Consider the following 55,738-nt stretch of genomic DNA (forward strand, 5'->3'; position numbering starts at 1 on the left):
TCCAGATCAGCCCGGTCGGAAACACGCTGTCGAGCAGGTCGATGCTGACATGCTCCTCGCGCCAGCACACCACTGGCAGCGACAGGAACACCACTGCCGCCAGCATCAGCTGGGTCAGTTCGACGGTTCCCAGGATCGGCGAGTTGAAGAAATAGCGGCCGGTCACGTCCGCCGTGGTCAGCAGCATCATGGCGAAGAGAGTGGCACCCGCCACCCCCTCCAGCCCCAGCTGCATGGCACGGCCGACCTTCAGCCATAACGTCGACGAGATCGCCATGGTCCAGACTCCGGTTGGAAAGATTACTGCTGCACGACGCGATCAGCGATTCGGTCGCCTTCAGCGGCCAGGGCCAGCTGCTCGCGGAAGTGCTCGAGCGCCGCTGCGGCGTCCACACCACGGTCCTCCACGGAGGCCGCCCACTCCGCGATGAGATCGACGGTCACATCACGCAGTGTCTCGATGTCCTCTTCCGAAGCCTGGGTGAAGGTGCTGCCCCGCTCCTCGGCAAAGGCCACGCCGCGCTCATCCATGGTGTCCATCATGTAGCCGAACAGGCGCGACAGATCCTCGCCGGAGACCCGCTCGATCGCCTCGCGGTCCTCGGGAGAGATCTGATCCCAGAGCATGGGATTCATCACGATGGCGAAGCTGCCACGATAGAAACCGCCATCCACCGACAAGGTGTGGGGCAGGACCTCGGCCACGCGGAAGCTGCGCAGCCCCTCCAGGGTCAGCATGGCGCCGTCGATGACGCCTTGGGAGGCGCCTTCATAGACGCTGGTGGGCGGCATCGCCACGCCGGAAACGTTCATGGCACTGGCCAGGCTGGTCATCACCCCGCCGCCGACCCGCAACCGCTGGCCAGTGAGGTCATCCAGGTTGTCGACCTGGTCACGGGTGAAGATCTGGCCCGGGCCGTGCACGCCCATGGCCATGACATCGATACCACGATGCTCCTCCGCCTGGGCCAGATATTCCTGATAGGTGCGCCAGTAGGCGGCCGAGGCCGCTTCGGAGGAGAACGCCTCGAAGGTGGGGAATTCCGGCAGCTTGGTCAGCTCGAAGCGGCCGGACATGTGACCGTGGAAGATCCAGCTGGCATCGGCAATGCCATCGGCGACGATTTCCATCTGTGCCGCCGGGGGGCCCATGTCGTGCACCACATCCACGGTCACGCGACCTTCGGTGGCCTCTTCGACCCACGCCTTCCAGGTCGGCCAGACCATGGTATTGATGCCGTGATTAGGGCCACCCCAGGTGCTGACGGTAATGGTTGTCTGGGCCAGCAGCGGCGTGCTGAAACCGAAGCCGAGCGCCGCCACGGCGCCGATCATCAGGCGATTGGCTGTTTTCATGGTGTGCTCCTACATCGTCACGGGGCGGGCAATATCGCACCGACATTGTTGTGTTCTGGGCCGGGCTCCCGCCGGGACGGGGCGTGAGAGCTCAGCCAAATGCGTTCTGCCGCTGTCACCATGCCGCCAGTTAATCTCTCCTGCAACTAATTTGATAGAAAATTGCATTAGACTTAAGTCGCAAAAAGGCAATAAATCCATGATCTTAAGCAATCTTCTCTCACTTCTGTCCGGCTTGCTTGTGAAACTGGTCCGTGGTTTGCTGGACAACTAGTTTCAACAGCAACTATGCTCCGAGCATCCAGCAAGCCAGCCCCAAGCCAGCCGCCGTCATCGCCTGGTTCTGGCGCCCCGACGACATTGGAGGAATCATGAGCAAGACGTTCGCCTCACACGCCGATACCGAAGAGAAGCAGATCAGCTTCACCAAGCTGGCCGAAGGCCTCTACGCCTACACCGCCGAAGGTGATCCCAACACCGGCATCGTCATCGGCGACGACAGCGTGATGGTGATCGACACCCAGGCGACACCGATCATGGCCCAGGACGTGATTCGCCGGATACGCGAGGTCACCGACCTGCCGATCAAGCACGTGGTGATGACCCACTACCACGCCGTGCGCGTGCTGGGCGCCTCCGCCTACGATGCCGAGAACATCTACGCCAGCCAGAACACCTACGACCTGATCGTCGAGCGCGGCCAGCAGGACTACGAGTCCGAGGTCGGCCGCTTCCCACGCCTGTTCCGGGGCGTGGACTCCGTGCCCGGCCTGACCTGGCCGACCATCGTCTTCCAGAAGGAACTGACGGTGTTCATGGGCAAGCGCGAAGTGCGCATCATCCACCTGGGGCGCGGCCACACCAAGGGCGACACCATCGTCTGGCTGCCCGAGGAGAAGGTGATGTTCTCCGGCGACCTGGTCGAATACGGCGCCACCCCCTACACCGGCGACGCCTATCACGAGGACTGGCCGGCCACCCTGGACCGCCTGCAGGCGATGGACCCGCAGAAGCTGGTGCCGGGGCGGGGCGATGCCCTGCAGTCTTCCAAGCAATGCCAGGAAGCGATCCAGGGCACCCGTGACTTCCTCGCCGACATGTACCAGAGCGTCAAGGCCGGCAAGGCCGCCGGCAAGTCGCTCTCCGAGTGCTATGCCGAAACCTATGCCCTGCTGAAACCCAGGTACGGCCACTGGGTCATCTTCGACCACTGCGTGCCCTTCGACATCACCCGCTGCTATGACGAGGCCGGCGGCGAGTATCCCGACCCGCGCATCTGGACCGCCGAGCGCGATACCCAGATGTGGCACTCGCTGCAGGACGTCGTCGAGAACCAGTAAAACGTCATTTCCAAACCTGGCGAGTGGCGCCGGGGCAGGTCGCAGCGAAGGCCTTTCCCGGGGAAGGGTTCACAGCGCCTTCGTGGAGGCCTGCCCCGAAACAGCCGCAGTCGGAGGAGCCATGCCCAGCACCTACAACAATCCCGTCTACCCCTATCACCGTCCGCCGGAGCTCGACCGTGACGGCGTACGCCACTGCCCGGTGGTGATCGTCGGCGCCGGCCCCACCGGCCTGGCCATGGCCATCGACCTGGCCCGGCAGGGCATCGACAGCGTGGCGCTCGACGACAACAACACCGTCAGCGTCGGGTCCCGGGCCATCTGCTTCGCCAAGCGCACGCTGGAAATACTCGACCGCCTGGGCTGCGGCCAGCCGATGGTCGACAAGGGCGTGACCTGGCGACATGGCCGCGTCTTCTTCCAGGAGCGGGAGGTCTACGACTTCGACCTGCTGCCGGAGGAGGGCCACCGCATGCCGGCCTTCATCAACCTGCAGCAATACTACTTCGAGGAGTACCTGGTCGATCGTGCCAACGAGCTCGCCGACCGGATCGACCTGCGCTGGAAGCACAAGGTCACCGAGGTGGAGAGCCTGGCCGAGCGCACCCGGGTCACGGTTTCCACCGACGACGGCGACTACCGCCTTGCCTGCGACTACCTGCTGGTGGCCGACGGCGCCAACAGCAGGATTCGCGACATGCTGGGGCTGGAGAGCAAGGGTCAGGTCTTCCAGGATCGCTTCCTGATCGCCGACGTGGTGATGAAGGCCGAGTTTCCCACCGAGCGCTGGTTCTGGTTCGACCCACCCTTCCATCCCGACCAGTCGGTGCTGCTCCATCGGCAGCCGGACAACGTCTGGCGCATCGACTTCCAACTGGGTTGGGACGCCGATCCGGAGGAGGAAAAGAAGGAAGAGAACATTCGTTCCCGGGTGCAGGCGATGCTCGGCGAGGGAGCGGAGTTCGACCTGGAATGGGCCAGCGTCTATACCTTCCGCTGCCGCAAGATGGACGACTACATCCACAACCGGGTGTTCTTCATGGGTGATGCCGCCCACCAGGTTTCGCCCTTCGGTGCCCGCGGCGCCAATGGCGCCCTGCAGAGCACCGAGAACCTGGCCTGGAAGCTGGCCCGGGTAGTCAAGGGTCAGGCCCCCGAAGCGCTGCTCGCCACCTACAACGACGAGCGCCAGCAAGGTGCCGCCGAGAACATCCTCAACTCGACCCGCGCCACCGACTTCATCACGCCCAAGAGCCGCATCAGCCGCGTATTCCGCGATACCGCCCTGGGGCTGGCCGAGCACTATCCCTTCGCCCGCAGCCTGGTGAACAGCGGCCGACTGTCGGTGCCCTGTCGCTACGACGATTCTCCCCTCAATGGCGAAGGCTCCGAGGGCTTTCCGCTGGAGCTGCGACCCGGCAGCCCTGCCAAGGACGCCCCGGTGCGACTCGACGGCAAGGACGCCTGGCTGCTCAATCAGCTCGGCGACCGCTTCGTCCTGCTGCTCGACGGCCGTGTCGATACCGCCCGGGCCGAGGCACTTCGCAGCGAGCTGCAAGCGCTGCTGGACGAAAGGGACGACCTGGGCCTGGTGGTGGTCGGACCGGCGCCACACGTCCTGTCCGAGCTACCACGCAGCACCATGGTCGAGGATGCCGAGAACCTGATCGGCGAACGCTACGGCCTGAGTGCCGGTGCCGGCTACCTGCTGCGCCCCGACCAGTATGTGACCGCCCGCTGGCCCGACGTCTCGGCCATGGCAGTCGGCGCGGCAATGGACCGCGCCCTGGGCGCCAACCTTGCCGCCGTTTCCGAATATCGCCCCGACAACCAGGGAGACCGCCATGCCACGGCTTGAGCTGAACCCCAACTTCACCGACCCGGACGCCTTCTACGCCGCCCTTGCCGCCGCCCACCGCGAGTGCGGCGACGAGCAGAGCGAGCGCATCAACGCCCGACTGATCCTGCTGCTGGCCAACCACATCGGTGATCAACAGGTGCTCGAAGAAGCGCTGGAAATCGCCGCACAGGCCGCCGCGCCAGAGGCCCGGCGGCGGCACGGATAATGCCCTGGATCACAGGCAGTCAATGTAAAGAGGATATTCCCATGACATCCGAGGCTCTCGAGTACCAGAGCGGTTTTCGCAACCACTTCGTCAGCGAGGCACTGCCCGGTGCCCTGCCGGCGGGGCGGAACTCACCGCAGCGCTGCGCCTACGGCCTCTATGCCGAACAGTACACCGGCTCGGCTTTCACCGCGCCGCGCCATCAGAACCTGCGCAGTTGGCTCTATCGCATCCGTCCTTCGGTGGCGCAGAGCGCCTACCGGCCGTTGACGATCGAGGGAGTGGCCACCGCACCGCTGGCGAAGCCCGCCGCCGATCCCAACCAGATGCGCTGGGACCCGTTGCCGATCTCCGATACGCCCACCGACTTCATCGACAGCCTGCTCACCGTGGCGGTCAACGGCGACGCCGGCGCCCAGGCCGGCTGTGGCGTGCACGTCTACGCCTTCAACCGGGACATGACCGGGCGTTTCTTCTATAACGCCGATGGTGAACTGCTGATCGTGCCGCAGCTCGGCACCCTGCGTTTGCGCACCGAGCTGGGTGAGCTGCAGGTGCAGGGCGGTGAGATCGCCGTGATCCCGCGTGGTATCAAGTTCCAGGTGCGTCTGGCTCAAGGTTCGGACGCGGCCCGCGGCTATATCTGCGAGAACTACGGCAGCCCACTGGAATTGCCGGGCCTCGGCCCCATCGGCGCCAATGGCCTGGCCAACCCGCGGGATTTCCAGAGCCCGGTGGCGACCTACGAGAATCTCACCGGCGACTTCTCGCTGGTGGCCAAGTTCTCCGGTCGCTTCTGGGAAACCCGGCTGGATCACTCGCCGCTGGACGTGGTGGCCTGGCACGGCAACTATGCGCCGTACAAATACAACCTGTCCCACTTCAACACCATCAACACGGTGAGCTTCGACCATCCCGACCCGTCGATCTTCACCGTGCTGACCTCGGCCTCCGACACCCCGGGAATGGCCAACCTGGACTTCGTGATCTTTCCACCGCGCTGGATGGTGGCCGAGGGCACCTTCCGCCCGCCCTACTTCCATCGCAACCTGATGAGCGAATTCATGGGATTGATTCATGGCGAGTACGATGCCAAGGCGGAAGGCTTTCTGCCAGGCGGCGCCAGCCTGCACAACTGCATGTCGCCCCACGGGCCGGATGCCGATACCTTCGAGAAGGCCAGTGCCGCCGAACTGACGCCGCAGCGTCTGGACGATACCCTGGCCTTCATGTTCGAGAGCCGCTACGTCTACCATCCGACCGAGGCGGCCCTGAACGCCGACATTCGCCAGCGCGATTACGCCGACGTCTGGTCGACCCTGCGCTCGCACTTCGACCCGAACCAGGCCTGATACCGCAGAACGCCGTAATCGGATTCACGTCGACCCCCTGACGACAAGGATTGAACGACTATGAAACTCGCCACACTCAAGAACGGCCGCGACGGCGAACTGATCGTGGTCTCCCGCGACCTGGCCCGGGCCGTGCGTGCCACCGACATCGCCCCCACCCTGCAGCAGGCGATCGAGAACTGGGACGCGCTCGCCCCCAGGCTGGAAGCCCTCTACGCCCGGCTCAACGACGACCAGGCCAAGGGCGCCTTCGACCTCGACCAGAGCAAGCTGCACTCGCCGCTGCCGCGCAGCTATCACTGGGCCGACGGTTCCGCCTACCTCAACCACGTCAAGCTGGTGCGCCAGGCGCGCAACGCCGAGATGCCCGAAACCTTCTGGACCGACCCGCTGATGTACCAGGGTGGCGGCGACCGTTTCCTGGCCCCCACCGAGGACATCGAGGCGGTCAGCGAGGAGCACGGCATCGACTTCGAGGGCGAGATCGCGGTGATCACCGACGACGTGCCCATGGCAGTGACGCCGGAGCAGGCCGCCGGCCACATCAAGCTGATCATGCTGGTCAACGACGTCAGCCTGCGCGGCCTGATTCCCGGCGAGCTGGCCAAGGGCTTCGGCTTCTTCCAGGCCAAGCCGGCCTCCAGCTTCTCGCCGGTCTGCGTGACGCCTGACGAGCTGGGTGACGCCTGGCGGGAGGGTCGCGTCCACCTGCCGCTCACCGTGCACCTCAACGGCGAGGCGTTCGGCGAGCCGGAAGCCGGCCCCGACATGGTCTTCAGCTTCCCGCAGCTCGTCGCCCATGCGGCCCGGACCCGTTACCTGGGTGCCGGCGCCGTGGTCGGCTCGGGTACCGTCTCCAACCCCGACCCCGACGGCGGCCCCGGCAAGCCGATCGCCGATGGCGGCGTGGGCTACAGCTGCCTGGCCGAGGTACGCATGGTCGAGCAGATCCTGCACGGCCAGGCCAAGACCTCCTTCATGCGCTTCGGCGACCGGGTGCGCATCGAGATGTTCGACCGTAACGGCAAGAGTCTCTTCGGTGCCATCGACCAGCAGGTGGTGAAGTACCAGCCCAAATAAGCAAACCCAAGCAACCAGCGGAGAAAAACGATGACGACGCTATACGGTTATTTCCGCTCGTCGGCGGCGTATCGGGTGCGCATCGCGCTCAACCTCAAGGGGCTGGACTACGCCCAGGTGCCGGTCAATCTGGTCAAGGGCGAACAGCGCTTTGATGCGAATCTCGCCCGCAATCCCCAGGGGCTGGTGCCGGTACTCGAGACCGACGAAGGCGTCCGGCTGGCCCAGTCGCTGGCGATCTGCGAATACCTCGACGAGCGCCACCCCGAGCCGGCACTGCTGCCGGCCGACGCCGAAGGCCGCGCCCGGGTACGCTCGCTGGCGCAGCTCGTCGCCTGCGAGATCCACCCGCTCAACAACCTCAAGGTGCTCAAGTATCTGGTCCACGAACTGAAGCTGGACGACGACGCCAAGCTGGCGTGGTATCGCCACTGGATCGCCGAGGGCTTCACCGCCCTGGAGGCGCGGCTGGCGGGCGAAGCCGCCACCGGTGTGTTCTGCCACGGCGACACGCCCACCCTGGCGGACCTTTGCCTGGTGCCCCAGGTATTCAACGCCGAGCGCTTCGAGTGCGACCTCGCGCCATATTCGACGATCCGGCGCATCACCGAACGCTGCCGCAGCCTGAAAGCCTTCGCCGAGGCCGCCCCGGGCGAGCAGCCGGACGCGGGGTGAGCAACGCCGGGACATTTAGGCTATATTAAGCAGGCTAACGACTAGCGGGTGCCGCTCTCCATGCTCGGGTCCGAGCCGGGGGAGCGGCGCCCGCTGGTCGTTGTTCGTCTTCCCGAGGAGAGCTCGATGTGCTGAGGCTGAAGTCCCCTGCCACGGTGGTAACACTGGCGGCACTGACCGCGCTGGGTCCGCTGGCCACCGACATGTACCTGCCCGCCATGCCGGCCATGGCCGAGGCGCTCGACACCGGCCCCGATCAGGTGCAGCTGACGCTGAGCCTCTATATGGCCGGCTTCGCCATGGCCCAGCTCCTGTACGGCCCGCTTTCCGACCGCTTTGGCCGCAAGCCGGTCATGGTGGTCGGCATCGGCCTGTTCCTGGTCGCCAGCCTGCTGTGCGCCTTCGCCCCCACCATCGAGTGGCTGCTGGCGGGACGCTTTCTGCAGGCCCTGGGCGGTGCCGCCGGACCGGTGCTGGGGCGAGCCGCGGTGCGTGACATACACGGCCCCATCGAGGCCGGGCGCATCCTCTCCTACATGGCCAGTACCATGGCACTGGCCCCGGCGCTGGCGCCCATCGTCGGGGCCGGTCTTCTGCTCATGTTCGGCTGGGAGTCGATCTTCATCCTGCTGGCGGTGTATGCCGCGGTGATGCTGCCTTTATTGATCCTGGCGCTGCCGGAACCGCTGCCCCTCGACCGGCGCCAATCGATTCACCCGGCGGCCATACTCGCCAACTTTCGCATGTTGCTCGGCCAGCGCAGCTTCATGGGTTATACCCTGACCAACGCCGCCGCCTTCTCGGGCCTGTTCGCCTATCTCTCCGGCTCGTCGTTCGTGCTGATCGAGTTTCTCGGCGTTTCTCCCTTCCAGTACGGCCTGTTCTTCACCGTGATCGTGGTGGGATTCTTCACCGGCACCCTGCTCAGCGGCCGCTACAGCCACCGGCTGGGACGCGACCGGCTGGTTCATCGGGCCACCCTGATGTGCGCCCTGGGCGGCGGCATCATGGCCCTGCTGGCGCTGGCCGGCGTGTTCCATGCGGCAGCCGTGGTTGGCCCTCATATCCTGTTCATGGTCGGTGTGGGCATCCTGATGCCCCAGACCATGTCCGGCGCCTTGGCGCCCAACCCCCAGTGCGCCGGTGCGGCATCCTCGCTATTCGGCTTCCTGCAGATGACCATCGCCGCCGTCGTCGGTGCCGCCGTGGGCCAGATGCATGACGGAACCTCGCGCACCATGGCGGTGGTCGTCGCGCTGGGCGGGCTGCTCGCCGTGGCTGGCTACCTGTGCCTGGTGAGGCCGGCCCAACGGGCGGCGGCAACCGACCCGGCACGACAGGAAACCTGACGCATGGTGACGCCCTCTCGACGGATCATTCTGCTGCTGGCCCTGGCGGGTTTCGCCAGCATGGCCTCCATGCGGGTCACCGATGCCATGCTGCCGGCACTGTCGCTCGCCTTCGAACGCCCGGTGGCCGACGTGGCGCAGAACATCACCTTCTTCGCCATCGCCTATGGCCTGATGCAGCTCTGCTATGGCCCTCTGGGCGACCGCCACGGCACCCTCCGGGTCATCGGGCTGGCAACGGTGGCCTGCGCACTGGGCGCACTGGGCTCGGCTCTGTCCGGTTCGCTGTCGATGCTGCTGGTGTTCCGCACCCTGACCGGTGCCACGGCAGCGGCGATCATCCCGCTCTCCATGGCCTGGGTGGGGGACAACGTGTCCTATGACCAGCGCCAGGTCACCCTGGCCCACATGCTGTCGGGTGCCGTCATGGGCCTGATCACGGGTCAGGTGCTCGGTGGCTTGCTGGCCGATACCCTGGGCTGGCAGGCCGCCTTCTTCCTGCTGACCGCCCTGTTCCTGCTGGCAGGGGCTCTGCTGCTGTCGACGCTTCATCGCCAGCCTGGCCTGTCGCCCCTCGGGGCGGAGCAGGGCGAGGTCGCCTTCGTGTCGCGGTTGCGCGATATCCTGCTCATCGCCCGCGCCCGGCGCATCCTGGCGCTGGTGTTTCTCGAGGGCATCGCCGCCTTCGGTGCCCTGGCCTTCGCCGCCAGTCATCTGTATGAACGGCTTGGCGTATCGCTGACCCAGGCCGGGCTGATGGTGGCGCTGTTCGGCGTGGGCGGGCTGATTTTCGCCGCTCTCGCCAGGCCGATGGTGGCCCGCCTGGGCGAACCGGGCCTGGCCGCCGGGGGCGGCCTGCTGATGGGAGTCGGCTTCATCGGGCTGGCCGTGGCCCAGCAGCCGGTATCGGCCACCGCCGGTGCCTTTGCCGCCGGCCTGGGCTTCTACATGATGCACAGCACCCTGCAGATCAACGCCACGCAGATGGCCCCCGCGGCTCGCGGTACGGCCATGGCCGTGTTCGCCGGTTGCCTGTTCCTCGGCCAGTCGGTGGGGGTCAGCCTCGGCGGGCTGGTGCTGCGCCTGGCGAATAGCCTATGGCTGCTGGCCGGGGCCGGAGTGTGGCTGCTGGTCCTGGGGCTGGCCTTCGCCTGGCTGCTGCGCCAGTGGCGGGGCGAGCGGACCACGGCCACCGCGCAGTCATAGCCCCCCGACCATCAGTCGCTCCTGAAGCCAGCGACCCAGCGCATGGCCTCTTCCAGCTCCCCAGCGTGGAAGACCCGCGCCTCGAGCTGGGGGAACAGCTTGTCGGCAAGCCGGGTCGTGGTCTCGATCCAGCGCTTGTCGGCGATCACCGCGGCGCGCTTGAAGCGGTGGTACTCACCCAGCTTGCTCAGGGCGTAGGCCAGGTCGCGCTGCACGGCGCCGGCCGTCATGTGGTCGAATTCCGTCATGTCGGCCAGCACGCCGATATGTTCGTTGTGCTCGAGCTTCGCCTCGATCTCGGGAATCAACGCGTCGTAATCCTCGCCGCGCAGCGTGCCCGATATGCGGAACGCCGCCACGTACTCGGGGGCCGGTAGAATCTCTATCATCGTCTTTCCTCCATGTCTGCCCGGTTGCATCCTTGTCTTCTTCTTACGGCAGTATGGACCAGCGCGGGTTCCCGGCAACAAGCCGGTGAATCATTGCCAGAGCGGCTTGCATACCTCGCGCTCGGCCGTGGCCCGGTCGATTCCGATGTCAGCCAACAGGTGGTCGTCGAGGTGGCGCAGTTGGCGCCGCGAGCGATGGCGTTGCTGCTGGGCCTTGAGCCAATGGAGCAGGTGCAAAAGGCGTTCGAGGGTCATGTCGGCATCTCCTGTCGGTGCGCTCTGACAGGCTATGGCCGTTCATGGATTCAATACAGATTCAGAGATACAATAATTTTTCGGTACAGATAGGGCTATCCTGCTTCTGTATCGTGCGATTTCGCATCATCTGTATCAAATAAAAGCTCATCCCCCGGATCTGTCATGAAACGTTACGATCAAGTGGCGCAGGCCCTCACCCAGCGCATCGAACAGGGCCAGTATCGCACCGGCGACCGGCTACCCTCCGTGCGCGCCCTGTGCCGCGAACTCGGTGTGAGTATTTCCACGGTGCAGGAGGCCTATCACCGCCTGGAGGCTTCGGGGCTGGTCGAGGCACGCCCCCGCTCGGGCTACTACGTGCAGCCCAGGCCGACCCCGAACGTGCTGCCGAAGGTGTCACGCCCCGCCCAGCGCCCACTGGACGTTTCCCAGTGGGATCAGGTCCTGGAGCTGGTGGCACGCTCACCCGAGGAGGACCGCCTGCTGATGCTGGGGCGTGGCATTCCCGATCTTGCAGCCGCCAGCCTGCGTCCCCTGCAGCGTCAGCTGGGCACCCTGCACCGGCATGTGGCGGCCCACGGGCTCAACTACGACAGCCTGCAGGGCAGCCTCGCGCTACGCCGCCAGGTCGTGCGGCTGGCCGCCAAGTCGGGCAGCCTGCTGCATCCCGACGACGTGCTCATCACCACCGGTTGCCAGGAAGCGCTTTCGCTCGGCCTGCGCACCCTGACCGAGCCGGGCGACGTGGTGGCGGTGGACTCGCCGAGCTTCTACGGCACCATGCAGATCCTCAAGGCTCAGAAGCTCAAGGCGCTGGAGATCCCCACCGACCCACGCAGTGGTATCAGCCTGGAGGCGCTGGAACTGGCGCTAGAGCAGTGGCCTATCAAGGCCATCCAGGTCACGCCCACTTGCAACAACCCGCTCGGCTACACCATGCCCGAGGCGCAGAAGCGTGCCCTGGTGGCGCTGGCCCAGCGCTTCGACGTGGCCATCGTCGAGGACGATATCTATGGCGACCTCTCGTTCGACACGCCCAGGCCGCGCACTCTCAAGAGCTTCGATGACGATGGCCGGGTGCTGCTGTGCAGCGCCTTCTCCAAGACGCTGGTACCGGGGCTTCGGGTCGGCTGGATGGCACCGGGGCGCTATCGCGACCAGGCCCTGCACATGAAATACGTCTCCACCGGCGCCTCGGCCACGCTGCCGCAGCTGGCGGTGGCCGAATTCGTCCAGCACGGCTACTACGAGCGCCATCTGCGCGAAATGGTGCGTCAGTACCGCCAGCATCGCGACATCATGATCGACTGGGTGACGCGCTACTTCCCGGCCGGTACCGGTGTCAGCTATCCGCAGGGCGGCTTCCTGCTATGGCTGGAGCTGCCGGGCGCCATCGACTGTGTACGCCTCAAGGAGCGCCTGGCAAGCGAGGGGCTGCACATCACGCCGGGCTCGCTGTTCTCGGCCTCGGGCAAGTTCCGCCACTGCCTGCGCCTGAACTATGCCGCGGCGATGACGCCCGCCATCGAGGCCGGCGTCAGACATGTCGGCGAGGCGGTAACGGCACTGCTGGGCCAGGAAGCGCCGGCCTGACGTCACCGCCGCCCCGGCGCGCCTCCTCGATGGCCGCCATTACCCGTTCCACGTCGCCCACCCGGTGAGCCAGCGCCAGCGCCAGCTGGGCGAGAAACAGCCGCTCCTGATCCTCGGGCAGTGCGTCCAGGGTCTCGGCCAGGCGTTCGTAGACCCGCTCCAGGTCGGCGAAGGGCAGTGTCGTATCGGTCATCTCATGCTCCCCCCAGGGCGGTGGTGAGTGCGGCGGCGAGTGCGGCGAGGCCGAGGTGCTTCCAGCGCGCCGCCACGTGGCGGTCGGGACGCACCAGGTAGGCGCTGCCCGGCTCGGCGCCATAGGCATTGAACAGGCTGCCGTCGGCATCCACCCGTGCTCCCTCGGCCCCTGGCGCGCGAGCGACGGTCAGCAGGTCGATAGGCCGATCCTGTTCCTGCAGGGTGGCCAGGCGATCCTGCAGTGCCGGCTCGACACGGCCGTCCTCGCTGAACAGCAGCAGGGTGAAGCCTGTGCCCAGGTGATCGAGCAGGAAGTCATCCTCGCCCAGGCGACGGTTGGGCAGCGGTGCCCCCGGGACAGGGCCGGCGGCGAAGTCGTCGCTATCGGCCAGGGTCAGCGGGCTCTCGGCGTAGGTGTAGGGCGTGACCTGGCGGGGGTCGGCGAATCCACTGGCATAGTCGTTGGCGAGCGCAAGCGTCAGGGCGGCGTCGCGCATCAACCGATAGCCACGAGTCGGCGGGGTCATGAAGCGGGTGCTCTTGCCGGCATTGGCGAAGACGTCCAGCGTGGCGCCGCGCCGCTCCGGGCTGTAGCTGTCGAGCAGCCGATCGTTGGCCCGGCCCTTGAGTACCCAGACCAGCTTCCAGGCGGCGTTCGCGGCATCGGCGATACCGTTGTTGAGCCCGCGCACACCGAAGATCGGCACCAGGTGGGCACTGTCACCGATGAACAGCACCCTGCCGTGACGATAATCGTCCAGCGCCAGGGTGTAGGCCTTGTAGAGACTCCACCACTCCAGCTCCCAGTCGTCGCCTTCGCCGAGCATAGTGATGATGGTGCCGACCCGCTCACGGATGCTGGCTTCCTCCACCGCCTTGTCGGGGTCCTCATCCGGCAACAGCTGGTAGTCGATGCGCCAGATATCGTCGGGCTGCTTGTGCACCAGCAGGGTGGACCCGGGCATCACCGAGGGGCTGAAGAAGGCGCGGCGCTCGGTGGGGAAGTCGGACTTCAGGCGTACGTCCGCGATCACGTATCGGCCTTCATAGGCTTCGCCGTGCAGGGCCAGGTCGAAGGCCTTGCGCACCACGCTGCGGGCCCCGTCGGCGGCCAGCAGGTAGTCGCATTCGAGGCGGTAGTCGCCCTTGGGCGTGCTCACCTGCAGAGTGACGCCGCCATCGTCCTGGCTCACGCCGGTCACCGCACTCTGCCAGCGCAGCTCGACGCGCTCGCTCTCGGCGGCCTTGTCGATCAGGAACCGCTCGATGTACTGCTGTTGCAGGTTGACCATCGGCGGGAAGCGCTCCTGCTTGGAGTGGGGCATCTCGAAGCGATGGATCTCACGGTCGCGAAAGTAGGTGCGACCTCGGGTCCAGCCCAGGCCCTTGTCCACGAAGGGAGCGTCGACGCCGAGCTGCTGCAGGATCTCGAGGCTGTGACGGGAGATGCAGATCGCCCGCGAGCCGTCGTTGACGGTGGCCTTGTCGTCGAGCACCACGCTCCCGATGCCGTGGCGGGCCAGTTCCAGCGCCGCGGTGACCCCCACCGGGCCGGCGCCGACGATGGCCACCCGATGGCGCACCGCTTGCCCGTCGAGCTCGGCGGGACGAACGAAGGGAAAGCGGGGATAATCGAAATAGAGCGAGTCGGTCTCGGCGCGTCCGGCGGGTCGCATGGGGCGGCTCCTGTTGGCATTGTGTCTACCGACAGCCTACCCCGGGAGCAACCCGGCCGATGTCCCGCAAAAGCCGGGACACCACGCGACAAGAGGCAGCGACGAGATGCGTGAATCCTGCAACGACCCGACCGCTGACTGGCCGGCGCTGATGCCGCCCATAGCGGAATGTGTGGCGCGGCTAGGCGAGGCGGGCTTCGACGAGGTGCTGCTCGCCCTGCTGCGCCAGGCGGTCGGTATCGAGCAGTGCATGATCTTCGCCTATGACGGCGCGGATGGAGTCGATTGCCTGCTGGCGGCCAACGAACGTCAGCCGCGGGTCGCCGGTCGCCTGGCCCGGCTCTACACCGAGGGGCTATTTCGGCACGACCCCAACTACCGGCGCCTGGCGGATACCGCCTCGCCCGCAATGGAGCTGGCGCCGATGCGGCCCGAGGCCATGCCGGAGAGCTACCGCGGCAACCTGTTCGCCTTTCCCGACCTGGTCGACAAGGTGGCCCTGACCCTGCGCGAGACCGAAGGCGCCTATACCCTCAACCTCTATCGGGGGCGCGAGGTCGGTCCCTTCGACGATAACGACCTGGCCACCCTGAATGCCCTGGCGCCGCTGCTGGCCAGCCTGATACGCCGGCACTATCGTCATCACCTGACGCAGGGCAACAGTGGGCCCACCATTCTGTCACCCAGCGCCGAGGAGGCCGCCGTGCTCGCGCCGCTCTCCGAGCGCGAGCGCCAGCTCTGTCTCTACCTGCTGCGCGGCCACACTCTCAAGACCGCCGCCGCCGAACTCGATATCGCCCTCTCCACCGCCGAAACCTACCGCAAGCGCGCCTACGCCAAGCTGGGCGTGCCCTCCAAGGCGCGGCTGGTGGCGCTGTGTCGGCAACAGGGCTGAACGCATTACGCCCCGGCATGCCGGGGCGTAATGGGAGCGAAGAACGGCCCCTCAGGAGGAGTACGCGACCTGGCGATCGAAGGCCGCGGCGTTGGGGCAGAAGGCACGGCACTCATCGACGTCGGCGTCGCGGCGCATGGCGCGCCAGCAGTAGCCGGCCACCGGGCAGGCGTTGCAGTTGCCGCGCAGGCTCGGATAGCTGACATGCGCGGCGACGCTCGCCTCATCCAGGCCGAAACGCTGCAGCATGGCCGGCATCAGGGTGTCGGCCGGCACGAAGGCGCGATACCCACCCTGGTCGAGGTGGCGTGCCACCTCGCGCTCGAAGGCGGGCTCCAACGGCGTCTCCAGATCCTGGAGGATCTCGCTGTAGACCTGCGGCGACCTCTGCTCCATCTCCCGTACCAGCCGAGGCGTGGCGGCACGATAGTTGCGCTCACAGACACGCCCCCACCATGAGCTCCACGAAGATTTCGGTGTGTGATTCATGAGGACTCTCCCGTCAGGTGCGTTTCCGACAGTATCGCCCCCTGGCTCCAGCCCGACATTGACGTGGGTCAATCTAGTTTCGATTGAAACGAATGGTGGCCAGCGGCTGCCCCAGACGCAGCAGGCACGGCATAGGCCGTGCTTGCTGTCTGGGTGAAATGGCTATCGGATCAGGCGTCGTGATCGATCACATCATCGGGGGAGAGGCGCTCTTCCTCCCCTGCGGCATCGAGCTGCTCGAGGAAGTAGGCCCGGGCGGCCTCGCCGTCGACACCCCTGTCACTGGCCCCGGCTTCCCATTTGCCCGGCAGGTCGGCAGCCATCTCCATGAAGCGCTCGACCTCTTCGGGCGGCAGCTCGATGAATGTGTTGCCGCGTTCCTCGGCGAACTCGACACCTCGCACGTCCACGGCGTCCATCATGTAGCCGAACAGGCGTGACAGCTTCTCGCCGGAGACTTCCTCGATCGCGGCACGGTCCTCGTCGGAGAGCGACGCCAAGGTGTCGGGGTTGATGACCATGGAGAAACTGCCGCGATAGAAACCACCCGGCATCTGCACGGTGTAGGGCAGCACTTCGGCGAGGCGGAAGCTCTTGAGCCCTTCGAGGGTGAGCATGGCGCCATCGACCACGCCCTGGGTGGCCGCCTCGTAGGTGCCGGCCGGGGGCAGAGCCACACCGGTCAGGTCGAGGGCACTGGAGATATCGGCCATCACTCCGCCGCCGATACGAACCCGCTTGCCATCGAGGTCGTCGAGGCTGTCGATCGACTGATTGAGATAGAGCGCGCCGGGACCATGCACGCCCAGCCCGATCAGCTCGACGCCTCGGTGTTCGCCGGCCTCGGCGAAGTGCTCGTGATGGGTGCGCCAATAGGCGACCGAGGCATCCTCGGAGGAGAAGTCCTCGAAGGTCGGCAGTTCGGGCAGCTTGGTCAGTTCGAAGCGGCCGGGCGTCAGGCCGTGGAACAGCCAGGTGACGTCGGCCACGCCATCGGCCACCAGTTCCATCTGGGCGTTGGGCGGCCCCAGGTCGTGTACCACGTTGACGGTGACACGGCCTTCGGTGGCCTCCTCGACCCAACTCGCCCAGGTCGGCCAGACGATGGTGTTGACGCCGTGGTTGGGCCCGGCCCAGGTGCTGACCTGCAGCTCGGTGGCGGCGGCGCCCTGGAAGGCGCCGAGGGAGAGCGCGGTGAATGTCGTCAGTGTCGCGAGCTTGTGCATTTTCATTGTCGTTCCTCGTGAGCCCCGGTTGTCAGGGTTTGGCGTACGTTTTTTTGTGTTGTGACCGTGGTGGCCGTCAGAGGGCCAAGACCAGCGTCTTGCCCTTCGCCCGTGAGCAACAGCTCATCAGCCGGTCCTGCCCCCGCCGTTCGGCCGGGGTGAGCACCTTGTCGCGATGATCGATCCCGCCCTCGACCACCGACACCTCGCAGGTACCGCACAAGCCTTCTTCACAGTCGCTGGGCACGTCGATCCCAGCGGTGCGCAGGGCCTGGAGCAGCGTTTGGTCCGGCGGAACCTCCACGGTGAGCTCGGAGTCGGTCAGTTCCACCTCGAAGGCGTGCTCCTTGGTCGGGTCCAGCAACGCGCCTTCCGAGGTGAAGTGCTCCACGTGCAGGCTGCCCTCCGGCCAGTGGGTGGTGCCGGCCTCGAGCGCCGTGAGCAACCGCTCCGGGCCGCAGGCGTAAAGCAGCGTGTCGTTCATTGGCTCGGCAAGCAGACCGGCCAGGTCGAGCCGATGTCTTTCGTCCTTGGGGTAGAGCCGCAGCGCCTCGCCGTGGTCGCGTTCGAGCCGCTCGATGAAGGCCATGCTGGTCCGCGAGCGACCGGCATAGTGCAGCTCATAGGGCTTGCCCAGGCTCTTGAGCCGGTCGGCCATGGCGATGATCGGCGTGATGCCGATGCCGCCGGCGATCAGCAGGTAGCGCCTGGCCGTTTCGTCGAGGCGGAAGTGGTTCTTCGGCCCGCGCACACGCATCTCGATGCCCTCACGCACCGACTCATGCACCCAGCGCGAACCACCGCGCCCGGCCTCTTCGTTCAACACGGCGATGCACCAGTCGCCCGACTCCACCGGGCCGCACAGCGAGTATTTACGCGCTTCGCCGCTGGGCAATACCACATCCAGGTGCGAGCCGGGCGACCAGGCGGGCAGGTCGCGCCCGGCCGGGTCGGCCAGGGTCACTCCGAGCACGCCCTCGGCCTCGGGTTCGGCGCGGGTCACGCGTACACGGCGCACGATGGTGCGCGCCTCCGGCGCCCCCACTGGGAAGTCGCGTTGGGCGGTGCGTACGGCGGGGTTGCGTCGTTCGGGATTCCTTGCCGGGTCCCAGCGCACCCTGACCGCCTCGGGGCCGCGGAAGGAGGTGTTGGGCAGGAAGGTGAACGCCTGCTCCTCGAGTTCCAGATGGGGCAAGCGCCGGGTGAACTCCTCGAGGAAGATACGCATCTCCATGCGCCCCAGGTTCTTGCCCATGCACTGGTGGCTGCCATAGCCGAAGGTCAGGTGATCGACGGCATTGTCACGGTAGATGTCCAGCTCGTCGGGATTCTCGAAGTGGCTCGGGTCGTGGTTGGCCGACGCGGTGACCATCAGGATCTTGCCGTCCTCGGGAATGGGCACACCGCCCAACGTCACCTCTCGGGTAGCTCGCCGCCGCCAGGCCACCACCGAGCCGGAGTGGCGCAGGCACTCTTCGGCCGCCGCGGGGATCAGCTCAGGGTTGGCGCACAGTTCGGCCCACACCGCGGGGCGCGAGAGCAGTTGGCGGAAGGCATTGGCGGTGGCCAGCGCCGTGGTCTCATGGGCGGCGACGATGATCGCCATCATCATCGAGTGCAGGTAATTGTCGGTGACGACATCCGGCTTCTGCCGATTCTTCTCGATCATGTCGTACATCCAGCCCTTTCCCTGGGTCTGGCGCTGCATCTTCTCAAGCACCTGGCCGGAGTACTGCCAGAACCTGCCCACCCCCTCGGCCACCTCGACCTGCTGATCGGGCGAGGGGCGCCCCCAGGTGTTGAGGGTATGGGCGACGGAGAAGCGACGCAGCTGTTCCATGTCCTCCTCGGGCACGCCGAGGAAGTGCAGCGCCACGGTGAGCGGCACCTCCCAGAACATCTCTGCGACCAGGTCGGCGCGGCCGCGGTCGACGATCGCGTCGAGCTTCTCGCGCACCAGCCGGCGCACCATCGGCGCATGGGCCTCGAGCGCTTCGGGGGTAAAGGCGTCGAGCAGCTCGCGGCGCCGGGCCATGTGGGCCGGCTCGTCCTCATTCACCAGGGTGCGGTTCATGCCGTAGCCGTAACGCTCGAGTACCGCCAGGGCTTCGTCGCTGGGCGGGGTGATCTTCTCCAGCGCGATCGACGGCGAGAAGGTGAGGTTGTCGCGAAAGATCGCCTTGATGTCGTCGTAGCGGCTCACGACCCAGTAGCCGAGTTTCGGGCTGTAGAAGACCGGCTCCTGTTCGCGGGACCAGCGCAACGCCTCGGCGGGATCGAGCTGGTAAGGCGGCTCGAAGGGGTCGAAGGCGACAGCGGCGGCAGAGACGGGGCAGCCCGTGGGCGATGCCACCCCTTCCCGATTCGCCTGATGGAAGGGGCAACCGCCCGCCTCGGCATGATGGGGAACTGACGTCATGGTGGCTCCAGGTGAACGGTCTGGTTTCTCGACGGTGTGTGCCATGGCTTTTCTTATGTTGATTTTTAGTTTTACTTTTATCGCACAAAGTGTATCGTTTAACGAACTCAATGAAGAAAATAGGCAGTTTCTCTCGTCACGTCAAACCCTGGCGCCGCGCTACCCTTGCAGTGCCCACTCGCCATCGCTACCCGAGGTACCGCCATCGATGTCCACGACACTGCAAACCCTGGATCGCGGCCTGCTCGCTCTGGAGATCGTCTCCGAGCACATCGAGGGCATTGCCATCGCCGAGCTTGCCGAAAAGCTGGACGTGCACCGTGCCATCGCCTATCGCATCGTCACCACCCTGGAACAGCACGCCTTGATCACCCGAACCGCCGAGGGTCCGGTACGCTTGGGTGCGGGCATTGCCCTGCTCGCCTCTCGCTTCGAGCCGCAGCTTCGCAGCGTGGCCCAGCCGCTGCTGCAGGCGCTCGCCAAGGCAACCCGAGCGACGGCCTTCATATCCATCGCCCAGGGGGAGGAGTGTGTCGTGATCATGGTGGCCGAGCCCGACGAGGGACTGCTGCGGGTCGGTTATCGGGTGGGAAGCCGGCACCCCCTGACCCTGGGCGCGGCGGGGATCGCCATTCTCGCTGCCCGCCCGCCCCAGGAAGAGGACTCGGATGCGGTACGCCAGGCACGGAAAGAGGGGTACAGCCTGACCCGGGGCCAGCTTCAGCGCGGGGCGGTGGGTGTCGCCAGCGCGATCGCCACCCCCCGGCTACGGGGCGGGATCGAAGCCTGTGTCGGCGTGGTGGCCATGGATGATCTGGATACCGAGCGCGCCACCCACGAGGTCGTGACGCACGCCCAGCGGCTTGCCGAGCTGATCGGAAAGTAACCTCTGAACTCTCGACCGCCGCTCGACCGCAGTCGTCCGTGAAGAGAAGGCCAGGGAGGGTTACACTACGGCCAGTTACCGCTGCCAACCGAGGCCTTCGATGAGTTCCCACCTGCTCTCTGTCGATTCCCTGTCCCGAGATCACGTCGATCATCTGCTGCGGGTCGCCGCCCGCATGGAGCCCATCGCCCAGCGCCAGCAGGTGACTCGAGTCCTGGAAGGGGCCGTGCTTGGCAATCTCTTCTTCGAAGCCAGTACCCGCACCCGGGTCAGTTTCAACGCCGCGTTCTGCCGTCTGGGCGGCACCGTCTGCGACACCACGGGCTTCACCTTCTCCTCGATGGCCAAGGGTGAGTCACTCTACGATACCAGTCGGGTGATGAGCGGCTATTGCGATGCCATCGTCATGCGTCATCCGGAGCAGGGGTCGGTGGCCGAATTCGCCGCTGCCACCCATGTACCGGTAATCAATGGCGGCGACGGCCCCGGCGAGCACCCCAGCCAGGCGCTGCTCGACCTCTACACCATTCACAAGGAGTTCTCGCGCCTGGGCAAGCGGCTGGAAGGGGCTCATATCCTACTGACCGGGGACCTGAAATACGGCCGCACCGTCCATTCGCTGATCAAGCTCTTGTCGCTCTACGATCCGATGCGCATCACGCTGGTGTCGCCGCCGGGGCTGGAGATGCCGAGCCACGTGATCGACCTGGTGGTGTCCCGCGGCCACCGGGTCGAGCAGCGAGACAGCCTGGCCAGCGATTTTTCCGACCTCGACGTGGTCTATACCACCCGCATCCAGAAGGAACGCTTCACCGATGAGATGAGCGAGAGCTTCGCCGGGGTGTCCCAGGACTTCACCGTCGACCGCGCCTTCCTCGATGCCCGCTGCACCGAGACCACCATCGTCATGCACCCGCTCCCCCGCGACAGCCGCCCCGGCGCCAACGACCTGAACGTGGACCTCAACGGCGACCCGCGGCTGGCGATCTTCCGCCAGACCGATAACGGCATCCCCGTGCGCATGGCGATCTTTGCCACCCTGCTGGAGGTGGAGGATCTCATCGAGAAGGATCTCCGCCCGGTACGCTGGTTCGTTCCCGAGTGCGTCGGCGTGGACGATACCGAGCTCTGACGACTCGACACGTATCGTTGAGTGTCGCCTATGCTGATGACGGCCGAAGAATATGCGAAGCTGCAAAGGCAGCCATGCTGCCGCCCCATGACGAGGTATCGGCAGCGACAGGAAGAACCGTTGCCCCATGACTCTCGAATACAACAAGAGGCGTTGCCGGCCTGGCAACCCAGAGCAAGGAGACGTGACGTATGAATCTGCACCGCGCGTACATTCTACTGGCGGTTTTCTATGGCCTGCTGGCACTGATTGGCGCCGTTGCGCTACTCATGGGCGGCGGACCGCTGTGGGCCATCGTGCCGCTCGGCATGGGTGTCCTGGCAGCGGTCGGCCTGTGGGGCCACACCACCGGCCAGGGGCTCATGAACCCACGCATGTGGCGGCCGCTCTCCTACCTGCTCGCCGTCGGCATCGTGCTGCAGCTGGTGACGGTGTTCACGGTATCGCTCTCCAATGCGGAGCTGACCTGGCTGCTGAGTGGCGCCATTTTCTCCGTGCTGCCGGTCATCATGCTCTACCAGTACGGTGACCGGGACCAGGAGGTATGGGCAACGCCGGAGGAGCGCGAGGGCGGCAAGATGCTGGGTGAGCTGCTGTCGAAGCAGCGGGAACTGGTGCTGGAGAAGCAGGAGGCCGACAGTCAGGCCAGGGTCAGGCTCACCAAGGCGGGCGACACCTACCGGGCAAGCGTCACCCGTGGCCACGGCGCCCATGTCGAGCAGTTCGAGGAGAGCTTCACCTGCCCCGCCACCCTGGCCTTCTTCGTCATCAAGTACACCTGCATCTCGGTGAACGATATCGCCGCGCACTATGCCGAGGATCGCGTGTTGACCACCTGATGCCGACCGTTCCCCCGTCCAGAGCATGTCGCAAGTGCTCTGGACAGCCCGTTGGCGCCCGTCAGCGTGATGGCAATCCCTCCTGGCGGGCGAACCAGCTTTCGAGTATCAGTATCGCCGCGATGCCGTCGACGCCATCGTCGCGATAGCTCTTCCGCGCGTTGCGCAGCAGCCCCGACTCCCGGGCGATGGCCTTGGCCTCACGGGTGGAGCCGCGCTCGTCGACCATCTCGCAGGGAACGCCGTAACGACCGAAGAGACGCTTGCCGAACTTGCGCGCACGCAGGCTCATCTCCGATTCCGTGCCGTCCATGTTGAGCGGCAACCCCACCACGAACAGGTCCGGACGCCACTCCTCGACCAGGCGTGTCACCCGGTTCCAGTCGGGAATGCCGTCCCTCGCCGACAGCGGTTCGAGCTGGCGTGCGCTGGCGATCAGCTCGTTGCCCACCGCCACGCCGATCCGCCGGGTGCCGAAGTCGAAGGCCAGGACCAGCCGGCTGCCCGTATCGGACATCAGCTGTGGCCGGCTTCGCGGCTCATCAGGTTGAGGTCCACCCCGAGAATACCCGCGGCAGCGTTCAACCGCTGCTCCGCCGGCACTCCGAAAAGAATGTCGCCTCGCCCCTCCACCGTCAGCCAGGCGTTGTCCAGCAGTTCGGCCTCGAGCTGCCCCGCCTCCCAGCCGGCACAGCCCAGGCAGACCAGGAATTCCGCCGGGCCACGCCCCGCGGCCAGTGCCAGCAGGATATCCATGGAGGTCGTCAGGGCAATGTCGCTGTCTACCTGGATGCTGGAGTCCCAGGCATCGCTTTTTCCACGATGCAGGATGAAGCCGCGATCCTTGTGCGTGGGGCCCCCGAAGTACACCGGTGCGGTGCGGTGCGGGCTCTCCTCCGCTTCCAGCTCAAGCTGCTCGAACAGGGCGTCAAGCGTGATATCCAGCGGACGGTTGACGATCACCCCCATGGTGCCGTTCTCGTCGTGATCGCAGAGGTAGCTGAGGGTGCCGGCGAAATTGGGGTCTTCCAGGTGCGGCATCGCCATCAGGAAGTGATGTTTCAAGCCGAAGTTTTGCACGGATTGCATAGGACTCCCGGGCGGTGGACCTTGTAACGCAGATCCTACCGCACGCCGAAATGATTGCCTTGGCCGAACCGCCAGACACGGGTAATGGAGAGGCTGTCCAGCTCTCCCATGCCGCGGTCAAAGGGCCGATAGGGCCCAGCGCCATGGACGGTATCCAGTGCCGCCTGGTCGAGTTCAGTATGTCCTGACGATTGTATCACCTCCGCCCGGAGGAGCTGACCATCTCGTCCAATCACCACGCGAATGCGTAGCCGGCCATGGAGGTGACTGGGCGCCGGATGGACCCGGTTGCCGTAATCCTCGACCCGCCGGGTCCAGTCGTCGATATAGCGAGCCTCCGCGGCTCGCTGGGCGGCGGGCCGCGGTTCGCCATCGCCCGGCCCCTCTGCTCCGGGTGCCATGCCCTGCTCGCGGATGCTGCTGGTGGCCTGGGCCAGCAGGTCGCGCCCCGATGCCGACGGAACCGCAGCAGAGGGGGCCGCCGGCGACTCGGCGGCCTGGGGTGCGCCGTCACGGGGCTCGGGCGTGGCTTGCCTCTCGCTCGCCGTTTCATCCACCGCAGGGACATCCTCGGTGATGGCGGACTCAGGCTCGGGCCGGGCCGTGCTGTCCGGTTCGGCAGGGGGCACCGGGTCTACGAGGCTTTCCGTGGCGTCCAGCACCGGTAGCTCGTCCAGGGGAGCCGCACGAGATTCCGCCGACGCTTCCCCGGCTGGCTCACCCGAGGCCAGCTGACTGGCCTCGGCGATGGCGTCGGCCTCGACCGGTATGTCGGCGGGGCGAGTGACCAGCACCACATCCAGGCTGGAACGCTCTGCTGGCGCCGAGGCAAACTGCCAGCTCGACACGATGCCGAACAGCGCCAGGTGCAGCAGAATGGCGGCTGCAACGGCCAGCCAGCGCCGATGGGGCTGGGTGACCGGGGCGTATCGGATCGGGGCGCTGCTGGAAACCGCCATGGGCTCAGCCCTGGGCCAGGCGGCGCTCGACGGCCTCCATCAGCAGCCCCGCGATATCGGTTCCGCGCTGGTCGTCGATCTCGCGCACGCAGGTGGGGCTGGTCACGTTGATCTCGGTGATATAGTCGCCGATCACGTCGAGCCCGACGAACATCAGCCCGCGCTCGCGGATCATCGGTTTGACCTGATCGATCAGCCAGTGGTCACGATCGGTCAGCTCACGGGTGACGCCCGTTCCCCCAGCGGCCAGGTTGCCGCGCGTTTCTCCGGCCATGGGCACCCTGGCCAGGCCATAGGGCACCGGCTCGCCGTCGATCAGCAGAATGCGGGTGTCGCCATCCTTGATCTCGGGAATATAGCGCTGGGCCATGATCTGTCGCTGGCCGCGTTCGGTGAGTGTCTCGATGATCGCGCCCAGATTGCGCCCCTCCGGCTGAACATGGAAGATGCCGCTCCCCCCCATGCCGTCCAGGGGCTTGAAGATCACGTCCCGATGTTCCGCATGAAAGGCGCGCAGCACCGCTTCGCTGCAGGAGACCACCGTGGGCGTACAACACTGGGGGAACTCCTGGGCGAACAGCTTCTCGTTGCAGGAGAGCAGCGCCACGGTAGGGTTGACCACCAGTACGCCTTCCCGCTCGGCGAAGCCCAGCAGATGAACGGCATTGAGAAAATGCCCGTCCACCGGGGGGTCCTTGCGCATCAGGATCACATCCAGCTCCGCCAGCGGCCTGGATTCAGGTGCGCCCAGCGCATACCACCGATCGGGATCGCGGAAAGCGGCCAGATTGCGCATGCGCGCATGGGCACGGCCATCCCGCAGGAACAGATCCTCCTGTTCCATGTAGTGCAATGACCAGCCTCGTTCCTGGGCGGCCCACAGCATGGCCAGGGTCGTGTCCTTCTTGTAGGTGAGGTGAGCAATGGAGTCCATCACCACCCCTACCTCGAGGGCGCGTTCGCTTGTCGGCTTGCTCATCAGCTTGCTCATCGGAGTCCGGTTGCCACGAAGGGAATTGGGTCAGCGAAGTATGCCGCAGTGCCCTGGCCAACACCAAGGCTGCGAGGGCCTGCGCTTGACAGGGGCGGTGTTTGCACCCTCGCTCGATCTATGTCTTCGGCCCCAAGGGCACAGGCTGGAATCGACCTGCGAGATGGAAACGCCCGAGCCGCTCAGGCAGTTGGAGGAAGTGGCGTGGCGCCGGGGATCAGCCGGATGCCGGCGTCCTCGATCACGATCACGCGTCGCTTGTAAAGCCGACCGATGGCCTGCTTGAAGGCGTTCTTGCTCACCCCCAGCCGGGCCTTGATCACGTGGGCCGGGCTGGCATCGGACAGGGGCAGGTAACCTCCACTCTCGCGCAGGGCCTTGAGGACCTGCTCACCCACCACGTCGAGTCGCGCCGGCCCCGGCGGAAGCAGCGACAGGTCCAGGCGACCGTCGTCACGCACGCGTTTCACATGGCCGACGACACGCTGGCCGCGGCGCAACGGTCGGGTCACGTCATCCTGATAGAGCAATCCCCAGAAGCGGTGATCGACCACCGCCTTGAAACCGAGGTCGGTGCGGTCGGCGATGACCAGCACGACCTCGTCACCCGCCGCCAGGCCGGTGGCTTCGTCCTGCAGGAAGCGGTCGAGCTTCTGCGATGCGACCGGCCGACCCTGCTGGTCTTCATAGACGATCACCAGCACGCGCTTGCCGACCGAAGGGCGAAAGCGCTGCTCGCCGTAAGGCAGCAGCAGGTCGCGAGGATGGCCCCAGTCGAGGAAGGCGCCAGTCTCGTTGACCGTGACCACCTCCAGGTAGGCCACCTCGCCGACTTCCACCTTCGGGGCCCGGCTGCGGCGCGCGACGTGGCTGGGCGAACGGGATGCGGTCGGACGGCCCGTGCGAGGGTCATTGAAGGAGGACGACATGGCGAGCATTCCAGGGATATGTGCGGTCATTATGGCCCTTGATGGTCGCTGGGCAAGGGGAACGCGCTACAGGTCGCCGAAACGATACTGCAGCAGCGAGAGCGCCACCACCGGAGCGGTCTCGGTGCGCAGGATGCGCGGGCCGAGGGTCAGGGGGAAAAAGCCGACGGCCAGGGCGACATCGACCTCAGCCGACGAGAGCCCGCCTTCGGGGCCGATCAGCAGGGCCGCATCGGCGGGTGCCATCTCTCGTTCCAGCGCCCCCGCGGTGCCGGGGTGCAGCACCAGGCGCAGGGCTTCGTCGCGCTCACCAAGCCACTCCGACAGCATCCGGGGAGGATGAACCGGCGGCACGCTGGCGCGTCCACACTGCTCGCAGGCGCTGGCGGCCACCGCCTGCCAGTGGGCGAGCTTCCTGGCCTCGCGCTCACCCTTCAGGCGCACGTCACCGTGCTCGGTGTAGAGCGGGGTAATGGCCGCCACACCCAGCTCGACGGCCTTCTGGATGGCGTAGTCCATACGATCGCCCTTGGAGATCGCCTGGCCCAGGTGCACCGCGAGGGGGGATTCTTCCCGGCCCGACGCCACGGCGTCGATGCGCGCCACCACCCGCTTGCGGCCGGCTTCCACCAGCACCGCTCTGGCTTCCTGGCCATCGCCATCGAAGAGCCGCAGTGGCGCACCTTCACCAAGGCGCAGCACCCGTGCCACATGCCGGGCGGGACCTTCCGGAAGGACGACATCGCCGCCGACCCGGAAGTCGGCGGCGACATGGATGCGCGGGGCCTTGACCCAGGCTTTTTCGGCCACGATGCGAAGCCTGCGATTACTGGGTGGTCTGAGCGCCCTGCTGCTGGGCCTGCTCGGCCTCGCGCTTCTTCTTCTGGGCGTAGATCGCCTCGAAGTTGACCGGCGCCAGCATCAGGGGCGGGAAGCCGCCACGGTTGACCAGGTTGTCGACGCACTCACGGGCGTAGGGGAACAGCACATTGGGGCAGAAGGCACCCAGGGTGTGGTCGAGCTGCGCACCTTCGATGCCGCTGATGCGAAACAGGCCGGCCTGTTCGATCTCGGCCAGGAAGGACGTGGTGCCCTCCTCGCTGTGCTTGACCTGTGCGGTAACCTTGATCACCACTTCATAGAGGTCTTCGCCCACCTTCTGGCTGGACGCATTCAGGTCCAGGCTGACCTTGGGCTTGAACGGTTGCTGGAAAACGGCAGGGGAGTTCGGCGCCTCGAAGGAGATGTCCTTGACGTAGATGCGCTGTACGGCGAACTGGAGCTGCTGCTTGTTCTGCTGGTCGGCTGGCTGGCTGCCACCGGCGGCGTTCTGGCTATTCTCTTCGGCCATGGAATCGTTCCTTTGCGTCTGTGTATGACTATTTCTTGACCACCGGCAAACCGTCGGCCTGCCACTGCATCATGCCGCCCTTGAGCTTGAACACCCTGGGAAAATCGGCCTTGGCCAGCTTGGCCACCGTGATTCCGGATGACTGGCCGTTCTTGCAGACGATGATGATCGGCTTGTCCTTGACTTTTTCCAGCTCCCCCTTGCGCTCGTCGATACGGCTCTGGGGGATGTTGCGCGCGCCGGCGATATGCCCCGCCTTGAAGTCTCCCGCTTCGCGGGTATCGACGACCACGGCGTCCTCGCGGTTGATCAGCTGGGTCGCCTGACTGGAAGACACACCACTGGCGGCGCTGTTGCGGACCTCGTAGGCGATCCAGGCGGTAAGCACCAACAGGAAGGCACCCACCAATAGGGGGTGATTCTGCACGAATTCGAACAGCTGATCGATCATGGGTCCGGAACACTCTCGTCGGATACACGTTTAGGGCAATCTGAGCGGCGGACAGTATACACCAAGCCAAGGCCCCTCGTGGCACGCGGCATCCAGCGTCTCGCTTGGCCATGACGCCGGACCGTGCCCTGCGTTATGATGCCGCAAGCCGATTCAAGTCGCGACCCCCGTCGATCGTGGCGGCTTGTGGGTCGTGCCGACACTCAAGTACGAGGCCCGCCCCTATGACGATGACTGCCCCGCGCCCTGTCGCACTGATCATTCTCGATGGCTACGGCCATAATCCCGATTCTGCCGACAATGCCGTGGCTGCCGCCCACACGCCAGTGATGGATCGGCTGTGGCAGGAAAGGCCACATGCCCTGATTCATACCGATGGTCGCCACGTGGGCCTGCCCGACGGACAAATGGGCAATTCCGAGGTCGGCCACATGAACCTGGGCGCCGGACGTATCGTCTATCAGGACTTCACCCGCATCACCAAGGCGGTCGAGGATGGGGACCTGGACATCATCCCCGCCCTGACCGATGCGATCGATGCGGCGGTAGCGGAGGGCAAGGCCGTGCATTTGCTGGGTCTGCTTTCCCCGGGCGGCGTCCACAGTCATGAAGACCATATCATTGGCATGGCCGAACTGGCCGCCCGCCGCGGATGCCAACGCATCTACGTACATGGCTTCCTCGACGGACGCGATACCGCTCCCAAGAGCGCCCTGACCTCCATCGAACGCGTCAATGCCCGGCTTTCCGAACTGGTCGGCGCCGACAACGGCTTCGTCGCCACGATCATCGGCCGCTATTTCGCCATGGACCGTGACAACCGCTGGGACCGCGTCGAGAAGGCCTATCGCCTGCTGACGGAAGGCCTCGGAGACTTCGAGGCGACCAGCGCCGAGGAGGGGCTTCGCGCCGCCTATGAGCGTGACGAAACCGACGAGTTCGTCGCCGCCACCGCTGTCCAGACGCCCCAGGGCCCGGTGCCCGTCGCCGAGGGCGATGCCGCCATCTTCATGAACTTCCGTGCCGATCGTGCCCGGGAGCTGACCCGCGCCTTCGTCGAGGATGGCTTCGCCGGGTTCGAGCGTCGCGTGCGGCCCGCCCTGGCCGGCGGCAGCCTGGTGACCCTGACCCAGTATGCCGCCGACATTCCCGCCCCGGCCGCCTTCCCGCCGACGGAGCTGCACAATACCCTGGGCGAAGTGATGGAGCAGCGCGGCCTGACCCAGCTGCGCATCGCCGAAACCGAGAAGTATGCCCACGTGACCTTCTTCTTCTCCGGTGGCCGCGAGGAGGCGTATCGGGGCGAGACCCGGGTGCTGGTGCCCTCGCCCCAAGACGTGAAAACCTACGACGAGAAGCCCGAGATGAGCGCCGAGGAGGTCACCGACCGCCTGGTGGAGGCCATCGATTCCGGCAGCTACGACCTGATCGTCTGCAACTACGCCAACGGCGACATGGTCGGCCATACCGGCAAGTTCGACGCGGCGGTCAAGGCCATCGAGGCGGTGGACGCCTGTGTCGGCCGCGTGGTGGAAGCGATCGAACGTGCCGGCGGCGCCTGCCTGATCACCGCCGATCACGGCAATGCCGAACAGATGGTCAATCCCGATACCGGCGTGGCGCAGACCGCTCATACCACCTTCGATGTGCCGCTGATCCATGTCGGGCCCCAGTCCGTCAACCTGCTCGATGACGGAAGCCTCTGCGACCTCGCCCCTACCCTACTGACCATGATGAACCAGCCGATTCCCGATGAGATGACCGGCCGGGTACTAATAGAGCCGGCATGATGCCCGGCCGGTGGCTGTCACCATGAGCCGTGTCGGCCAATGCCTCGGCCTGCGCGTCACCCTGTCGGCTCTGGCCTTCGCCCTGGTGGCGGGAGCCGGCTCGCCACTGTACGCCCAGCCCAGCGAGCGTGAAGTCCGGGAACGCCTGGATACCATCGGCAGCGAGATCCAATCGGCAAGCCGCCGCCTCGAGACGACCCGGGAAGCCCAGGACGAGGCGACCCGGGAGCTGCGCGAGGTGGAAACCTCGCTGGCCGACACCCACCGCCGCCTGGACGCCATCCAGGCGGATCGTCAAGGTCTGAACCAGGAGATCGATGCCCTGGAAGCGGCCCGTGGCGAACTGGAGGAGGAGCGAGCCGACCAGCGCGATGCCCTGCTGGCCCAATTGGACGCTCTCTATCGCCTGGGGCTGACACCTCAGCTCAAGCTGCTGCTCAATCAGGACGACCCGGCACGCCTCGATCGACTGCAGACCTACCTCAACCACCTGTCGCGGGCACGTAACGCCCGCATCGACGACATCGCCCGTCTTGACGCCGAGTTGGCCGATAACCGCCGGGAACGGCTTCAGCGTGGTGAGCGGCTCGATGCCCTGGCGGAGGAACTGGCCACCCGCAGCGCCGAGCTCTCCCAGCGCATGGCGGAACGGGAGCGGCTGGTGGCCGACCTGCAGATCCGCTACAGCGATGAGCAGACGCGCCTGGCGGACCTGGACCGGGACAAGGTCGAGGCCGAACGGATACTGGAACAGGTCCGACAGGAGATCGCCCGGCTGCAGCGGCCGCCCCCCTCCACCGCCATCGAGCAGACCCAGGGGGAACTGCCCTGGCCGGTTCAGGGTAGCGTCACCTCGAGCTTTCGTCGGGGTGACGGCGTTCATCACAACGGTATGCTGATCCAGGCCCGGGAGGGCACGCCGGTCAAGGCCGTCCATGCCGGCCGGGTGGTGTTCGCCGACTGGATGCGCGGCTTCGGCAACCTGCTGATCCTCGATCACGGTGACCAGGTCATGACGCTGCACGCCCACCTGCAACACTTCAGCGCCGAGGTAGGCCAGGCCGTGGCGCGTGGCGACACCATCGGCACGGTAGGCACGAGTGGTGGGCATGAATCGGCGGCACTCTACTTCGAAGTACGCCGCAACGGTGACCCCATCGACCCCCAGGGCTGGATCGCCAGACGATGAGAGAGGATATTTCACAAGCCCTCTAGCACGGGCTATGCTGGACAGCCTCGTCTCGTCACTGCGGAGTTCGCATGCTTTTACGTCCTGTCGGCATCCTGCCCGCTTCCCGCCGCCTGCTGGCGGCGCTGGCATTGGCCCTGCCGCTTGCCACACTGCCGCTGACCGCCCAGGCCACGTCTCCGGCCGATGAGCTGCCACTGGAGGACATCCAGACCTTTGCCGAGGTGTTCGAGCGGATCAAGCGCGCCTATGTGGAAGAAGTCGACGACAGTACGCTGCTCCGCAATGCCATGCGGGGCATGCTCAGTGAACTCGACCCTCACTCCGCCTATCTGGATCGTGACGAGTTCGCGAGCCTGAGGGAGTCCACCGAGGGAGAGTTCGGTGGCATCGGTATCGAGGTAGGTCTGGAAGAGGGACAGCTGACGATCATCACGCCCATCGACGACACCCCCGCCTCACGTGCCGGGCTGCAGGCTCGCGACATCATCCTGAGCATCGAGGACACTCCCACCGAAAATCTCTCGCTGCAGGAAGCCGTGACGCTGATGCGCGGCAGCCCTGGCAGCGAGATCAGCCTGACCATCCTGCGCCGCGGTGAGGACGAGTCCCGTACCGTGACCCTGACACGCGAAGTCATCCGCACCGAAAGCGTGCGCAGCGAACTGTTGGAAACGGGCTACGGTTACCTGCGGGTCAGCCAGTTCCAGAGTCGTACCGGCGACCAGGTGACGAGCGCCATTCAGCGCCTGGAAAGGGATGGCCCCCTGAACGGCCTGATACTCGATTTACGTAATAACCCCGGCGGTGTATTACAGGCCGCTGTCGCGGTAGCCGACGCCTTCCTCGAGGGCGGCCTGGTCGTCTATACCGAAGGGCGCCTGCCCGATACCCAGATGCGTTTCTCCGCGGGCCGTGAAACGGCCGCGCCGGACGTGCCCCTGGTGGTATTGATCAACGGCGGCAGCGCCTCGGCGGCGGAAATCGTCGCCGGTGCACTCCAGGACCAGCGCCGCGGTGTGGTCATGGGCACCGAAAGCTTCGGCAAGGGCTCGGTGCAGCAGGTCATGCCGCTGGGGAATGGCGAAGGGTTGAAACTGACCACCGCGCTCTATTACACCCCCAACGGCCGCTCCATCCAGGCCCAGGGGATCGAGCCCGACGTGGAGGTGGTACGGGGCCGGGTCGAGGTGACCGAAACAGGCCGGCAGTTGCGTGAGGCCGATCTGGAAGGACACCTGCGCTCCAGCGAGGAGCCCCGCGAGCGCCAGGAAATGACCGAGCGGCTGCGCGAGGACTATCAACTGGGTGAAGCGCTGAACCTGCTAAAGGCGTTGAATGTCCTCGACCGGCGCGACAGGTAGGTCTTTCAGCGACATGACGCGGGCAGGCGGCCACGATGACCGGTTGCCTGTCGCATCAGCAGCCGCTTGACCGGCACCAGCCGGTCGACCCCGGACAGCCCCAGATTGCGCGCCAGGGTAAGCGCCGGGTTACGGCTGCCGAACAGCAGGCGAAAGCCGTCCATCAGCGCCAGCATGGCCGTGTTGTCCCCACGCCGACGCCGGGCATAGCGACCCAGCACATTCTCGTCTCCCATGCTCATGCCTCGGCGGCGCCCCATGATGATCTCTTCCGCCAGCACCGCCGCATCCATCAGTCCCAGGTTCACGCCCTGCCCGGCAAGGGGATGGATGCTATGGGCCGCATCGCCGACCAGTGCCAAGCCTTGCTGAACGTACTGCTTGGCATGGCGCTGGGTCAGCGGTACGGCGAGGGCTCTGTCCGTCACGTCCACCTCGCCCAGGCGGTATTCGAATGCCAAGGCCAACTCCCGGCCCAGTGCCCCGGAAGGCAGCTCGACCAGCCGCGCCGCTTCCGACGGCGACGTCGACCAGACGATGGAGCAGTAGCGATCATCGCCGTCCACGGTGAGCGGCAGGAACGCCAGCGGGCCGGTCGGCAGGAAGACCTGGCGTGCCACGCCACCATGGGGCCGTTCCGTGCGGACCGTGGTCACCACGGCCATATGGCCGGTGTCGTGGGCGCTGACCTCGATGCCGGCCAGTTCTCTGAGCGGGGAGAGGGCGCCATCGGCTGCCACCACCAACGGTGCCGCCAGGCGGTGCCCGTCCTCCAGCAGGACCTCGCGACTATCGGAGCGTTTTTCCAGCCCCGACACCCGGGCACCAAGACGTACCGTCACCGTCGGCAACTCGGCCAGACGCGCCTCCAGCGCCGCCAGGATCACATCGTTCTCGACGATATGGCCCAATAGCGGAACGCCGGCCTGTTCTGCGGAGAAGGCTACCTCGCCACTGCCTTCGCTGTCCCATACCTGCATATGCCGATACGGGGTGACCCGCCTCTGCTGCATCCAGTACCAGGCGCCGAGGCCTTCCAGCAGGCGCTGGGAAACCGGGGTCAAGGCACTGACTCGCATTCCCGGCCGGCCGCGTCCCACGTCATCGCCCGCCAACGCCTCGTGACGTGCGTCGAGCAGCGCCACCGCCACACCCGCCTGGCCCAGCAGGACCGCCAGGGTTGCCCCCACCATGCCTCCGCCGACAATGATGACCTCGAAGTTCGTTCGTTCCTGCCCAGCCGTTTGTGTCATTCCCCGTTTCCTTGTCTCACGTCCTGTCCCGCCAGATCGCCCATATCGTCTTCCTTCAGCGTTCCAGACCCATGGCCCGACGGGCCAGCCCACGACGCAGCGGCCCCATCAGGTTGAGGCCAACCAGCCCCATCGCCCGGACATGGGACAGCAGGACGTTATCGATACCGAATAGCCGCACCAGGCCATCACTGAAACGGACGACGTTGTGCCGGTCGACGATACGGCGGGCCTCGAAATCCCGCAGGGCCAGCATGCCGCCAACGGCTTCGTCGCTTTCCAGCGCCATCCCCAGGGCCGCCACCAGGTCCGTCACGCCACGCAGGGCCAGGTTGAAACCCTGGCCCGCCACCGGGTGCAGAGAATGGGCTGCATTGCCCAGCACCGCCAATCCCGGCCGTATGGACTCCCGTGCCGTGACCAGCGTGAGCGGGTAGGCATGGCGCCTGCCAACCCGGCGGAAGCGTCCGGCACGGTCGCCGAAGGCCTGCTGCAGCTCAGCCAGGAAAGCGCCATCCCCGAGAGCGAGGCGAGGCGCCTCTCGGCCTGCCTCATGGGTCCAGATCAGCGCCATCTGCTGACCCTGAAGCGGTAGCAGGGCAATGGGCCCTTCACGGGTAAAGCGCTCATATGCCGTGCCGCCGTGGGGATGGCTCACCTCGACGTTGGCGATCAGGGCCACCTGGTCGTAGGGCGTTTCATCACTGCCGATACCCAAGCGCTCCTTGAACCCGGACCGGCCACCGTCGGCCAGTACGGTCAGCCCTGCCTGGAAAGTGCTGCCATCGGACAGGGTCAACCGATGCCCTTCCGCCTCGGGCTCGACCTCCACAACGGTAGCGGGGCAGTGCCAGGCCAGGGGCAGCCCGGAAAGGCGATGATGCAGCACACGCCCCATCCAGGCATTGGGGATGACATAGCCCAGCGCCGACTGATCCAGTTCATTGGCCAGCAGCCGGGTCACACCCAGTCGCCCCCGTTCGCTGACATGGATCTGCGATATGGGTGCGGCAGCCTCGAGCATCGCTTCCCATAGGCCCATGTCCCGGAATCGCTCGGCCGAGCCCTGGGCAATGGCACTGGAGCGCGCATCGAAGCTGGGCTGCCAGGGCGCCTGGACGGCATCCAGCATGGGGGCAGCCTCGATCACCGCTACCGTCAGGCCGAAACGCTCTATCAAGGGGGCCAACGAGCAGGCCAGGCTGGCCCCTACCAGCCCGCCGCCCACAATGGCGACGTCCACGTTACATGTTTCATTACGCGACTGGGCCAGGGCCGTGTTCATTTCCCGCCCTCCACGGCAGGGCATAAGGCGTAATGTACGTTACATAACGTCATGTCGTTCTCCTTTCCCGGCGGTCAATTCTTCGCCATCAGGGCCTCGATTTCCTCTGCCCGCTTTGGCACGGCAGCCGTCAGTACTTCCTGTCCGTCGGGCGTCACCGCGACGTCGTCCTCGATGCGAATGCCGATGCCACGAAACCTCTCGGGAATATCATCGGACACGGGGATATACAGGCCAGGCTCGATGGTAAGAACCATGCCCGGCTCCAGGGGCCGGGGGGCGTCGTCCTGGCGATAGGCACCGACATCATGTACGTCGAGCCCCAGCCAGTGGGAGGTGGAGTGCAGGTAGAACCGCTTGAAGCCATCATCCTTCATGCGTGCCTCGACCTCACCTTCGAGCAGGCCCAGCTGAATCAGTCCGGCCGTCAGGTCACGGACCACGCCATCATGGATCTCGGCCAGCGTCACCCCGGGCCTAACCGCCGCAACGGCACGCTGCTGGGCCGTCAGGACGACGTCATACAGGGCCCGCTGCGCTTCACTGAAGCGGCCATTGACCGGAAAGGTGCGGGTGATGTCTCCCGCATAGAGGTCGAATTCTGCGCCGGCATCGATCAGGATCAGCTCACCATCACGCAGCGTCTCGCTATTCTCGATGTAGTGCAGCACACAGGCGTTGCTACCGCTACCAACGATGCTGGCATAGGCGGGCCCACTGGCGCCATGCCAGCGGAATTCATGCTCTATCTCGGCCTGCAGGTGATATTCGGTCAGCTCCGGGCGGGCGGAGCGCATCGCGCGCATATGGGCCCGGGCCGATATCGCGGCCGCGTGACGCATCAACGACAGCTCACCCTCGCTCTTGATCAGACGACGCTCATGCAGCAGCGGCGCCAGGTCGACGAAAGTGCGGGGCGGCTGGGCACCACGGCGAATGCGGGTCGTCAGCCGTCCACGCACCTCGTCAGCCAGCGCCATTGCCTCGGCGTCATCGAGCATCAGGTAGAGGGTCGTACGCCCATCCAGCAGCGCTTCCAGCCATTCGTCGCGCTCGGCATTCTCGAAGGCCTGGTCGACTCCGTGCTCGCGCACCGCTCCCTCTGCACCCAGCCGAATGCCGGTCCAGGCCTCCAGTGCCGGGTCGCGGTCCTGGCAGAACAGCACGCTCTCGCCCTCGGGGCGTCCCGGCAGCAGCAGCAGCAGCGCATCGGGCTCGGGAAAGCCGGACAGATAGTGGAAGTCACTGTTCTGGCGAAAGGGAAAATCGCTGTCCCGCGAACGCGTCACCAGTGAGGCGCCGTTCAACAGGACGGCGCCATCCTTCGGAAGCTCGGACATGATGGCCCGGCGGCGAGCCCGGTATTCCTCGTGGGAAATGGGATCGGGGCGGGGCAGGGGTTCGGGTAGCATCGCGGCTCCTTGCAAGGGTCTGTGTCAGATAATCGTCAGTGCCGTGTGGGCTCGCCCGCTTCCACCTGCGGCTGGCCCGGTCGCTGCTCGGTATACAACAGCATGGCGGCCATGCGCGCATGTTCGGTCAAGGCAAACAGGTCATTCTCGTTTTCGGCACTGTCATCGATGTTGGTATCCATGGCAGCCAGTGCCGCCAGGTCGTCCACGGCCTCGCGCAGCGGTTCGGACCACCCTTCTCGCGGCTCGTTGCCGGCATCCTGGATGACTTCCAGAAAGCCCATCGTCCACTCCCGCAGTCCCTGGGCGCGTTCGGCAAGGGAGTAGAGCTCATCGGGAATGAGCGGCTCATAGTTGAGCGAATTGTCCGCCAGTGTCTCCAGTGTGTGCCGCCGCCAGGCCAACAGGGCCTCGGCACTGTCGCGGTCGCGGGGCTGCTCGACCCCCAGCCCCATGCAGGTCTCTTCCAGCCACGCGGTGGCGCTCAGTTCATGCAGCGCCAGTGCGGCGCACAGCCGTCCGTCGAGAAAGGAAGGGGATTGCATGCTGCCATGCAGTAGAAAAAGGTCGGCAACGGTGGAGAAATCCGGACGTTCGTCGGTCGGTGGCATGGTCGTGTCTCCAGGTCGGGCAGCGATGAGGGTCATCCAGTACACTACGTGGCGCGTTGACCGCCTGTGAGCGGCTCTCTTATAGTGAATGGCTGAATGACGCGTCTTGATTGATAGGATGTTAACGCATCGGGCTGACAAGCCGACACCGGAGCCCTCCATGAGCGATAACGCCTCTCGGCCCACCACCGAGATCACCTTGCTGGGCCGTCACTATGTGATTGCCTGCAACCCGGGCGAAGAGCACAAGCTTGACCGTGCCGCCCGCTACCTGGATCGTGCCATGCACGGCATCCATTCACAGAATTCACTGCTGGGCAGCGAGCGGGTCGCCATGATGGCCGCACTCAACATTACCCACGAACTCCTCGAGGCACTGGAAGAGCGCCGCGCCGGAGAGCAGAACCTCAATCGGCTCAGTGAACAACTGGAGCGGGCCATAGCGGGTACCACCGCCCCGGGGCAGACCACGACCGAATGACACTGGACGTACCTGCCAGCTCTGATAGGATGGAGGTGTTCCCTGGGGTGTTGGCCAGTCGTTATAGTCCCTCGAGCCTATGAGCAATACCCAGGGCGGCCATTTGCTAGCCGGACCCGTGTGCATGTCCGTGCGACGGAAAGCCTGACGGTTCGGCTGCGGCCACCCACCTTGAACCAAGGGTTCAAGGGCCAGAATGACAGCGGCACTCTGGGGAACCCCATCGCATCATGAGCGGCCTTTCCAAACCCTTCCCATCCGACTCGCCTGATCCGCGCCGCCAGTTGCGGCAGGAGTTGCGGCGTCGACGCAGGGCACTGACTCCGAACCAGCAACGCAACGCAGCCCGGGCACTATGCCGCCGCCTGCGCCAGCTTCCCGAGATCCGCCGTGCCCGCCGGGTGGCCCTCTACCTGCCCAATGACGGGGAAATAGACCCCAGCCCGTTGATTGCCTGGCTGAAAGACCGATCCGTGCGCATCTATCTGCCGGTGCTCAAGCCCCTGTCGTCCAATTCCCTCTGGTTCGTGCACTACCACCGGGGCACCCCCATGGTGCGCAATCGCTTCGGCATCCCCGAGCCCGACACACAGCACGGCGCCCACCGGGCTCGCCGCCTGCCCACCTGGGCGCTGGACCTGATCCTGCTGCCCCTGGTCGGCTTCGACGACCAGGGGCAGCGCATGGGCATGGGAGGGGGCTTCTACGACCGCAGTCTCGCCTTCACGCGCCGGCCCGGCCCCCGGCCGAGGCTGTTGGGGCTGGCCCACGAGTGTCAAAGGGTGGAACAACTGCCGGTTGCGCCCTGGGACGTGCCTCTGGATGCCATCGTCAGTGACGCCCGCATCATCCGCCCTTGAGTACTGATCAAGCGCAATTAATTATGAATAATCACTTATCCATGGGCACTTCGCTTGACAAAACACTTCCAGCAACGCGCCGTGGAACACCTTGAGCGCGAGTATGAACATCTTGCCGTAAAGCTTATATGGAGAGGCCAGGTAGCCCGGCCTTTTTCATATGCGCGCGTCGAAGCGCGTTGTCTGGCCTTGGGCTTGATGCATTGTATCTATAGCTGCCTGCAATCGCTCCACGGCCTCGGAGTCGCCGCGCAGCCGGTAGAACTCCATGTTACTTTGAAACGCCTCGAAGAAGTTCACACGCTCATTCTGCATTCGGGCTTCGACTATGGCCGCCATGCTCGGATCGGGATGGACGATCGCCGACATTCCCAAGAATGCCTTAGATTCATCGACCGTCATTTCCCCACTGCGGAGTTGTTCGCCCATCCAGTTGCGCAACTCCTGGCGGGTCATGTTGGTGAAATCGGCTTGTTCGATCTTAGCTGATCCCGCCTGGGTTGCGATGCGCTCGCTGCGCTCTGTTTCCCCGGCTAGCAGCGTTTCGAACGACACCTTGGCATCCATGCGGGTTGCGTTCGCGTGCTGGCTGGCGAACAGACAGCTTGACCCTCCATCGACCTTCATCAGTGTCTCCTCATTCCTTTCAAGCAGTGGATCTCATCCTGGGCAAGGCTCGTGCCAGGCTTTCGACAGCATCGGACAGTTTGGCTCACATGGCCCGTACATCAGCCAACGAGCAGCCGGGAGACCAGGCTCTATTCCGGTGCATTGAGGCTGTTCAAAAACCGCTCCCGACAATTTTGTCGTCAGGCCAGCGTTTGCCTTGGGAACAGCATCAGTCTGGCGGACCATAAAAAAAACCGGCCGGTGAAGGGCACCGGGCCGGTTCTGATGTTTTCATCTGATCATGGCACTGACTGCCGATTCAACCACCCGTCAGCGCCTGGGCGTAGCCGGTTACCACAATACCAATGCCGAAAGCCAGCACCAGTGCCATGACCAGATCGGGCTTGCGCTTCATTGAATGCTCCCCTGATGACATCCGCCGTTGAAAAAAGCCGCAGAAAATACTATGCAGGGCCGACTATAGGCCTTGTGACACGATGAAGACAACCCGCTCAAGGCCAAGATTACAAAACGAAACCCTTGCCAATTCGGGGCTTTGCCGTAAGCCTACGCTAACTTTGCCCTTCGGGGTCATGCCATGAAGAGGCGGTAGGCCGCATTATCGGACTCCTTCCAATAACGATAGCCAATTTCATCGAAGTATTCTTCGACTTGGGAGCGATCTCCATTGGGAATCTGCATGCCCACCAGCACCCGTCCATAGGCGGCGCCATGATTGCGATAATGGAACAGGGAGATGTTCCAGTCCTGCGGCAGATGGGTCAGGAAGTTCATCAGCGCACCGGGGCGCTCGGGGAATTCGAAGCGATAGACCTCCTCAGCGACGTGTTCCTTGGGCCGGCCTCCACCCAGGTGTCGAATATGGAGTTTTGCCAGCTCATTATCGGTGAGATCCTCCACCGGATAGCCGGATTCACGCAGCTTCTCGATCACGGCCTGACGATCGTCACCGCCAGGCTTGACCTGTACTCCCACGAAGATGTGGGCCGCCTCGGGGTCGGCATAGCGATAGTTGAACTCGGTCACCATGCGGCGGCCCAGCGTCTTGCAGAACTTCTTGAAGCTGCCGGGTTTTTCGGGGATGGTCACGGCCAGGATGGCTTCGCGCTGTTCCCCGAGCTCGGTACGCTCGGCGATGTGCTGAAGCCGATCGAAGTTGGTGTTGGCTCCGGAGTTGATGCACAACAGGGTCTGGCCTTCCACGCCGGTCTGCTGGATGTATTTCTTGAGGCCTGCCAGGGAGAGGGCGCCGGAGGTTTCCGATACCGCCCGGGTATCATCGAAGATATCCTTCACCGCCGCACACATTTCATCGGCCGTGACCGTGATCACCTCATCGACCAGATCGCGCACGATGGAGAAGGGCACCTCGCCGACCTGGGCCACTGCCACGCCTTCCGCAAACACGCCCACCTGATCGAGCACCACGCGTTCACCGGCTTCCAGCGCGGCCTTGAGGCAGGCGCTGTCCTCGGCTTCCACGCCGATCACCTTGATATCGGGACGCAGGTACTTCACATAGGCCGCCACACCGGCGATCAGGCCACCGCCGCCCACCGGAACGAAGATGGCATCCAGGGGCCCACTGTGCTGATGAAGAATCTCCATCGCCACGGTGCCTTGCCCGGCAATGACATCGATATCGTCGAAAGGGGGGATATAGGTGTAGCCGTGTTCGCGGATCAGTTCCTGGGCATGCTCCGCCGCCGCCGAGAAGGTATCGCCCTTGAGCACCACCTTGGCGCCGCGGGCACGCACCGCCTGAACCTTGATGTCCGGTGTGATCCGCGGCATCACGATGATCGCCTTGACCCCCATCAGCTTCGCCGCCATGGCAAGCCCCTGGGCATGGTTACCGGCGGAGGCGGCAATGACTCCCTTGTCCTTCTGTTCCTCGGTCAGCTGCGCCATCTTGTTGTAGGCGCCGCGAATCTTGAACGAGTAGACGGGCTGCAGGTCCTCTCGCTTGATCAGAATCTGGTTGTTGAAGCGCCGTGAGAGAAAGGGGGCCGGTGAAATCGGCGTTTCTTGAGCGGCTTCGTAGACTCGAGCCTGGAGAATTTTCTTTACGGTAGCTTCAAGCATCCTGATGTCCCAAGGAGTGGCGCGGAGGCGGCAGCGTACTGTGCTGCACTGCAGAGAACCCCTATTGGTAGCACTCCTGCCGCATTGGCGTCCAGCAGGGGCGTCGGCAAAGCCCCCTGGCTGGCCTATAATGGCGCGGCACCCGCCAACCCAAGCAGACTGTGAGCATCACATGACCCAGGACGAACGGAAGGACGCCGTGGCCGCGGCCGCCATCGACGAGATCGAGCCCTGGCTCGAACGCAGCACGATTCTCGGTATTGGCACCGGTTCCACGGCCAATCGCTTCATCGACCGACTGGCCAGGTTCCGCGATGACTTCAAGGGTGCCGTGGCCAGTTCGGAAGCCAGCGCCGAGCGCCTGCATGGACATGGCATCGAGGTTTTCGAACTCAATAGCGTTGGCACAGTTCCTTTCTACATCGATGGTGCGGACGAAGTGAATGCTCACCTACATTTGATCAAGGGCGGAGGCGCGGCGCTTACCCGAGAGAAGATCGTCGCCGCTTGCGCCGAGCGTTTCATCTGCATTGCCGACGCCTCCAAGAGGGTCGAGCGCCTGGGCCGTTTCCCGCTTCCGGTGGAAGTGATTCCCATGGCCCGTTCCTATGTCGCCCGGGAACTGGTGAAACTGGGAGCCGACCCGGTCTATCGCGAAGGTGTGATCACCGATAATGGCAACCAGATTCTCGATTGCTTCGATTTCATGATCGACGACCCCGTCGCCATGGAAACCCGTATCAACGCCATCGTCGGCGTGGTCACCAACGGCCTCTTTGCCGCCCGTGGCGCCGACGTGCTGCTGTTGGGTGGCGAAAGTAGCGTCGAGCGGCGCACACCGACCCGGCACGGGTAAGCGAGCACTCACCCACCCAGAAGCACCGCCAAGCCGCCCATGGTCCGCGCCAGGGCTCCTCGATTGGCCGCAATCACCGCCTGGCCTGCCTCGGCCAGGCGGTGCCTCTCGGGTTCATCGTCAAAAAGCCTCAGCAGGGCATCGACCAGCTCGTCACCATCGTTCACCTCGACAAGGGCGCCCGCTTCGCGCAGTACCAGGGCCACATCCTCGAAGTTGGCCAGCTGCGGCCCCGTGAGCACTGGCACACCCATGGCCGCAGGTTCCAACAGGTTGTGACCACCGACAGGCACCAGGCTGCCACCGACGAAGGCCAGGTCTGCCGCGCCATAGAGCACCAGCAGCTCGCCCATGGTATCCCCCAGGTAAACGGCCGTGCGGGTATCGGGCAGTTCAGCCCTGGAACGTCGCGCTGCCGGCAGGCTCCGTTCACGGCAGAGATCGGCCACCGCGTCGAAACGCTGGGGATGACGGGGAGCGAGTATCAACAGGGCGGTGGGATAGTGCTGGCGCAGCCGTGCATGAGCGTCGAGCAACTGTTCGTCTTCGCCCGGGTGGGTGGAACCGGCAACCCACACGGGGCGCGATCCCAGCTGGGTACACAGCCTCTTGCTCGCCGTGGCCACCTCATCCGTTGGTGACAGGTCATACTTCAGCGAACCCACCACCTCGGTGCGAACCGCCGACATCCCCAGGGCGCGGAAGCGCTCGGCATCGGCACTCGACTTGGCGGCCAGCCAATCCACACGGCTCAAGGCATCCTGCATCAAGGGCCTCAAGCGGCGATAGCCCCGGTAGGCGCGCGGGGACAGGCGACCATTGGCCACTATTACCGGTACTCCTCGGCGATGGCAGGCCGCCAGAAGATTGGGCCACAGTTCGGTCTCGAAGAAGATCGCCAGTGTCGGTGCCAGACGATCGATGAAGCGCCGGGTGGCAGCGGGAAAGTCCATCGGTATGAAGTGGTGCTCGAGCCGCGCGCCCCGCGCCAGGATGAGCGCGCGAACTCTCTCGGCCCCCGTGGCGGTCATGGTGGTAATCACAAGGCGGTGATGAGGATAGCGGTCGAGCAGGGCTTCGATCAGTGGACGAGCCGCCAATACCTCACCCACCGATGCGCAGTGCAGCCAGATGCACGGTGCCCCGCCGCGATGCCGGGGCACGAAGCCAAGCCGCTCCTTCCTCGGGTTGGCGGGCGTTTGCTCACGCCATATCCTCCGCCATAGCAGAGGTGAAAGAAGATAGAGCGCACCCGAATAGAGCCACCGAGCCCAGGAGCCAGTACTCCGGACCATCAGCCTTCCCGATCGAGTATGGTGGAGATCATCGCGGTGGTGGAAACCCCGTCCTCGAAGCCCAGCACCTCGACCTTTCCGCCGGCCGCGCGAACCGCATCGCCACCGGCGATATCCTCGGCCCGGTAGTCGCCGCCCTTGACCAGCACATCCGGCAACACCGCTTCGATCAAGCGCTGCGGCGTGTCCTCATCGAACGGCACTACCCAGTCCACGGCTCCCAGCCCGGCAAGCACCTGCATGCGCCGAAGCAAGGGGTTGATGGGCCGCTTGGGCCCCTTGAGTCGGGCGATGGAGTCATCGTCGTTGACCGCCACGATCAGCCGGTCGCCGAGCTGGCGGGCATGCTCCAGATACGCCACATGGCCGGCATGGAGGATGTCGAAGCAGCCATTGGTCATCACCACCCGCTCGCCGCGGATCTGGGCGGCTCGTACGGCCTCGATGAGCGCCGATTGCTCGATCACCCCGAATTCCGCCAGCTTGTCGCCATGCAGGGCCGTATAGAGCTCGGCAATGGACAGCGTGGCCGTTCCCGGCTTGGCCACCACCAGCCCCGCGGCCAGATTCGACAGCATCATGGCCTCGGGAAAGCCGTGGCCGGCCGCCAGCGCCAGACCGAGCACCCCGATCACCGTGTCGCCGGCACCGGTCACGTCATACACTTCCCTGGCCCGGGTCGGCAGGTGCAGCGGCTCGTGGTCGGGCCGTATCAGGGTCATGCCTTTTTCGCTACGGGTGATCAGGAGGGCCTCGAGCTCCAGCTCGGCGCATAGTGCCGCACCCCGTGCGGCCAATGTATCGTCGTCATGACAATGGCCGACCACCGCTTCGAACTCGGCCAGGTTGGGCGTGATGACACTGGCACCACGATACTTGTGGAAATCGTTTCCCTTGGGGTCCACCAGCACACGCTTGCCGGCTGCCCGTATCCGTTCGATCAGCGCTTCGACCTGATTGAGGGTGCCCTTGCCATAGTCCGACAGGATCACCAGGTCGGACTCGGGAAGACCCTGCTCGACCCGAGCCAGCAAGCCGCGGGTGTCCACGTCGCCCAGGCCATCCTCGAAGTCCAGGCGAATCAGCTGCTGGTTACGGCTCATGACCCGCAGCTTGGTGATGGTGGGGATACCCGCGCTACTCTCGAAGTAAGTGTTCACTCCGGCCGCATCCAGGCGGGCAACGAGACGCTTGGCATTGTCATCGTCTCCGACCATGCCGCTCAGAGCGGCGTGCGCTCCCAGGGAGGCGATATTGAGCGCCACGTTTGCCGCGCCACCGGGTCTGTCCTCGCACTCTTCCACCCGCACGACCGGTACGGGGGCCTCGGGTGAGATGCGTGACGTCCCTCCGTGCCAGTACCGGTCGAGCATGACATCGCCCACCACCAGCACATGCGCCTGTTCCATCGCGGTCAGGTCAAGCTTCATCGGGCATCTCCCTATCCTGGCTCTCGCTCGTGCGCGTCAGCAACGCATCGAGCCGTTGAATCACATCGTCCGTTCGAATCAATGACATGGCATCGGGGTGGCGAACCCTCTGGCCCCACGTGATCTCCTCGGGTTCCTTGTGCAGGTAGGTACGCACCGCTTCCGGGTAACGGTTGACCACGAAATCACGCCAACGATACGGGGCGGCACGATCGGGGTTGGTGGTGGCATAGAGCCCCACCACCGGCGTACCGAGCGCATTGGCCATATGCACTGGTCCGGAATCGGGCGCGACCACCCCTTTGGCCCGGGCGATGAGGGCCAACAAGCCCTTGAGTGAAGTGCCACCGATGACGTCGATGATGATGTCCTGGCGAGTGAGAGACCGTATGCGTTCCCCCATCTCGCGCTCCTGGGTGCTACCGCCACCGGACAGCACGGTTTTCAGCCCATATTGATGCCACGCGTGCTCGCTGACTGCCGCATAGCCCTCGGCAGACCAGTTTCGAAAGTTGCGCAGCCGAGGGTTGGCGCAAGGGCTCATCAGCAGGTAGGGAACGTCACCGGTAAGAGCCGATGCTTCCTCAACGGCAGAGTTGGGCACCGGCATCTCCCACTCCGGCGTCAGGTTCTCGACGCCCAGCAATCGCGCGAAGTCCATGAAGGACTCCAGCACATGGGCGTGAGGGTGGGCCTCCAATTGGCGATGGGTGAACCAGTGCTGGGCATCCTTGGCGCGAGCCTTGTCATAGCCCACCCGGACATCGGCCTTGAGACCCAGGGACAGCACACTGGCCCGCAGCGCCTGCTGCATGTGCAGCAGCACGTCGAAGCGCGTGCCGGCCAGTTCGCGCCAGAGCTGTCGCATCCCGGCCAGGCCGGTGCTCTTGTCATAGACGACGAACTCGACCCCCGAAAGACCGGCCAGTAGACTGTGTTCCGCCTTGCCGATGATCCAGGTGATACGTACGTCAGGCCACTGGCGCTGCAGGGCGCGTAGGGTAGGTACCAGATTGCACACGTCGCCCAGGGCGGAAAGTCGCAGCACGGCGATATGGCGAGGTCGGGCAGGCAGAGGATGCTTCATGCACTTGGCAACATGTCGGACGGGTAAGGTTTACATTCTATATGATGCGGACAGTGTATGTGACGCCAAGCTGGCGCCACAAATCGGCCCGCAACTCTTCGACTCCGCTCATTGGAGCCGGGAGGGCCGCGTCGTCGGCGAAGCCCCCGGTCGCGGCAGCAGCCTGTTCCTGGATGCTGGGCCGGAAGAGTGGGTGCTCCGTCCCTATCGCCGCGGTGGGCTGGTGGCCAAGTGGAACGAGACACGCTACCCGTGGACAGGACTCGAGCGGACCCGGGCCTTTCGTGAACTGCGTCTGACGGCCAACCTGTATGAACGTGGCCTCCCCGTGCCGAGGCCGGTCGCCGCCGGTGTGACCCGCTTCGGGCTGACCTATGGGGCCGCCCTGATCACCGCGCGTATCCCAGGTGCACGGTCACTGGCCGATCGGCTCCTGGAGCACGCCGCCACCGGGACCCTGCTCAAGCGGGTCGGCGCTACCGTCGCCCGCTTCCATGCTGCCGGCCTGGACCATGTCGACCTGAATGCCCGCAACCTGCTGGTCGATGCTCGGGACAAGGTCTGGCTGATCGACCTGGACCGGTGTCGCCTGCGGGAACCCGGCAGCTGGCAGGCAACCAATCTCGATCGCCTGCAGCGCTCGCTGGTCAAGTTTCACTCAGCGGCCGCCATGACAGCCATTCGCCGGGGCTATGCCTCGCCAGGCGCCAACTGACGGGGCGCCGCTCGCTCCGGATAGACCCGGATCAGCAACTCCTGTAGCCCCTGCAGGATGTCCGTCGTTCCCGGTACCTGGCCATCACGATGAAAAACGGCGTCGTGACAGTTCTCATAGCGAGGCCAGTATCGGAACGGCACGGTCATGAAAAAGATGCCAAGCGTCGGGGTATGAGTTGCCAGGGCCAGGTTACGGACTCCGGTGTCTCCCGACACCAGTACGCTGGACGATGCCATCCAGTGCGCCAGACTTTCCAGGCCCATGCGATCCTGCACGACGACGTTGTCATGCTGGGCCACCACGTCGTGCAGGAAGTCCCCCGACTCCTCTCTCTTGCTTCCCTCGAGCAGGACATGCTGATAGTCGGGAAACTCGATGGCTGCCTGACCGATCAACCGGCTCCAGGATTGTTGCGACAACGACTTTTCGGCTACGGCCGCGTAGGGGAAATAGACGATGCGGGGCTTGGCCAGGACTCGCCGGTGCCGCGGCATGTCGAACTCCAGCGGGTATTGGGGTTTGTGCCCCATGATCTTCAGAAAATCCAGCAGCACTTCGGCTTCATAATGAAAATCGGAACGCAGGATACCCACGTCGAAGAGTAACCGATTGAAGATGCGGCGATAGGGGAAGCCAAGCTTCACCCTGGCCGGCGTGCATAGCGTCAGCAAGCGGGAACGTGCCGTATCGGCCAGATCGAACAGGACATCCACGTCCGAATGAGAATGAAGGGAACGCCATTGCGAACGCAGTGCCCCTTCTCCATCCAGGACATGGACCTCGTCCACCAGATCGTCCGGCACAGCGTACTGGTACTTGCTGACGGTACTGAGCGTGATATGCGCCTGCGGAAAGAAGCGCCTCAGTTCGACAAGAAAGGGACGTGTCGCCATCATGTCGCCGAAGGCGCACTGTCGAATCACCAGGATGCGCCGCACCTGCTCCACGCGCAGCTGTGATAACCACTTCCGTCCACGAGCATTGAGATAGCCGCCCTTCTCGATCCAAGCTTTCATTCAGTCAGATTCCCCTATCACGTACTCGTCAAGCAAGGCTTGTACGTGGGATGACAATTGAAAATGTTCCACAGCCTTGGCCTGTGCGGCCTGGCCCAGCCGCTGGCGCTGCTCACTGTCGTCGATCAATGTTTTCATGGCCTCGGCCCAGGCCTTCGTGTCTTCTGGCGGCGCGAGGCGTCCACATGTCGCGTCGATCAGTTCCGGAATGGCACCGCTATCGGCACCAATTATCGCCTTGCCGGCGGCCATGGCCTCGATGACCGTCAGGCCAAAGGCCTCGTTTCGTGACGGCACGCAGACGATCTCCAGCGCTTCGAAGAGGCGCGGCAGGTCACGCCGAAAGCCGGTAAAACTGACCTTCTCTTCCAGGCCCAATGACGCAACCCGCTCCTGCAAGCGTGAGACATAGGCCTCGTCACTGCCCTCCGCGGCGGTCAGGCCGCCGATCAGCACCCCATGCCAGGCCAGGCCCGGAGCCAGATTCCTCAGAATTCCCAGCGCCTCGATCCAGGGCACCTGTCCCTTGCCATTCGTCAACCGCCCAGGCAATCCGATCGCCACGGCGTTGGTAGGAATGCCAAGCTCATGGCGCAGCGCCTCTCGTTCCGCCGGCGCCAGTCTTGGCGCGTAAGGCGCGATATCGATCCCAAGATACAAGCGGTGTATCCGTTCGGCGGGCAGCGGGAACGCGTGCAGGTTGCGGGCTCGCGTGGCTTCACTGATCGAGAAGAGACGCGTTACCCGGCCATAGGCCCAGCGGTGATACAGATCCTTCTTGGGGCGAGTGGCTCCCATATGATCGGTAAAGAAGAGTTTAAGGCTCGGCCTCAGGGACACCAATAGCGCCCCCAGGCGCAAGTCACTGGATTTATGGCAGTGTAGAACACGAATGTCATGAGCCTTCAGGTAGGCCAATATCCGCCCCAACTGCAGCAAGGCCCTGCCCTTGGTGGCCACCGTCAAGGGCTCGATCCCCACCTCGCGCAGGCTGCGCGCGACCGCGGACCCCGCCAGCGCCAGGCCATGGGGCTTCCACCCCTGTCGCTTCAGCTCGGGTATAATCCGCGCAGGATACATTTCCAGTCCGCCCCAGCCATTCGAAAGGCAGATCTGCATGACCTTGTTCGGCAAGGCTCTCTCCTTTTCGGTCACCGGGGCCCGGGAGCCCAGATGACGCATCATTCCACTGTGGTCGACGCCAGCGAATCGCCTCACTCACTGCGTATCCTGGTCGTGCGTAACGACAAGCTAGGCGATTTCATGCTGGCCTGGCCGGCGCTCGCCTGTCTCAAGGCCACGGTACCCGCATCGCACGTCAGCGTGCTTGTCCCCGCCTATACCGCGGCACTGGCGAGACAATGCCCCTGGATCGATGAGGTCATTCTCGACCCTGGCGATGCCGCTGGGCGGAGCGCACAGCGCATACTCCTGGGTCAGCTCAAGAAAGGGCGCTTTACGGCCATGCTGACGCTGTTCTCGACGCCGCGCATTGGTTGGCTGGGCTGGCGTGCCGGCATTCCCCTGCGTCTGGCACCCGCCACCAAATGGGCGCAGCTATTCTATAACCATCGTATCACCCAGCGCAGGTCACGCTCTGCCAAGCCCGAGTATCTCTACAACCTCGAGCTGGCCGAAGCGCTGTTGGCGACCCTGGGCAGGGCGCCCAGCCGTCGTCCCACCCCACCCTACTGGCCGCTCCCCGTTGGCACGATCGAGCACCAGAGGGAGCAGATGAGCCATGAGCTGGGTATCGCGACGACCCGCCCCTGGATTTTCCTGCACGCCGGAAGTGGCGGCTCGGCCGTCAATCTGACGCCGGAGCAGTACGCCAGGCTGGCCTGCATGATTGACGAGCGGTTGGATGACCAGCCCCAGGCACGTCCCATCTGGGTGCTGACCGCGGGGCCGGAAGAGGAGCCCACCGCCCACGGGCTGCAGGCAAGGCTGGCGGCCAACGGCCTGGAGGCCGTCGTGCTTCCGCCTCGCCAGGGGCTCGACGACTTTGCCCTGGGGCTGGCGGCGGCAGACCTCCTCGTTGCCGGTTCGACCGGCCCGCTGCATATCGCCGGCTGCCTCAACCGCCCCACTGCCGGCTTCTATCCATCGCGACGCTCTGCCACTCCGCTGCGTTGGCGGACCTGTAATGACGATGCCAGGCGCCTCGCCTTCAGCCCACCGGAAGGAGCCGACGAAGCCGACATGTCGGCGATCGACCTGGAAGCGGCCGCCACGGCCATCAGGGAGTTGCTCAGCCACCAGGGGTTGGTGGGGTCCGCGTCCTGATCCAGAGATCGGCATACTTGGCAAAGGTCGAATGCGACGAGAGCACGGCCAGCAACAGGCCCTGGCGTCCGTCCAGGAAGCCGGCCTTGAGCAGGTACATGCGCAGGAAACAGCCGATGCCATGCACGAACCCCGCCGACAGGCTGCCTTGCTTGCCACGGGCGGCCCGCTGTTCGGCCCAGGCCTGGGCATAGTGGGCGGACTTTTCCAGATAGTGCCGCAGGTCACGATAGGTAAAGTGCAGAAGATCACCCCGCAGCGGCTTCACGGGCAGACTCTGCGGATTCTGAACCTTTTCATGTACCAGAGCCGCATCATAGCCCGCACGGGTCCTGGGGTAGAGCCGGGCCACACGATCGGGATACCAGCCCGAGTGGCGGATGTAGTCGCCAAAGCACCAGGAGAGCCGTGGCAACGTACAGATTGCCGGCTCCTCGCTGGAAACGGCATCTGCAATGCTGGCCCGCAGTTCAGGCGTCACCCGCTCGTCGGCGTCGATCATCAGGATCCATTCGCTCTCTACCAGTGCCTCGGCTCGCTGACGCTGCACGCCGAACCCTTGCCAGTCGGCATTGACGACCACCTTGTCGGTGAATTCCCTGGCGATATCGCAGGTGGCATCCCGGCTACCGGCGTCCAGCACCACGATCTCGTCGGCCCATTGCAGGGTTTCCAGGCAGGCCCGCAGGTTCGACTCCTCATTCTTGACGATCAACACGGCAGCCAGGCTCATCGGGAATCCTTGTCAGGTGATGCGACTGGCCAGTTTACTGGTGCACCGCCAAGAGTCGCAAACCAAGCCACCTCACCCGGTTTCGCCAAGACACGACTTTTAACCCAAGTTGGCCACGACTTGATAAGCTGTTAACCGAATCCTCCACTCGTTCTCACTGTCATGCCGATCCCGTTCACGCGTCACGAACTGAAACATCCTCGCTGGTGGTCGCTTCTCATCATCGGTTCATGCCTGGGGTATGCCGTTACCGCCCTGACACGGCTGCCTCTCTGGGGGTTGCCGGTGGTGACGGCCGCCTGGCTTGGCCTGGCAGCATGGCTGGGCTGGGGCGCGCCTCGCCATCCAGCGTCGCCCCGCTCCTTCCGGGTATGGTCCTGGTCCCTGGTGCCCATTGCGCTGTGGGGGCTGTATATCTACCTGTCGGAGAGCTTCGGCATCGTCGACCTGAGCGCCGTCTTCTTCCATCTGCAGGCTGGTATGACCGATCATGGCGGAGTCAGCCGCGTGGGCGCCGCCCTTTTCTACACGTTTTCCATGGCGGCCCTGTTCGTTTCGTTCATCTGGCTGACCGGACACGACTCTCTCTGGCGCCGCATCGATCCGTTCCTCGCCCTGGTGCTGCTGGCAAGCAATCCGTTGCTTTACGGCGTTACCCAGCGCGGTGCCGCCATCGTGACAGACGATGGAGCCTGGCTGGAACGACAGTACGTCGAACCCATGATTCTCGATACTCCCGTGGACCCGCCAAACCTGCTTTTTCTTTACCTGGAAAGTATCGAGCGCACCTATGCCGACCGGGAGCGATTCGGCGATGCCTACGCCGATCTCGATGCCATCGGCGAGCGTGGGCTGGTCTTCGAGGGGGTGCGGCAGCTGGACAATACCGGGTGGACGATGGCCGGCATGATCGCCAGCCAGTGCGGCACGCCATTGATGCCGGCCGGCCTGCTCCACGACCGCCAGTTCTCGCCACTGGAAAGGGTCGTTCCCGGCATCGACTGCCTGGGGGATCTTCTCTCGGAGCATGGCTACCGTCTCTCCTACCTGGGGGGCGCCAGCACCGCCTTTGCCGGCAAGGGGCTCTTCTACAAGGACCACGGTTTCGACACGATCCTGGGCCGCGAAGACCTTCAGCCGCGGCTGGACGACCCCGAGTACCTCAACAACTGGGGGCTCTATGACGATTCCCTCTACGATTTCACCGTTGAGGAGATTCGTCGCCTGGACGCAGAGGCCGATGGCCCCTGGGGAGTCGTCAACCTGAGCATCACCGGCCATGCCCCGGGGGGCTATCCCGCACAGGCCTGTCTCGACCGGCAGGGAGAGTTCGACGGCCAGGACATCCTCTTCTCGGTGGAATGCTCGGCCTGGCTGGCAAGACGGCTCGTAGAGCGCCTGGAGCGTGAGGGGCTACTGGACAATACCCTGGTGGTTCTTGCCAGTGACCACCTGACCATGCGGGTCTCGGCCTGGGAGGAACTGATCCATGGGGAGCGCGACAATACCTTCATACTACTTGGTCCTGACATACCCGTCGGCCGGATCAGTCGCAAAGCCGCCATGATCGACGTCTTTCCAACCATACTGGAAGCACTAGGCTTTACCATCGACTGGCACCGGGCAGGCCTCGGTGTCTCGCTGCTTTCCGGGGAGCCCACCTTGGCCGAAGAGCACGGCGAGGATGTCATCAACGCCCGGATGCGAGAGGAGACCGCCCTTCAACAGCGCCTTTGGGAAGGGCTCACCCCGCAGCAACAGGAAAGCCAGGCGGAACCTCAGGAACAGGTACTGGAAACGCCGAAGGACGCCATCATGGAGCGGCCCGACGCATCGAGGGACGAGGGTCTCACCCCCGGGCAATGACATCCGGTTGCGAAGCCAACACGGCTTGCAGCAGGCGCTGCGGTGTCAGCTGAACCAGGCAGTTCGTGTGCCCCAGGGGGCAGACTCGCTCGAAGCAGGGTGAACAGGCAAGAGCAAGGGTGTGGATTTCAGCATTGTCCGTCAGTGGTGGCGTATAGACCGGAGACGACGACCCATACAGCGCCTGGATGCGGGTACCCACGGCTGCCGCCACATGCATCAAACCCGAATCGTTGGTAATGACCTGCTGGCAATCGGCCAGCAGATCCACCGCATCGGCCAGGCGTGTCTTGCCACAAAGGTTATGTACACCCTCCATCCCTTCGACAATGATCTCCCCGGCTGGCACATCCTTGGGACCACCCAACACCCGGACCTCGAAGCCTTCCGCCACCAGCCGCTCGGCCAGCTCACGAAAGTGTCCCAGCGGCCATTGCTTGGCCGGGCCGTATTCCGCGCCCGGCATCATTCCGATCGCCGGCCGAGACGAAAGGCCATGCAGGCGTCGCTGCTCAGCCAGGTTAACCTCGTCGACCCGCAGCCGTGGGCGAGGAACGGTCAATTCGCCGAGATCGGCCTCCCCCGGGGGCAGCCCCAGCGCCACGAAGCGCTTGACGGTCTGGTCCAGCACCTCCTTGTCCAGCGAACGGCGATCATTGAGCAGCCCGTAGCGCTGCTCACCGGTATACCCCGTGCGACGCGGTATGCGGGCAAGGTAGGGCACCAGCGCCGATTTCCACGACCGTGGGAGTACGATGGCCCGGTCGAAGCGCCCCGAGAGCCGCTTCGCCAGCTCCCGCCGGGTTCGCCAACCAAACTCACCATGGCCCACGTCCAGCGCAAAGACCTCGGCGACCTCCTCCATACGCTCCAGTATCGGCTGCGACCAGCCTGGCGCCATCACGCCAATGGTGCAGTCCGGCTGTTGCTGTCTCAGTGACTTCAGCAGGCTCTGCGCCATTACCATGTCGCCCACCCAGGAGGGCCCGACCACCAGGATACGTTCACCCGGTGTGGTCACATCGCTCATTCAGCCGCTCCGCTCAGCCGTTGCAGGTAGTCGCGAACCCCCTCTGCCACGGTGCGGAATTCACGATCATAGCCAGCTTTGCGCAAGCGGGAGATATCGGCCCGGGTATAGCTCTGGTAACGCCCCTTGAGCTCATCGGGGAAGTCGATGTATTCGATGCGGCCCTTGCCATGAAAATCGATGACCGCTTCACCGATCGCCTTGAACGGTTCGGCACGCCCCGACCCCAGGTTGAAGATGCCGGACCTGTCGGGGTTGTCCAGGAACCAGAGGTTGACGTCCACCACGTCGCCCACGTAGACGAAGTCACGACTCTGCATGCCCGCTTCATAGCCATCCCAGGCGCCAAACAGCTTGAGGTCCTGCCCTGCGCTCACTTGGGTGTGGTGATGATAGGCCACACTCGCCATCTTGCCCTTGTGCTGCTCCCGTGGGCCATAGACGTTGAAGTAACGAAAGCCCACCACCTGGCTGGTCAGTTCATTCCAGCGCGCTCGCACGTACTGGTCGAAGAGCAGTTTGGAATAGCCGTAGACATTGAGCGGCTTCTCGAATTCGGGTTCCTCGCGGAAGATCTGGCTTCCTCCGTAAGTAGCCGCCGAGGAGGCATAGAGGAACGGGATGTCCTGCTGCTGGCAGAAGTCCAGCAGGACTTTCGAGTATTCGAAGTTATTGTCGAGCATGAAGCGGCCATCCCACTCGGTGGTATCCGAGCAGGCGCCTTCATGAAATATCGCCTCGATGGGCGGCAGCGTGGAAGGCCCACCACGTAGTATCGTTTCCACCCGAGTCCGAAAATCATCCTTGTCGAGATAATCGCCGAGGGTGCAATCAGCCAGATTGACGAACTTGGTACCATCACGCAGGTCATCGACCACCAGTACGTCATCTCGTCCGCGCGCATTGAGAGCCTTGACGAGATTCGAGCCAATGAAGCCGGCACCGCCTGTGACTACGATCATGGAATCCTCACTGAGGCGCAATGGACTGCGCCTATAACCGATGTGCCTGTAATTGTATACTTGACGCCTTGTGAATTCATGGCCAACGGTGCTTTCCAATGACTCTCTCGACAACCCGGTCGACGCCAGACGCGACAACCTTCCAGGGTCTGATCCTGGCCCTGCAGCAGTACTGGGCCGAAAAGGGCTGCGTAGTGCTTCAGCCACTGGACATGGAAGTCGGTGCCGGCACGTTTCATCCGGCTACTTTCCTGCGCTCCATTGGCCCCGAGTCCTGGAACGCCGCTTATGTCCAGCCCTCGCGCCGCCCTACCGACGGCCGCTACGGCGAGAACCCCAACCGTCTTCAGCACTACTACCAGTTCCAGGTCGTCATGAAGCCCTCCCCCGCCGACCTGCAGGACCTGTTCCTGGGCTCCCTGGAACGCCTCGGTATCGACCCGCTGATCCATGACATCCGCTTCGTCGAGGACAACTGGGAGTCGCCCACCCTCGGAGCCTGGGGGCTGGGCTGGGAAATCTGGCTCAATGGCATGGAGGTGACCCAGTTCACCTATTTCCAGCAGGCAGGTGGCATCGAATGCTATCCGGTCACCGGAGAATTGACCTATGGCCTCGAGCGTATCGCCATGTACCTGCAGAATGTCGACAGCGTCTATGACCTGATCTGGACCGTCGCTCCGGACGGGTCCACCGTTACCTACGGTGACGTCTACCTGCAGAACGAGCGTGAGCAATCCGCCTACAACTTCGAGCATGCCGATGTGCCGGCACTGTTTGCCGCCTTCGATCATCAGGAAAGGGAATGCGCCAAGCTGCTCGAAGCCGGCCTTCCTTTACCGGCCTACGAACAGGTGCTCAAGGCATCCCATACCTTCAACCTGCTTGACGCCCGCCACGCCATCTCGGTCACCGAGCGTCAGCGCTATATCCTGCGCGTGCGCACCATGGCCCGGAACGTGGCCCACGCCTATTACGATTCGCGCAGGGCCGCCGGCTTCCCCATGGCCCCCGATACCCTGCGCCATGAACTCTTGGCCCAAGAGCCACTTGCCGAACAGGGAGATGCATGAGCATGGCTGCCAACACCCTACTGATTGAGCTGGGCGTCGAGGAATTGCCGCCGAGTGCCATCGACACCCTGTCCGATGCCCTTGCCGAGAACATCCGTCGCGGCCTGGCCGAGGCCGAGGTCAGCTTTGGCGAGGTGCATGCCTACGCCAGCCCTAGGCGTCTGGCGGTACAGTGTCAGGAACTCGTCGACAAGCAGCCCGACCGCGAGGTCGAGCGCCGCGGGCCAGCGCTGGC

At 64.7% G+C, this 55,738-nt stretch carries 55 protein-coding genes and 1 other RNA gene (2 of these 56 only partly in view); 25 read left to right on the forward strand and 31 right to left on the reverse strand.

Annotated features, from left to right (window positions below):
• Together C1H69_RS12305 and C1H69_RS12310 are read right to left on the reverse strand one after the other, a co-directional pair.
• Positions 1-277: the 5' portion of a TRAP transporter small permease gene (locus C1H69_RS12305; RefSeq protein WP_102653703.1), read on the reverse strand. Its footprint begins 266 nt before the window's first position; 277 of the gene's 543 nt are visible here — the first part of the coding sequence; its start codon is at positions 275-277; its stop codon lies beyond the left edge, outside the window.
• 23 nt (positions 278-300) lie between these two features.
• A complete protein-coding gene (locus C1H69_RS12310) occupies positions 301-1,356 on the reverse strand; it encodes a TRAP transporter substrate-binding protein (protein ID WP_102653704.1) in 1,056 nt (351 codons plus the stop codon).
• Positions 1,357-1,727: 371 nt separating this feature from the next.
• Between C1H69_RS12310 and C1H69_RS12315 the strand changes: the two genes are divergently transcribed.
• The 8 genes from C1H69_RS12315 (at position 1,728) to C1H69_RS12350 (ending at position 10,424) form a co-directional block, all read left to right on the forward strand.
• A complete protein-coding gene (locus tag C1H69_RS12315; protein WP_102653705.1) occupies positions 1,728-2,696 on the forward strand; it encodes an MBL fold metallo-hydrolase in 969 nt (322 codons plus the stop codon).
• 121 nt (positions 2,697-2,817) lie between these two features.
• Positions 2,818-4,554, forward strand: coding sequence for an FAD-dependent oxidoreductase (locus C1H69_RS12320; RefSeq protein WP_102653706.1), 1,737 nt, complete (start codon positions 2,818-2,820; stop codon positions 4,552-4,554).
• The gene (locus C1H69_RS12325) at positions 4,541-4,762 is read left to right on the forward strand and encodes a DUF2783 domain-containing protein (RefSeq protein WP_102653707.1); all 222 of its coding nucleotides are present in this window, start codon (positions 4,541-4,543) and stop codon (positions 4,760-4,762) included. The genes C1H69_RS12320 and C1H69_RS12325 overlap by 14 nt, the downstream gene beginning before the upstream one ends.
• 41 nt (positions 4,763-4,803) lie before the next feature.
• Positions 4,804-6,114, forward strand: a complete 1,311-nt coding sequence (hmgA, locus tag C1H69_RS12330; RefSeq protein ID WP_102653708.1) for a homogentisate 1,2-dioxygenase — start codon at positions 4,804-4,806, stop codon at positions 6,112-6,114.
• A 60-nt stretch (positions 6,115-6,174) separates the two neighbouring features.
• The gene (locus C1H69_RS12335; protein ID WP_102653709.1) at positions 6,175-7,194 is read left to right on the forward strand and encodes a fumarylacetoacetate hydrolase family protein; all 1,020 of its coding nucleotides are present in this window, start codon (positions 6,175-6,177) and stop codon (positions 7,192-7,194) included.
• Positions 7,195-7,224: 30 nt separating this feature from the next.
• Positions 7,225-7,869 carry a maleylacetoacetate isomerase gene (maiA, locus tag C1H69_RS12340; protein ID WP_102653710.1) on the forward strand — a complete coding sequence of 215 codons (645 nt, stop codon included), beginning with the start codon at positions 7,225-7,227 and terminating at the stop codon, positions 7,867-7,869.
• Positions 7,870-7,997: 128 nt separating this feature from the next.
• The gene (locus C1H69_RS12345) at positions 7,998-9,218 is read left to right on the forward strand and encodes a multidrug effflux MFS transporter (RefSeq protein ID WP_102653711.1); all 1,221 of its coding nucleotides are present in this window, start codon (positions 7,998-8,000) and stop codon (positions 9,216-9,218) included.
• A 3-nt stretch (positions 9,219-9,221) separates the two neighbouring features.
• A complete protein-coding gene (locus tag C1H69_RS12350; RefSeq protein ID WP_102653712.1) occupies positions 9,222-10,424 on the forward strand; it encodes an MFS transporter in 1,203 nt (400 codons plus the stop codon).
• 11 nt (positions 10,425-10,435) lie between these two features.
• Here C1H69_RS12350 and C1H69_RS12355 read toward each other — a convergent pair whose 3' ends face one another.
• Both C1H69_RS12355 and C1H69_RS12360 read right to left on the reverse strand, forming a co-directional pair.
• Positions 10,436-10,813 (reverse strand): SpoIIAA family protein, encoded by a 378-nt coding sequence (locus C1H69_RS12355; protein ID WP_165789472.1) that lies wholly within the window; start codon positions 10,811-10,813, stop codon positions 10,436-10,438.
• 90 nt (positions 10,814-10,903) lie between these two features.
• Complete coding sequence (locus C1H69_RS12360) at positions 10,904-11,068, reverse strand: DUF1127 domain-containing protein (RefSeq protein WP_102653714.1); 165 nt, start codon at positions 11,066-11,068, stop codon at positions 10,904-10,906.
• A gap of 165 nt (positions 11,069-11,233) precedes the next feature.
• Here C1H69_RS12360 and C1H69_RS12365 point away from each other — a divergent pair, with 165 nt between their 5' ends.
• The gene (locus tag C1H69_RS12365; RefSeq protein ID WP_102653715.1) at positions 11,234-12,664 is read left to right on the forward strand and encodes an aminotransferase-like domain-containing protein; all 1,431 of its coding nucleotides are present in this window, start codon (positions 11,234-11,236) and stop codon (positions 12,662-12,664) included.
• Here C1H69_RS12365 and C1H69_RS12370 read toward each other — a convergent pair.
• Together C1H69_RS12370 and C1H69_RS12375 are read right to left on the reverse strand one after the other, a co-directional pair.
• Complete coding sequence (locus C1H69_RS12370; protein WP_102653716.1) at positions 12,609-12,857, reverse strand: DUF2783 domain-containing protein; 249 nt, start codon at positions 12,855-12,857, stop codon at positions 12,609-12,611. The two genes, C1H69_RS12365 and C1H69_RS12370, sit on opposite strands and share 56 nt — an antisense overlap.
• A gap of 1 nt (position 12,858) precedes the next feature.
• Entirely contained in the window at positions 12,859-14,535 is a 1,677-nt protein-coding gene (locus C1H69_RS12375) for an FAD-dependent monooxygenase (protein ID WP_102653717.1), read from the reverse strand.
• Between the two features lie 106 nt (positions 14,536-14,641).
• Here C1H69_RS12375 and C1H69_RS12380 point away from each other — a divergent pair, with 106 nt between their 5' ends.
• Positions 14,642-15,430 carry a helix-turn-helix transcriptional regulator gene (locus C1H69_RS12380; RefSeq protein WP_102653718.1) on the forward strand — a complete coding sequence of 263 codons (789 nt, stop codon included), beginning with the start codon at positions 14,642-14,644 and terminating at the stop codon, positions 15,428-15,430.
• Between the two features lie 51 nt (positions 15,431-15,481).
• On the opposite strand, the gene C1H69_RS12385 is transcribed toward C1H69_RS12380, so the two are convergent.
• The 3 genes from C1H69_RS12385 to C1H69_RS12395 all read right to left on the reverse strand — a co-directional run bounded on the left by C1H69_RS12385 (position 15,482) and on the right by C1H69_RS12395 (position 19,564).
• Positions 15,482-15,919, reverse strand: a complete 438-nt coding sequence (locus tag C1H69_RS12385; RefSeq protein ID WP_133154971.1) for a hypothetical protein — start codon at positions 15,917-15,919, stop codon at positions 15,482-15,484.
• A gap of 170 nt (positions 15,920-16,089) precedes the next feature.
• Entirely contained in the window at positions 16,090-17,145 is a 1,056-nt protein-coding gene (locus tag C1H69_RS12390; RefSeq protein WP_102653859.1) for a TRAP transporter substrate-binding protein, read from the reverse strand.
• A gap of 76 nt (positions 17,146-17,221) precedes the next feature.
• Positions 17,222-19,564: a cytochrome P450/oxidoreductase gene (locus tag C1H69_RS12395; RefSeq protein WP_102653720.1), complete on the reverse strand. Its 2,343-nt coding sequence runs from the start codon at positions 19,562-19,564 to the stop codon at positions 17,222-17,224.
• Between the two features lie 208 nt (positions 19,565-19,772).
• Between C1H69_RS12395 and C1H69_RS12400 the strand changes: the two genes are divergently transcribed.
• The 3 genes from C1H69_RS12400 (at position 19,773) to C1H69_RS12410 (ending at position 22,421) form a co-directional block, all read left to right on the forward strand.
• Positions 19,773-20,450 (forward strand): IclR family transcriptional regulator, encoded by a 678-nt coding sequence (locus C1H69_RS12400; RefSeq protein WP_102653721.1) that lies wholly within the window; start codon positions 19,773-19,775, stop codon positions 20,448-20,450.
• Positions 20,451-20,550: 100 nt separating this feature from the next.
• Positions 20,551-21,582 carry an aspartate carbamoyltransferase gene (locus tag C1H69_RS12405; protein WP_102653722.1) on the forward strand — a complete coding sequence of 344 codons (1,032 nt, stop codon included), beginning with the start codon at positions 20,551-20,553 and terminating at the stop codon, positions 21,580-21,582.
• A 191-nt stretch (positions 21,583-21,773) separates the two neighbouring features.
• On the forward strand, positions 21,774-22,421 hold the full coding sequence (locus C1H69_RS12410; protein WP_102653723.1) for a hypothetical protein: 648 nt from the start codon (positions 21,774-21,776) through the stop codon (positions 22,419-22,421).
• A 61-nt stretch (positions 22,422-22,482) separates the two neighbouring features.
• Here the strand turns inward: C1H69_RS12410 and ruvX are convergent, their stop codons facing one another.
• The 8 genes from ruvX to C1H69_RS12450 all read right to left on the reverse strand — a co-directional run bounded on the left by ruvX (position 22,483) and on the right by C1H69_RS12450 (position 28,191).
• Positions 22,483-22,938, reverse strand: coding sequence for a Holliday junction resolvase RuvX (gene ruvX / locus C1H69_RS12415; protein ID WP_102653724.1), 456 nt, complete (start codon positions 22,936-22,938; stop codon positions 22,483-22,485).
• Positions 22,938-23,510 carry a YqgE/AlgH family protein gene (locus C1H69_RS12420; protein WP_102653725.1) on the reverse strand — a complete coding sequence of 191 codons (573 nt, stop codon included), beginning with the start codon at positions 23,508-23,510 and terminating at the stop codon, positions 22,938-22,940. The genes ruvX and C1H69_RS12420 overlap by 1 nt, the downstream gene beginning before the upstream one ends.
• 35 nt (positions 23,511-23,545) lie before the next feature.
• Complete coding sequence (locus C1H69_RS12425) at positions 23,546-24,469, reverse strand: TonB family protein (RefSeq protein WP_102653726.1); 924 nt, start codon at positions 24,467-24,469, stop codon at positions 23,546-23,548.
• A gap of 4 nt (positions 24,470-24,473) precedes the next feature.
• Positions 24,474-25,448, reverse strand: coding sequence for a glutathione synthase (gene gshB, locus C1H69_RS12430; RefSeq protein ID WP_102653860.1), 975 nt, complete (start codon positions 25,446-25,448; stop codon positions 24,474-24,476).
• A gap of 194 nt (positions 25,449-25,642) precedes the next feature.
• Complete coding sequence (locus C1H69_RS12435; protein ID WP_102653727.1) at positions 25,643-26,389, reverse strand: CvfB family protein; 747 nt, start codon at positions 26,387-26,389, stop codon at positions 25,643-25,645.
• Positions 26,390-26,455: 66 nt separating this feature from the next.
• Positions 26,456-27,199, reverse strand: coding sequence for a 16S rRNA (uracil(1498)-N(3))-methyltransferase (locus tag C1H69_RS12440; protein ID WP_422666899.1), 744 nt, complete (start codon positions 27,197-27,199; stop codon positions 26,456-26,458).
• Between the two features lie 16 nt (positions 27,200-27,215).
• Positions 27,216-27,740, reverse strand: a complete 525-nt coding sequence (secB, locus tag C1H69_RS12445; protein WP_102653729.1) for a protein-export chaperone SecB — start codon at positions 27,738-27,740, stop codon at positions 27,216-27,218.
• Positions 27,741-27,768: 28 nt separating this feature from the next.
• Positions 27,769-28,191: a rhodanese-like domain-containing protein gene (locus C1H69_RS12450; protein WP_102653730.1), complete on the reverse strand. Its 423-nt coding sequence runs from the start codon at positions 28,189-28,191 to the stop codon at positions 27,769-27,771.
• A 224-nt stretch (positions 28,192-28,415) separates the two neighbouring features.
• Here C1H69_RS12450 and gpmI point away from each other — a divergent pair, with 224 nt between their 5' ends.
• The 3 genes from gpmI to C1H69_RS12465 all read left to right on the forward strand — a co-directional run bounded on the left by gpmI (position 28,416) and on the right by C1H69_RS12465 (position 32,534).
• Positions 28,416-29,981 carry a 2,3-bisphosphoglycerate-independent phosphoglycerate mutase gene (gpmI, locus tag C1H69_RS12455; protein WP_102653731.1) on the forward strand — a complete coding sequence of 522 codons (1,566 nt, stop codon included), beginning with the start codon at positions 28,416-28,418 and terminating at the stop codon, positions 29,979-29,981.
• Positions 29,982-30,003: 22 nt separating this feature from the next.
• A complete protein-coding gene (locus C1H69_RS12460; RefSeq protein WP_102653732.1) occupies positions 30,004-31,170 on the forward strand; it encodes a murein hydrolase activator EnvC family protein in 1,167 nt (388 codons plus the stop codon).
• Between the two features lie 71 nt (positions 31,171-31,241).
• Complete coding sequence (locus C1H69_RS12465) at positions 31,242-32,534, forward strand: S41 family peptidase (protein WP_102653733.1); 1,293 nt, start codon at positions 31,242-31,244, stop codon at positions 32,532-32,534.
• A gap of 5 nt (positions 32,535-32,539) precedes the next feature.
• Here C1H69_RS12465 and C1H69_RS12470 read toward each other — a convergent pair whose 3' ends face one another.
• From C1H69_RS12470 to C1H69_RS12485, 4 genes are all read right to left on the reverse strand, one after another.
• Positions 32,540-33,787, reverse strand: a complete 1,248-nt coding sequence (locus C1H69_RS12470) for a UbiH/UbiF/VisC/COQ6 family ubiquinone biosynthesis hydroxylase (RefSeq protein ID WP_102653734.1) — start codon at positions 33,785-33,787, stop codon at positions 32,540-32,542.
• Between the two features lie 55 nt (positions 33,788-33,842).
• Positions 33,843-35,072 (reverse strand): 2-octaprenyl-6-methoxyphenyl hydroxylase, encoded by a 1,230-nt coding sequence (ubiH, locus tag C1H69_RS12475; RefSeq protein ID WP_102653735.1) that lies wholly within the window; start codon positions 35,070-35,072, stop codon positions 33,843-33,845.
• 74 nt (positions 35,073-35,146) lie between these two features.
• Entirely contained in the window at positions 35,147-36,484 is a 1,338-nt protein-coding gene (gene pepP, locus C1H69_RS12480; RefSeq protein WP_102653736.1) for a Xaa-Pro aminopeptidase, read from the reverse strand.
• Between the two features lie 35 nt (positions 36,485-36,519).
• Positions 36,520-37,095, reverse strand: a complete 576-nt coding sequence (locus C1H69_RS12485) for a UPF0149 family protein (protein ID WP_102653737.1) — start codon at positions 37,093-37,095, stop codon at positions 36,520-36,522.
• Between the two features lie 160 nt (positions 37,096-37,255).
• Between C1H69_RS12485 and C1H69_RS12490 the strand changes: the two genes are divergently transcribed.
• The 3 genes from C1H69_RS12490 to C1H69_RS12500 all read left to right on the forward strand — a co-directional run bounded on the left by C1H69_RS12490 (position 37,256) and on the right by C1H69_RS12500 (position 38,436).
• Entirely contained in the window at positions 37,256-37,576 is a 321-nt protein-coding gene (locus tag C1H69_RS12490; RefSeq protein WP_102653738.1) for a cell division protein ZapA, read from the forward strand.
• A gap of 36 nt (positions 37,577-37,612) precedes the next feature.
• Positions 37,613-37,797: non-coding RNA, 6S RNA (gene ssrS, locus C1H69_RS12495), on the forward strand.
• Positions 37,798-37,806: 9 nt separating this feature from the next.
• Positions 37,807-38,436 carry a 5-formyltetrahydrofolate cyclo-ligase gene (locus tag C1H69_RS12500; protein ID WP_102653739.1) on the forward strand — a complete coding sequence of 210 codons (630 nt, stop codon included), beginning with the start codon at positions 37,807-37,809 and terminating at the stop codon, positions 38,434-38,436.
• Positions 38,437-38,592: 156 nt separating this feature from the next.
• On the opposite strand, the gene C1H69_RS12505 is transcribed toward C1H69_RS12500, so the two are convergent.
• On the reverse strand, positions 38,593-39,063 hold the full coding sequence (locus C1H69_RS12505; protein ID WP_102653740.1) for a hypothetical protein: 471 nt from the start codon (positions 39,061-39,063) through the stop codon (positions 38,593-38,595).
• A 573-nt stretch (positions 39,064-39,636) separates the two neighbouring features.
• Positions 39,637-41,151 (reverse strand): threonine ammonia-lyase, biosynthetic, encoded by a 1,515-nt coding sequence (ilvA, locus tag C1H69_RS12510; protein WP_102653741.1) that lies wholly within the window; start codon positions 41,149-41,151, stop codon positions 39,637-39,639.
• A gap of 172 nt (positions 41,152-41,323) precedes the next feature.
• Between ilvA and rpiA the strand changes: the two genes are divergently transcribed.
• A complete protein-coding gene (rpiA, locus tag C1H69_RS12515; RefSeq protein ID WP_102653742.1) occupies positions 41,324-42,007 on the forward strand; it encodes a ribose-5-phosphate isomerase RpiA in 684 nt (227 codons plus the stop codon).
• Positions 42,008-42,015: 8 nt separating this feature from the next.
• On the opposite strand, the gene waaA is transcribed toward rpiA, so the two are convergent.
• The 3 genes from waaA to C1H69_RS12530 are packed head-to-tail and all read right to left on the reverse strand — an operon-like array spanning position 42,016 to position 45,819.
• Positions 42,016-43,302, reverse strand: a complete 1,287-nt coding sequence (gene waaA, locus C1H69_RS12520) for a lipid IV(A) 3-deoxy-D-manno-octulosonic acid transferase (RefSeq protein ID WP_102653743.1) — start codon at positions 43,300-43,302, stop codon at positions 42,016-42,018.
• Positions 43,302-44,732, reverse strand: a complete 1,431-nt coding sequence (hldE, locus tag C1H69_RS12525; RefSeq protein WP_102653744.1) for a bifunctional D-glycero-beta-D-manno-heptose-7-phosphate kinase/D-glycero-beta-D-manno-heptose 1-phosphate adenylyltransferase HldE — start codon at positions 44,730-44,732, stop codon at positions 43,302-43,304. Before hldE ends, waaA begins: the two co-directional genes overlap by 1 nt.
• A complete protein-coding gene (locus tag C1H69_RS12530) occupies positions 44,722-45,819 on the reverse strand; it encodes a glycosyltransferase family 9 protein (RefSeq protein ID WP_102653745.1) in 1,098 nt (365 codons plus the stop codon). The genes hldE and C1H69_RS12530 overlap by 11 nt, the downstream gene beginning before the upstream one ends.
• Here C1H69_RS12530 and C1H69_RS12535 point away from each other — a divergent pair.
• Positions 45,818-46,534: a 3-deoxy-D-manno-octulosonic acid kinase gene (locus C1H69_RS12535; protein WP_102653746.1), complete on the forward strand. Its 717-nt coding sequence runs from the start codon at positions 45,818-45,820 to the stop codon at positions 46,532-46,534. The two genes, C1H69_RS12530 and C1H69_RS12535, sit on opposite strands and share 2 nt — an antisense overlap.
• On the opposite strand, the gene C1H69_RS12540 is transcribed toward C1H69_RS12535, so the two are convergent.
• Entirely contained in the window at positions 46,510-47,553 is a 1,044-nt protein-coding gene (locus tag C1H69_RS12540) for a glycosyltransferase family 9 protein (protein WP_102653747.1), read from the reverse strand. The genes C1H69_RS12535 and C1H69_RS12540 overlap by 25 nt on opposite strands.
• Positions 47,554-48,687: a glycosyltransferase family 4 protein gene (locus C1H69_RS12545; RefSeq protein WP_240609930.1), complete on the reverse strand. Its 1,134-nt coding sequence runs from the start codon at positions 48,685-48,687 to the stop codon at positions 47,554-47,556. It abuts the gene before it with no gap.
• A 39-nt stretch (positions 48,688-48,726) separates the two neighbouring features.
• Between C1H69_RS12545 and C1H69_RS12550 the strand changes: the two genes are divergently transcribed.
• On the forward strand, positions 48,727-49,839 hold the full coding sequence (locus C1H69_RS12550) for a glycosyltransferase family 9 protein (RefSeq protein ID WP_102653748.1): 1,113 nt from the start codon (positions 48,727-48,729) through the stop codon (positions 49,837-49,839).
• Here C1H69_RS12550 and C1H69_RS12555 read toward each other — a convergent pair.
• Complete coding sequence (locus tag C1H69_RS12555; protein ID WP_102653749.1) at positions 49,805-50,572, reverse strand: glycosyltransferase family 2 protein; 768 nt, start codon at positions 50,570-50,572, stop codon at positions 49,805-49,807. The two genes, C1H69_RS12550 and C1H69_RS12555, sit on opposite strands and share 35 nt — an antisense overlap.
• A 162-nt stretch (positions 50,573-50,734) precedes the next feature.
• Here C1H69_RS12555 and C1H69_RS12560 point away from each other — a divergent pair, with 162 nt between their 5' ends.
• Positions 50,735-52,438, forward strand: a complete 1,704-nt coding sequence (locus tag C1H69_RS12560; RefSeq protein ID WP_102653750.1) for a sulfatase-like hydrolase/transferase — start codon at positions 50,735-50,737, stop codon at positions 52,436-52,438.
• Here C1H69_RS12560 and waaF read toward each other — a convergent pair.
• Positions 52,422-53,459, reverse strand: a complete 1,038-nt coding sequence (waaF, locus tag C1H69_RS12565; protein WP_422666901.1) for a lipopolysaccharide heptosyltransferase II — start codon at positions 53,457-53,459, stop codon at positions 52,422-52,424. The genes C1H69_RS12560 and waaF overlap by 17 nt on opposite strands.
• A gap of 5 nt (positions 53,460-53,464) precedes the next feature.
• The gene (rfaD, locus tag C1H69_RS12570) at positions 53,465-54,430 is read right to left on the reverse strand and encodes an ADP-glyceromanno-heptose 6-epimerase (RefSeq protein ID WP_102653752.1); all 966 of its coding nucleotides are present in this window, start codon (positions 54,428-54,430) and stop codon (positions 53,465-53,467) included.
• Positions 54,431-54,528: 98 nt separating this feature from the next.
• Here rfaD and glyQ point away from each other — a divergent pair, with 98 nt between their 5' ends.
• Together glyQ and glyS are read left to right on the forward strand one after the other, a co-directional pair.
• Entirely contained in the window at positions 54,529-55,503 is a 975-nt protein-coding gene (gene glyQ / locus C1H69_RS12575; protein WP_102653753.1) for a glycine--tRNA ligase subunit alpha, read from the forward strand.
• A gap of 2 nt (positions 55,504-55,505) precedes the next feature.
• Positions 55,506-55,738: the start of a glycine--tRNA ligase subunit beta gene (glyS, locus tag C1H69_RS12580; protein ID WP_102653862.1), read on the forward strand. 1,837 nt of this gene lie beyond the right edge of the window; 233 of the gene's 2,070 nt are visible here — the first part of the coding sequence; it begins with the start codon at positions 55,506-55,508; its stop codon lies off the right edge, out of view.

The organism is Billgrantia endophytica (assembly GCF_002879615.1).
GTDB classification, from domain to species: Bacteria; Pseudomonadota; Gammaproteobacteria; order Pseudomonadales; family Halomonadaceae; genus Halomonas; species Halomonas endophytica.

Bases quoted from the DNA above. Each gene is read 5' to 3' on its own strand.
- C1H69_RS12530 (WP_102653745.1), bottom strand. From the start codon at position 45,819: ATGAAGCATCCTCTGCCTGCCCGACCTCGCCATATCGCCGTGCTGCGA.
- C1H69_RS12395 (WP_102653720.1), bottom strand. From the start codon at position 19,564: ATGACGTCAGTTCCCCATCATGCCGAGGCGGGCGGTTGCCCCTTCCAT.
- ilvA (WP_102653741.1), bottom strand. From the start codon at position 41,151: ATGCTTGAAGCTACCGTAAAGAAAATTCTCCAGGCTCGAGTCTACGAA.
- hmgA (WP_102653708.1), top strand. From the start codon at position 4,804: ATGACATCCGAGGCTCTCGAGTACCAGAGCGGTTTTCGCAACCACTTC.
- pepP (WP_102653736.1), bottom strand. From the start codon at position 36,484: ATGCTACCCGAACCCCTGCCCCGCCCCGATCCCATTTCCCACGAGGAA.
- C1H69_RS12370 (WP_102653716.1), bottom strand. From the start codon at position 12,857: ATGACCGATACGACACTGCCCTTCGCCGACCTGGAGCGGGTCTACGAA.
- rfaD (WP_102653752.1), bottom strand. From the start codon at position 54,430: ATGATCGTAGTCACAGGCGGTGCCGGCTTCATTGGCTCGAATCTCGTC.
- C1H69_RS12420 (WP_102653725.1), bottom strand. From the start codon at position 23,510: ATGCAATCCGTGCAAAACTTCGGCTTGAAACATCACTTCCTGATGGCG.
- C1H69_RS12325 (WP_102653707.1), top strand. From the start codon at position 4,541: ATGCCACGGCTTGAGCTGAACCCCAACTTCACCGACCCGGACGCCTTC.
- C1H69_RS12315 (WP_102653705.1), top strand. From the start codon at position 1,728: ATGAGCAAGACGTTCGCCTCACACGCCGATACCGAAGAGAAGCAGATC.
- waaA (WP_102653743.1), bottom strand. From the start codon at position 43,302: ATGGTCCGGAGTACTGGCTCCTGGGCTCGGTGGCTCTATTCGGGTGCG.
- secB (WP_102653729.1), bottom strand. From the start codon at position 27,740: ATGGCCGAAGAGAATAGCCAGAACGCCGCCGGTGGCAGCCAGCCAGCC.
- C1H69_RS12390 (WP_102653859.1), bottom strand. From the start codon at position 17,145: ATGCACAAGCTCGCGACACTGACGACATTCACCGCGCTCTCCCTCGGC.
- ubiH (WP_102653735.1), bottom strand. From the start codon at position 35,072: ATGAACACGGCCCTGGCCCAGTCGCGTAATGAAACATGTAACGTGGAC.
- maiA (WP_102653710.1), top strand. From the start codon at position 7,225: ATGACGACGCTATACGGTTATTTCCGCTCGTCGGCGGCGTATCGGGTG.
- C1H69_RS12425 (WP_102653726.1), bottom strand. From the start codon at position 24,469: ATGGCGGTTTCCAGCAGCGCCCCGATCCGATACGCCCCGGTCACCCAG.
- C1H69_RS12450 (WP_102653730.1), bottom strand. From the start codon at position 28,191: ATGATCGATCAGCTGTTCGAATTCGTGCAGAATCACCCCCTATTGGTG.
- C1H69_RS12335 (WP_102653709.1), top strand. From the start codon at position 6,175: ATGAAACTCGCCACACTCAAGAACGGCCGCGACGGCGAACTGATCGTG.
- C1H69_RS12435 (WP_102653727.1), bottom strand. From the start codon at position 26,389: ATGTCGTCCTCCTTCAATGACCCTCGCACGGGCCGTCCGACCGCATCC.
- C1H69_RS12540 (WP_102653747.1), bottom strand. From the start codon at position 47,553: ATGAAAGCTTGGATCGAGAAGGGCGGCTATCTCAATGCTCGTGGACGG.
- C1H69_RS12365 (WP_102653715.1), top strand. From the start codon at position 11,234: ATGAAACGTTACGATCAAGTGGCGCAGGCCCTCACCCAGCGCATCGAA.
- C1H69_RS12410 (WP_102653723.1), top strand. From the start codon at position 21,774: ATGAATCTGCACCGCGCGTACATTCTACTGGCGGTTTTCTATGGCCTG.
- C1H69_RS12465 (WP_102653733.1), top strand. From the start codon at position 31,242: ATGCTTTTACGTCCTGTCGGCATCCTGCCCGCTTCCCGCCGCCTGCTG.
- glyQ (WP_102653753.1), top strand. From the start codon at position 54,529: ATGACTCTCTCGACAACCCGGTCGACGCCAGACGCGACAACCTTCCAG.
- C1H69_RS12400 (WP_102653721.1), top strand. From the start codon at position 19,773: ATGTCCACGACACTGCAAACCCTGGATCGCGGCCTGCTCGCTCTGGAG.
- C1H69_RS12470 (WP_102653734.1), bottom strand. From the start codon at position 33,787: ATGACACAAACGGCTGGGCAGGAACGAACGAACTTCGAGGTCATCATT.
- gpmI (WP_102653731.1), top strand. From the start codon at position 28,416: ATGACGATGACTGCCCCGCGCCCTGTCGCACTGATCATTCTCGATGGC.
- C1H69_RS12375 (WP_102653717.1), bottom strand. From the start codon at position 14,535: ATGCGACCCGCCGGACGCGCCGAGACCGACTCGCTCTATTTCGATTAT.
- C1H69_RS12360 (WP_102653714.1), bottom strand. From the start codon at position 11,068: ATGACCCTCGAACGCCTTTTGCACCTGCTCCATTGGCTCAAGGCCCAG.
- C1H69_RS12355 (WP_165789472.1), bottom strand. From the start codon at position 10,813: ATGATAGAGATTCTACCGGCCCCCGAGTACGTGGCGGCGTTCCGCATA.
- C1H69_RS12500 (WP_102653739.1), top strand. From the start codon at position 37,807: ATGAGCGGCCTTTCCAAACCCTTCCCATCCGACTCGCCTGATCCGCGC.
- C1H69_RS12380 (WP_102653718.1), top strand. From the start codon at position 14,642: ATGCGTGAATCCTGCAACGACCCGACCGCTGACTGGCCGGCGCTGATG.
- C1H69_RS12310 (WP_102653704.1), bottom strand. From the start codon at position 1,356: ATGAAAACAGCCAATCGCCTGATGATCGGCGCCGTGGCGGCGCTCGGC.
- C1H69_RS12490 (WP_102653738.1), top strand. From the start codon at position 37,256: ATGAGCGATAACGCCTCTCGGCCCACCACCGAGATCACCTTGCTGGGC.
- C1H69_RS12535 (WP_102653746.1), top strand. From the start codon at position 45,818: ATGCACTTGGCAACATGTCGGACGGGTAAGGTTTACATTCTATATGAT.
- C1H69_RS12485 (WP_102653737.1), bottom strand. From the start codon at position 37,095: ATGCCACCGACCGACGAACGTCCGGATTTCTCCACCGTTGCCGACCTT.
- C1H69_RS12555 (WP_102653749.1), bottom strand. From the start codon at position 50,572: ATGAGCCTGGCTGCCGTGTTGATCGTCAAGAATGAGGAGTCGAACCTG.
- C1H69_RS12385 (WP_133154971.1), bottom strand. From the start codon at position 15,919: ATGAATCACACACCGAAATCTTCGTGGAGCTCATGGTGGGGGCGTGTC.
- hldE (WP_102653744.1), bottom strand. From the start codon at position 44,732: ATGAAGCTTGACCTGACCGCGATGGAACAGGCGCATGTGCTGGTGGTG.
- C1H69_RS12320 (WP_102653706.1), top strand. From the start codon at position 2,818: ATGCCCAGCACCTACAACAATCCCGTCTACCCCTATCACCGTCCGCCG.
- C1H69_RS12350 (WP_102653712.1), top strand. From the start codon at position 9,222: ATGGTGACGCCCTCTCGACGGATCATTCTGCTGCTGGCCCTGGCGGGT.
- C1H69_RS12460 (WP_102653732.1), top strand. From the start codon at position 30,004: ATGAGCCGTGTCGGCCAATGCCTCGGCCTGCGCGTCACCCTGTCGGCT.
- C1H69_RS12550 (WP_102653748.1), top strand. From the start codon at position 48,727: ATGACGCATCATTCCACTGTGGTCGACGCCAGCGAATCGCCTCACTCA.
- C1H69_RS12505 (WP_102653740.1), bottom strand. From the start codon at position 39,063: ATGAAGGTCGATGGAGGGTCAAGCTGTCTGTTCGCCAGCCAGCACGCG.
- C1H69_RS12560 (WP_102653750.1), top strand. From the start codon at position 50,735: ATGCCGATCCCGTTCACGCGTCACGAACTGAAACATCCTCGCTGGTGG.
- ruvX (WP_102653724.1), bottom strand. From the start codon at position 22,938: ATGTCCGATACGGGCAGCCGGCTGGTCCTGGCCTTCGACTTCGGCACC.
- gshB (WP_102653860.1), bottom strand. From the start codon at position 25,448: ATGAGCAAGCCGACAAGCGAACGCGCCCTCGAGGTAGGGGTGGTGATG.
- C1H69_RS12405 (WP_102653722.1), top strand. From the start codon at position 20,551: ATGAGTTCCCACCTGCTCTCTGTCGATTCCCTGTCCCGAGATCACGTC.
- rpiA (WP_102653742.1), top strand. From the start codon at position 41,324: ATGACCCAGGACGAACGGAAGGACGCCGTGGCCGCGGCCGCCATCGAC.